The sequence below is a fragment of the Streptomyces sp. NPDC096013 genome, assembly GCF_044763565.1.
GTDB lineage: Bacteria > Actinomycetota > Actinomycetes > Streptomycetales > Streptomycetaceae > Streptomyces.
Genome location: NZ_JBIWGK010000031.1, coordinates 1 through 49988 on the forward strand (window position 1 = coordinate 1; position 49988 = coordinate 49988).

The window sequence follows — 49988 nt, forward strand, 5'->3', positions numbered from 1 at the left end:
AGGCCCTGCTTCCATGCACCGGCCCTCACACGATCACCCGATCAGGAACCCTGTTCGACCAGCCCAGCCCCGTGATCGATAAGCGGATGACGTCTGAGTCCACACGTGGGCCTGAGCGCTATGCCCGCAATTCACATCGCGGCGCCAGAGCACGATCTGCGGACCGTGATGGATCACCCCCAGGGCTGGAGCGTCCCATCGGCACCTGTCCGTTGCACGATGGCCAGCAACTCCGGTGGGAACGATCCCAAGGGGAAAGGCCAGGCGATGACGCTGCGGCCAGGCTCTCGAAGAAGGCTTCCTCGAAGAGTGCCGGGCGCACGGGCGGGCGACACGATACGACAGCACGCTGACCTGCCGTGCTCGGCGGTGTCCACCGGCGTGGTCGGGCCTGTGAGCGCTAGTCGGTGGTGTGGTCGGGGTCGGGGAGCGCTGGCGGGAAGTGGCGCTCCAGGATCCCTGCCCACCGGTGCAGGACCACGAAGCCGCTGCCGGCGTCGGCCTGCGCCTGGATCAGCTCGGCTGTAAGACATGGCCAGTCCGTCACCACCCACTACCGTGCGCGCGGGAGGGATGTGCCGAGGAGCCGGCCCAGGGGCCTTGGGTTTGGCGCCTGGACGAAGGGAAGGGGCGCCGCTGGTGACGGCAGTGGGGGAAGTGTCCAGGAGCGGAAGGTGGTGAGCAGACGGCCGTGCACGATGTCGGTGGTGAGGTGTCCGCCGATGCGGTCGCTGACGGCTTCGAGAGCGTTGAGCTCGGCCGGCCCCTCTGGGTTGTCGGCGCGGTGGCGTTCTGCCGCGTCCCAGAACGGGTGGACGCCGGCGGCCTGAAGAGAAGCCTTGGTTCCTGGTTCGAAGTGCTCGCGTGGTTGTCCGTCCACCCAGTGGTCCAGGGTGTGCCGCGCATCGGCTCCGTGGTTGAAGGCGACGGTCTCGGTGTCACGGGAGAGTGCTGCGAGGACTGCGGGCATGACGCCCTGAACGCCAATTGACTCGCAGCAGAAGGTCCATTCCCCGAGGGATCCGACTCTGAGGATGGAGCTGTCCGGGCCCGGCCGGATCAGTTCGTACGCCTGGGCGAAGGTGATGCTGTAGGCGTCCGTGGGGTCGGCGCCGTAACGCCGGAAAAGGTCCTCTGGGGTCACGCCGCGGGTGAAGGTGAGGCACATGCTCACGTGGCCGCCGCTCCGTATCCAGTTCCAGTTCGGGGACGACTCGGTCATCCGTTCTCCTGTTCGTTATGGAACAAAGCGTAAAGATCCCAACCCTCCCTGCAAAAGGCCGCGTCGACACCGTCATGCTCTCAAGGCCGGTTGCAGGTGTCGGCCTTCTGTGAAGTCAAGTTGGTTGGTTTCACTGGGAGTTGTAGGCCTTGACACTCACCGCCGGGCCGTTGGAGTACCTGGCTATCGCGCGGGCTGCGGCACCGGTGACCTCAACCACCGCCGTCCCGTGGGCGGGAACGCGGACCAGCCCGCCGATAGCGGTGTCGGAAACCGCCTGCTGGGTGTCACCCGCAGCCGGCTGGTCGTAGACGAGGTAGGAGACCCGCACAGCTACGGGAAAGGCGTCCGAGTTCTTTACCCGGACGGAGGCGAAGCGCGAAAACTTGCTGACGACGTGTCCGGCAGCGTCCAGCGGCTCGGCCGTCACGGGATGGATGCCGGCCCTGATCCTCGCGGTGGCCAGGTGTGCCACCGTGACCCGCACGTCGTGCACCTCGTGCGCGCCGGGGCCTGAGAATCGCAGGATGTCCAGGCTCCACCCGTAGGGAACCACCAGACGGCCGCTGTCGCTCCCGTAGACGGCCCTGACCCGTACTCCAGGCAGCGGCTGGTGGTTGCGGTCGAGCGCGGTGAACGCCAGGTCCGGGACAACCGAGTGGGTGGCCGTGTTCCTTATCTCCAGGGTCTGGTCGATGTAGTCGTCGCCGCTGTGCCGGTGATAGGCGAACGTCAACACGTTCTTGTCCGGCACCGCGGACGATCCGGCCGTGCTCCCTGAGCCCGCCGCATGGACGCCACCGCCGGCACGCGCCCCGCTGTTCGCGGGACCGCACCCCGCGAGCAACGCCGCCGCAACCCCCGCCAAAACCCCCGGAACAGCCCGTCTTCGGCCCACTGTGGTCCCCCCTCAACTCGTGCCTGCCCGCGCCCTGTTCAACGCAGCGTCGTCGGAGCTTAACGAACCGGAAACCGTCGACCACCAAGGGCTTCGGGCTGATCGGAGCGTGCACACCGGCGGCGGACAGAAACCGCCGTTCGGGCAGCCGAGGATCAACTGGAGCGCGACTACCAGCAGTGGTGGGCTGCGAGTCGCTGCACGCCTGCAGACTGGCCGTCAAACGCTGATGCCATGATGATGCGGCAGATCCGCGCCTCCGGCCAGATGTCATCTTCGGCTACTGGCCATCCTCCGCCCAGCTGGCCTCAACCGGGCCGCCGCCCTTCCCCCGACGGCACTGGTGCTCCAGCGCGGGGACTTGATCACCTCCGCAAGGCGCGGCCGATGACACCAGCGACGCCAGCGAGCGCGCTCAAGACAGCGGCGCCCACCCCCAGCGGCTGTGCGAGAGCCGGATGCATACGGGCCACATAGATGGCAGCCGCGGTGATGAGCAGTCCCACCACGATGGTGAGCAGGATGAGCGCCAGGCGCAGTTCGTGGTGCTCGCGATCCTGCGGAGTGGTTCCGTCCGAGTCGGTGGTCATCGGAAGTAGGTCCTTTGCGATTCGGTGCCGTCGGCGCGCCCCAGGGCGGGCGCGCTGCAGGGCAGCAGGTGTCGGGGCTGCTTCCACCGTGGCGGAAGCGCGACGGCGTCGGTACGCCATCTGTATGCCGTTCGACTGCCATTTCAGGGGACGGCTAGCACAGGGACCGGATGAAGATGGGGGGTCTCTAAAAGACGGTCAGTCCACACCAGGGCACCGCTAGGTTCCTGGTCATGCCTTCCAACGACGGCCCCAGCGCTGCTGACCGCCAGCTCATCGACCACGCGGCGCGCCACGACCTCGCCGTCACGGCGAAGCAGCTCGAAATCTGGCGGCGCGCCGGCCTGCTCCCGGGCAACGTGCCGGGCGGCGGTCTCGGCCGCGGCAGAGGCAGCACGTCCTCCCCGCCGCCCGAGAGCTTCGATCTCGTCCTCGCGCTCGCCCGCCGTGCCGGCCGGGGCAAACGGCCCACCGATCTCGCTCTCCTGCTGTTCGCCGACGGGCACCCGGTACCGGAGGCGACAGTCCGTGCGGCCTTCCGCGGCGCCGTGGACGCTGTCGTCCTGCCCGGAGAGGACGACGGCGTGGACGACGACCAGGAGCTAGACGAGCGCGCGGACCGTCTCGTAGGCCGCCTCGCCGAGAGCGGACAGGCCTTCACTCTCGTTCCGGCCCGCGCGCGGCGGATCGACGAGCGCATCGCCCGCCTCCTGGGTGAGGCTCCGAAAGAACTGGCGGAGCTGGACAAGAACACCGAATCCCGCCCGATGACGCAGCAGGACGCGTCCCTGACCGCTGTGACCGCCGTCCTCGGCGGCACCGTGTCTGTGGACGAGATCGGGAGCCTGCTGCGCGGCATGAACCCGAGCGCTGCGGCTCATCCGTTCGCCTCGCTGGTCGAAACCACCCAACAGGACGTCCCCGAATCCGCGGACCAGGTGATGGCGGACGACGGCACGTTCACCTTCCTGCCCGACGGTGACGCCCGCGACTACCTGCGCGGCCTGGCCGACACCGCACCGCTGGAAGACCTTCGTGTCTGCTGGCGCACCGCTGAACAGGTCCGCGAGTGGGCCCTCGACCTGTGCGAGAGAGTCGAAGCCGAACTGGACGACGGGCAGCTCGGGGAGGCTGTCACTCTCTGGCTGATCGGGAGGGGCATGCCGTCCGGGATCTCCGTACTCGAAACCCTGCGTGAACGACGCTGGTCACCTTCCAGCGCCGCCGTCTCGACTCTCGTGCTGCTCTTTCAGCGGCAGATGTACGAAGCCCTCGACGAGCAGATGCCCGGCTGCCAATGGCCTGTCCTGGAGATGGAGGGCGTGATGGCGCCACCCGTCCGGGACCTGATCCTCACAGCTCTTCAGCACTCGGCCTCCGCGCAGAGGAGCTGACAGGAACGTCGTGGACCTGCTGGAAACCTGATGCGCGGGCCCGGGCTGTTGGGGACGATGGATCCCGTGAATGTCAGAAGCACCGTCGCCGGAAGCGGGGACCTGGCCAGGATCGCCGAACTCGCGCCCGAGGCGAGCGCCAACGTGCGTCACCAGCATGTGATTTCGCAGGTTCTGCTGCGCGAGTTCGCGATGCCCTGCAAGCGCGTATCCGGCCGGCACGTCCAGCCCTACGATCTGCGGCACCCCGAGCGCCGGCTCAAGACTCGGGCCCCTCGCGGGGTCGCCCAGATCGAGAACTTCGTGCCCTTCGCCTCCCTGTCCCTGGAAGACACGTGGGGCGAAGTCGAACGCAAACTGCCCAGCGCCTTCGCCGCGGTGAAGGCGGGCGACGCGTTTACCGACCCGCATACCGGCGCGGTGCTGCGCGACCTAATCGCACTGCACTACGTCCGATCTCTGCACTACCGCGAGCTCTTCCACCGCCTCTTCGCCGAGACCTACCAAGAACAGCGCCGCTGGCTCCTCACCGACGGGGCACCCCGGCTGCACGCCGCCGCCCTGGAGCGCACCGGCCTGCACACGGCCGGCCCGCAGGGACTTGCCGCTCGCGCGGACGAGCTCCTGGACGTGATGATGGCGACCTACCGCAACGGGTCGCTGCTGCGCGTACGCATCGAGGACAACTTCGGCAAAGCCCGCGAGTTCATCTCCCGGTCCCCGCTTGAAATCCTGGAACCCGAAGAAGGCGAGTTCCTGATCGGCGACAACCCGGCCCTGACCGTGCGCCACCACGGCGACAAGCTCCTCTACAGCATGGCCCTGGGCGACGCCCACTCCACCGTGCTCCCCATCGGCCCCAACCACATGCTCGCCCTGGGACCCGCCGACCGCTACGCAACCGCCCGCAAGGCCGATGTCGACCGCATGAACGTGCTCCAGATCAGAGCCTCCCGCCGCTACGTCTACACCCGCCCGGGCAGCTCCCTCGCACCCATGATTCGAGAAGTCAGCCACCACTGGCGCGCAGACCACCTTGAGATCGAGACCGTCTGAGCCTCACAAGCCCCGCGGGTAACCTCGGCTTCCAGGGCCAACGCCCCGGCCACCGGCTCGGCAAGGGCGCGAATGCACCAACCGCGTCAGCCAGCGCCTGGCCGGGTCCTGACGGCCGAGCGCGGTGGGCTTCGGCGGGGACAGGCAGGCGGAGATCAGGGCGGGCCTTGCACTCTCCGATCCGGCTCAGGCAGGGAATACTGAATCGTCATGACACTGGATCACGCTGCCGCCGAACGGCCTGTTGTGGATGTCGATGATCCCCGCACCTGGCCACCAGCACTGGCAGATCTCATCCACAAGATCGCCGACGCAGCCGAACTGGCCGAGCCCGACTTGTACGTCGACCTGGATCTGGACGACAGGGAGTCGGAGGTCCACGACCTGCTCCGCGGGCACCTTCTGCGGGCCCACCACGCAACCAGGCTGCTCGACCACGAGGCCACCGCGATTCGTGACCACGGCCTGCGCCTTCTGGACGCGACGCTCGTCGAGTACCGCCTCGACCAAGCCCACGTGCGCGGCTACCTGAGCGAGGCCGACCGAGAGACCCTGCGCACCCAGAGCATGGTCGTCCCGGAGAGACGGAAACTGGGACGTCGAGAAGGGCAGGTCTGCCTGACCCTCTCGGCCGAGGCCATCTCCCACGACGTGTCCGGAGTCTGGCGGCTGCTGACCTTCTGGGGTGGTGAAGCACTCTACTGGCACCACTGTGACGACAGCGTCGGCATCGCTCAGCGGCTACGCGCCCTGGGCCGCCCCGCCCTGGTCACCGCCTACGTGGACTTGACCAGTCCCGGCACGCACTCCGTCTTCAAATCGGTGATCCACACCTTCGTCGGGAAAGCCCTCGGCTACGCCCCGGCCAACGCTCAGCCGCGCACCGGCCCGCCCCGCCAGCGCGAGCCCCACACGTTCCAGGACGCGGTTGAGCCGCGTGGTGAACCGCGAGTGCGTGACAGTCAGTCGGGAGAACGGCTCGGCGAACGTGCGGCGTGGACAGCCCGCCGACCCGCAGATGAAGCGCCTGACCGTTAGCCGGATCACAAAGCGTTGGTCAGCCAGAGGAAGGTCCCTCAACCTGCGCTGGTAACGGTCGTGGACTCGGCCCGAGAAGCGGCCGCAGTCCGGACATGAAGCGCCGCCTGCGTGTCCTCTCGCGACCATTTCGATCGTGCCGAACGCGGCCGTAACTGCCTCGACTTCTACATCGTCGATCCCCTCGAACACCAGCGGGCCCCAGAGCAGTGCGTCGGTCTGCATGACCAGCACCATCACCGTCCACCGCCGACCACAGCAGTGCACAGGGAGAACCTGAAGGAGCGTCACTTCCGGCTCTCAGGCGACAAGGCGTACGCCGTCTCGCATGAGCCAGACTCCTCGCAATCGAACGTCAAGGTAACGCTCCGCGACGGCTCCCCAAGATCTGTGCCAGAACCCCGCAACCACGGACATAACCATGCGGGCGGGGCGCGGCTGACGGTAGGACCGTCAGCCGACTGACGGAGGTTCAGGCAATACAGATGATGATGCAGCAACGGCCTACCCCCGCGTCCGCGGGGACAGGCCGTTGCTTCAACGAGTCGTCCGGCCTTCTCACCTGAAGGCCTCATAGAGGCTGGTCTACAAAGACTCTCCCGTCTGTGGACGCGTGACGCGCTGTCGTGTCAGCACCATGGGCCGCCGGTGGTGTGGTCCAGGTGCGCCAGGAAGTCTTCAATCTCACGCACGAGAGCTTCTGTTGCTGCAGACAGGCCGACTCCGGCTTCCCCCAATGCCCAGTCGACCCTGTCAGCAGCAACGCGAGTACCGGCTGACCGGCACTCAAAGCCACTCACGAATGATCTGAAAGATTCCTCAGCGTGTTCTTTCCCTTGCCTGCAGCATGCCGATAGGTTTTCTTCCCTCTCGGCATCAAGGATATGAAGATAGTCCCGCGCATCCTCGTCACCCTTGAATGCTGCTTTTTCCCACCAGCTTCGCGCCACATCATCCCTATCCAGGAATTCAAGGATTTCTGCTACGCGTCGTGTTTCCTGTGGTGTTGCGGAATCATCGATTTCCTTTTTCAGGAGAGTGCGTAGTTCACGGACCGCACCGATTCGATGGTTTCCGTCTCCGCTTTCCAGGCACTGGGCGAGGGCCGGGGGCCAGCCCGAAGGCTGGCCCCCCTCCGCCTGGACAGAGTCCTCGCCGATCCGGGAACCCTTGTAAAACACCTGCTCAGAGCCTTCGAGCAGGAGCCACAGGGCGAGGAGCCGGATGGCTCCCCGCTCCTCGGGCAGGTGCGTCCAAGCGGACAGGTATGTCATGCGGTGGCCTCCTCGCTGTGTTCGTTGATGGACTTCTTCAGGTTGTTGGCGGCGGCTTTGATATAGCGCTTCACCGACTCCTCCTTTATCTGGAGGCGCTGTGCAACCACGGCAGGGCTGAGATCCTGCAGAACACACAGGACGATGACCTCGCGCTGCCGTTCAGGAAGGCTTGCGACGAGTTCGTCGATCCCTTCCTTAACCATTTCGTAGGCGGCCTCGGGGATGCCGATGCCGGATTCCGTCTCGGGCAGTTCACGGACCGGGACCGTGACCATCCGCCTGTTGCGGCGGAACTGGTCGATGACCGCCCGCTTCACCGCAGTGCGGCCGTAAGCGGTCAGCGAACCGTGGCGGGCCATGATCCGATCCCACCGCCGGTACATGTTCAGGTAGACGTCCTGCACAGCATCTTCCGCGCTGTGCAGGTCGCCTGCCTCGGCCCGGGCCAGTCGGGAGAATGCCTCGATGGTCTCGAGGACGAAGGACTCGAAGTCCGCTCCCGGAACGGCCTCACTCACGCGGCCTCCCGCGTGGTGATGGCCCGGTGGCCCGCCGGGTCGGCCGTGTCCTTGCGGAACAGCCAGGCAGGCCGGCCCTCCTCGAAACGGGCGGCAGCGCCGCCGTCGGGCAAGGCCTGCGCCATCGCGACCATGGTGGCGCGCTGCTCGCGCTCCACACGGGTCTCGACATGCGCCTTCACAAGCATCTCCGTGATGCCGCGGGTGCGGCGCATCACGGAGACCAGCAGGAACAGCAGGGGAACCCCGCCCGCTCCCGCCCAGTACGACCAAGTCATCGACCAGGCCTCCCAATAGAGACGAACTCGTTGATGAAGACCCAAAGACCTTCACCCCCTTACACGCCGCCAAGGGCCCGGATCCGGATGCCGGAAACCAAGATCTTTTCCCAACTCCCCCCGCTCCCCCGCCTGTCGCATCGTCTTCGCAGGTCACAGGAGTAGCAGACGGACAGAAAAATCAGTCCGGAGCGGAGATACGGCGAACGGCCCGGGCAGGCGGGTCCGCAGGCGGAAGGGCCTCAGGACGCAGCCGGCGGTGTCCAGGACCTCCCTACGGCTGCCGCCGCTCGCCGTACAGCGTCATTGATCCTCACGGCGGCGTCGGCGCGGACGTGCTTGCCGACCCGCGTCTGCAGCAGCTGTCGAGGTCCGCGGCCGCGGACCTCCCGGCCGCGACCACGCGGTCGGAGGACCCTGCTGCCAGAGGGCCGGGCGTTGTTGCATCACCGCGTGAGGTAGCAACAACAAGGTCCGGCCGGGCCCGACCCCGTCGTCCTGCTCGCAGCAGCAGCCGGAGGCCAGGCGGTACCTGGCGGAATCCCGGGACCGGCTGCGGGAGGGTTTTCCGGGTGCCGGAAAGGACCGCTAGGCCGAAGTGCCGGGGTATCGCTCTCCGCCGCCGGGACAGCCGGCGCGTCTCACATCTCCTGGGCAGCCCGCGCCGGGCGGTCCTGTCGTACGAGCCGTCCGGCACGCGTACCGATTACCAGGAGGACGTCACAGTGGCGCAGGCGCTGGTCGATCCGCAGCGGCGGGAGCGGGCCGGGTGAGCGCGGGACGATCCCCGCGGGTGGGGGGGAGCACCGAGTCCAGGAACAGCGCGCCCGCCAAGAGCCCGGACCGTCCCCACGGGTGCGGGAGCACACCGCCGTGAGCGGGCTGTCGTCCTTGGTCTTGGGACCATCCCCGCGGGTGCGGGGAGCAGGGCATGGGCACCGTGAGGGTGCGCGAGGTCGAGGGACCATCCCCGCGGGTGCGGGGAGCACAGATCGAGTTTGCGGTACCCATAGGCGTCGGCGGGACCATCCCCGCAGGTGCGGGGAGCACCAGTTGCCGTCATTGACGACGACGGCGGTGTTGGGACCATCCCCGCGGGTGCGGGGAGCACCCAACGAGCAGATCGAGAACGCCGAACGCTCCGAGGCCATCCCGCGGGTGCGGGGAGCACACGACGGTGTACGCCCAGTCGGTCGGCTGCATGGGACCATCCCCGCGGGTGCGGGGAGCACCGTTGGAACCCGTGCTCCTGCCCGACGCCACTGGGACCATCCCCGCGGGTGCGGGGAGCACACCATCCCGGCCGATACCCAGGTGACCTACCGGGGACCATCCCCGCGGGTGCGGGGAGCACGGCGCGGGTACTACCGAGTCGGATCCGCTCGGGGGACCATCCCCGCGGGTGCGGGGAGCACGCCCTGTAGCCATTCGTCGTCTTCCAGGTCCCGGGACCATCCCCGCGGGTGCGGGGAGCACCATGGGCTCCCCTGGGGCGTTGGCGTCGGGCGGGGACCATCCCCGCGGGTGCGGGGAGCACGTTGCTGAAGTCGGCCCCGGGCGGGGCCGTCCAGGACCATCCCCACGGGTGCGGGGAGCACCCGTTGGAAGGGGCGTTCCCCCGGCTTTCGTCGGGACCATCCCCGGGGGTGCGGGGAGCACCAGCGGGCCGCGTTTCGGGAGCAGCCCCCACCGGGACCATCCCCGCGGGTGCGGGGAGCACCCGCTGTACCTCAAGGCCGACCTCACCCCGCAGGGACCATCCCCGCGGGTGCGGGGAGCACCGGACCACGCACCGGTAGTCCTTGAGGAAGCCGGGACCATCCCCGCGGGTGCGGGGAGCACCGGACCACGCACGATGGTGTCCCGCGTGATGGTGTAGGCGATCAACTCTTCGGCGTGTTCGGGGTGTTGGGGAGTGCGCGGGTGGTGTGGTCGGCGTGTTCGTTGGCGTAGATGGCGGCCATGCTGGTCTCGGAGAGGTAGCGGCGGGGGAAGGCGATCCATTCGTCGTGCATCTCGCTGAGCACGGCGGTGACCAGGCGTTCGAGGGCTGCGGGGTTGGGGAAGACCTGGACGACGTCGGTCCGGCGCTTGATCTCCCGGTTGATCCGCTCCAGGGGATTCGATGACTGGATCTTCTTCCAGTGGGAGATGGGGAAGTCTGCGAAGGCGGTCAGATCTTCCTTTGCTTCGAGGAGCATCCGTTTGACCTTGGGGAACTGCCCGCCGAGCATGTCGGCCACCGTGTCGAGCTGCTGGTGGACGGCCTCGGCGGTGGGCTGGATGAAGATGGTGCGGATCGTCGCCGCGACCATTTCCCCGGATCCCTTCGGGATCACCGAGAACACGTTCCGCAGGAAATGAACGCGGCACCTTTGCCAGGCGGCGCCGAGCATGACCTTGCGGATCGCGGCCACCAGGCCGCTGTGGCTGTCGGAGATGACCAGGCGGACCCCGTTCAGGCCCCGTTCGCGCAGGGAGCGCAGGAACTCACTCCAGAACGCCTCGCTCTCGCTGCCGCCGACCATGACGCCGAGGACCTCGCGGCCGCCGTCCTCACTGATGCCAGTGGCGATGACCACGGCCTGGGAGACGATCCGGTGGTTCACCCGGGCCTTGCAGTAGGTCGCATCCAGGTAGATGCAGGGGAAGCGGCTGTGATCCAGCGGCCGGCCGCGGAAGTGGACGAGTTCTTCGTCCAGGTCACCACATATCCGCGAGACCTCGCTCTTGGAGATCCCGCTGTCCGCGCCGAGGGCTTTGACCAGGTCATCGACACTGCGGGTGGACACCCCGTGGACGTACGCCTCCATGATGACGGCGTAGAGAGCCTGGTCGATCCGGCGGCGCCGCTCCGGCAGGCTGGGGAAGAAGCTGCCGCTGCGAAGCTTGGGGATGGCCAGGTCCAGATCGCCGGCCTGACTGGCCAGGGTCTTTTCCCTGTGGCCGTTGCGGAAGGCGGTGCGGACTTCGGTGTGCTCGTTCCACTGGGCGCCGATCCGGCCGCTGAGTTCGGCCTCGATCAGCTCTTGCAGCATGCGCTCGGCGACGTTGCGCACGAGCTCGATCCCGTCCGCCGTGCGTAGTGACTCCAACAGGCGTTGTAAGTCAGACTGGGACAAGGCCACCGGGCACCTCCTGGGTTGAACTGGCCGTTCACCAGGGAGATTTGCACGGTGGCCTGCCCTTTGCGCAGGGAGCGGAAGCCGTCACCGGATGCACGCCCCGAGCACACGCCCGCGCACACCCGAAACGTGATCGCCTACACCATCACGCGGGACGTCATCCCACGCACCGGTAGTCCTTGAGGAAGCCGGGACCATCCCCGCGGGTGCGGGGAGCACGCATCAGCTCATCTCCTGTGCCTGCGCCAGGAGGGACCATCCCCGCGGGTGCGGGGAGCACTCTGCCGGCGCCCCCTCCGAGTCGACCATCCTGGGACCATCCCCGCGGGTGCGGGGAGCACGGCTGGGTGACGGTGCCGCCGAACGCCACGCCGGGACCATCCCCGCGGGTGCGGGGAGCACGGCGGTTGGCGTGGCTCCGGCGGGCCCGGGTCGGGACCATCCCCGCGGGTGCGGGGAGCACTGATGGCCGACGAGCCCAAGCCCGCGCTGCCCGGGACCATCCCCGCGGGTGCGGGGAGCACTGATGGCCGACGAGCCCAAGCCCGCGCTGCCCGGGACCATCCCCGCGGGTGCGGGGAGCACACCCGCCCCACCGGCGTCTACGTGTTCCCGCGGGGACCATCCCCGCGGGTGCGGGGAGCACTCCCGCAGGTCTTCCGCCAGGACCAGGACGCCGGGACCATCCCCGCGGGTGCGGGGAGCACATGGAGGCTTCCACTGGGAAGTACCGGTCGTCGGGACCATCCCCGCGGGTGCGGGGAGCACTCGTTCATCGACGGGCACCCGGTGGCTCACCTGGGACCATCCCCGCGGGTGCGGGGAGCACACGGGCTCCACATCGTCTCCGTGGGATCACCCGGGACCATCCCCGCGGGTGCGGGGAGCACGCTCCTCGACCTGCTGCTTTACCCGTGACCAACTGGCTTTTCTAGCACTTGCACTGATTCCGACATCTGCCGCATATCCTGCTTATGATCCTCAGCTCTTCGTGAAGCGACGCCGTTTGGCGGCGTTGCTCCAGCCGGGTTTGGGGGTGTTTTTGGTGGAGGGCGTGTTGGGGTCAGGGCGGCGAATGAGGGTCAGGCCCTCGTGGTCGATCGGGTGCCAGTTGTGGTCGTGGGTGCGGAAGGTGAAGCCCTGTTCGTTGTTGGTGGTGTGGGCGAGGAGGGCGCGGCCTTGTCCTGCGTATTGCTGGACTTCGTTCCAGAGGGCGTCTCGGATGCGGGCGGAGGGGTTGCCGATGAAGACGCCGGCGGAGATTTCGAGGAGCCAGCGGGTAAGGAACCCACGTAGTCCGGGCGGGCAGTTAGTGAGGACGATCACGGTCACCAGGGCACCGCCTCCTCATCGCTCGCGTCCGCGCCTGCGTAGTTGCGTCCGGAGGCCACTTGTTGACCTCGGTCGCTGTGGAGCGTGACGCGGTCGAGTTCGTCGGCATGGTGGGCGTCCGTGCTGGTGGTCTCCGGCACGAGGAGGCCCTTGATGTCGTCAACGCAGCGGTCCAGCAGGGATGTTGCGTTGATGCGGTCCCGCAGGGCGCGGCGGGTGCGGGCGCCGACGTCCTCTTCATCCTCTGCGGCGATGTCAAAGGCCAGCGGGATGCCGATCTCCGTCTTGTACAGGTCGGCGATGTCGAGGACGAAGGAGAGTTCGTGGCCGGAGTGGACGAAGCCGAGTGCGGGGGTGCAGCCGAGGGAGGTGACAACGGCATGGGCGATGCCGTACATGCATTGTGCGGCGGCGGTGACGGCCTGGTTGATGGGGTCGCCGCTGGTGAAGTCGCCGGGAGTGTATTTGCGGCCTCGCCAGGGGATGCCGGTGCGGGCGGCGTGTTCGCGGTAGCAGTCCTTGACCCGCTGGCCTTCGCGGCCCAGGAGTTCTTGCCGAGTCAGTCCGGCGGGGTCTTCGTCGGGGAAGCGCAGGCGGTACATGGCGCGGGCGACGGCGAGGCGGGTGCGGGGGTTAGCCCATTTCAGGGCCTGGGCTTCGGCGAGGGCGGAGGAGCGGGTCAGGGCGCGGCCTCCGGCGTAGTAGCGCACTGCGTTCTCTCCGACCCAGGCCACGGCGGCTCCGGTTTCGCCGAGGACGCTCATCGCCTGGTGGGTGATGCGTGTGCCGGGGCCCAGGAGGAGGGTGCCGATGGTGGCGGAGGGATGTGGGTGGTGCCGTCGGCGTCCTCGGCGGTGATGGCGTTGGCGTCGCGGTGGACGGTGCAGCGCTCGAGGTAGATGAAGGAGAGGCGCTCGCTGGTGCGGGTGAGGTGGCGTGGGGTGAGGGCGGCGCGGCGGCCGACGGTGCTCACGGGGCCTGCTTGCCGGTGGTGGGGAGTGGGGCGAGGGTCATCAGTCCGCAGCCGTAGGCCTTGGCTTTGCCGAGGCCGTGGAGGAGGGTGCGGCGCAGCAGGTCGGGGTCGGTGACGTGGAGGCGGCCGTCGAAGGTGACGGTGACGAGGGTGACCGGTTTGCGTCCTGGTGTGTTGCTGCTGCGGGACTTGGCGAAGGACAGGTTGCGTTGGTCGCGGACGAGGAGTTCGTAGCGGTCGCCGTGGTGGACGGCTTTTTTGTGCGTGGTGCCGGCGGGCAGGAGGCGTTTGCTGTCGGGTTTTTCGCAGATGCGGAATCCGCAGCGTTCTTGCCGGTCGAGGAGCCATGCGATCTGGTGGACCGGGGTGAGGTGGGCGGTCCTCTTGGTCGGTTCGTCGTCCTTGCGGCGGATGTGGTGCACCGGGTTGGCGGTGAGCCGGAATGCCCAGGTGGTGTCGTGTGTGAGCCGGTCGAGGAAGGGGGTGTAGGGCCGGGTCTGCCAGCCGGGGTTGTCCGGGTCGGCTGCTGCTGCGGCCGGCCAGCCGGCCTGCTCGACGAAGTGGGTCAGGTCGGGCCGGTCGGGGCTGACCACGTACAGGAAGACCTCGGCGGCGGCGTTGTGGTCCAGGCGCCACAGCACCCTCGGCCCCTCGGACGGCGGGAGAGGGGTGCCCGGGGCCGTGGGCGGGAGGTGGGGAAACGACGACATCACCGCCGCGTGCAAGGACTGGGGGGAGGAGAGCAGGCGGCGGGCTCCGGGTCGTGCGGTGTTGATACGGAAGCGGGACAGGTACATCAGGCGCTTTCCTCCTCCACAGCGGCGAACGGGTCATGGCTCGGTATGGGCCTGGACGCCGAGGTGATCCTGGCGCTGGGGTTGGGCACCTCAACGGTGGTGGTGACCACGGTGCGCAGGGCGTGTTGGCGGTGTGCGGCGGCGAAGCTGAGAGGCTGGTCGCGCAGCAGGTCGGCGCCGGGTTCGTCCGCATGCGCTTCGCGCAGCACGGTCAGGGACACGGTCGCATCGCGCCGGCGCTGTGTGCGGTACCAGGCGGCGGCCTGCCAGGGTTCCGCCTCAAGGGCCTGGTCGAGGCCGGTGCCGTGGTGCAGGCTGAGTTGGACCGGGTGGGCTGGTGGGCAGGAGCGTCGGCCGAGGTAGGGCGCGTGGACGGGGTGGTGCAGGGCGGCGTCGAGTTCTTCGAGGAGTGCGTCCTGGCCCTCGACTGCGGCGATGAAGACGGCGTCGGCGAGGTAGTAACGCTCGGGCAGTGGCATCGACTTGCCGGTGTCGCCGTGGTGGGCGGTCTGGAAGTCCCGGATCCGGGTGCCGGGTTGGTCGATGCGGACGCCGAATCGGAGCTGGGCCAGGCGGGCCAGTGCCGCGTCGTCGCTGCGGTCCATGCCGCGGGCTGCGGCGAGCATGCCGATCACGCCGCTTTTGGTGGGGGCGGACTCGGTGGTGCGGCGGGCGAAGCGGGCCGAGGCCCCCCACGCCTGCAGGGGGCCTGCCAGCCGCAGGGTCAGCACACTCATGCGGGCTTGTCCATGCGCTCGGCCACGGCCTGGCCGACCGTTTCGACGAGCGCGGAGAGGCTGGGGGTCTCCTGGCCGATGCCGGCGAGTTTGTCGGTGGCCGCGCCCACGCGAAGGACCCAGGTCAGGGTGGAGTGCTCATCGCCGTAGGCACGTTCGATCTCGGGGATGTACTCGGCGAGGCGGGCGGAGGCCTCACGTAGATGCCCGCCGCCCGCCTCGGCTCGCACCGGTTCCTCGAAGGCGGCGACGAAGCTGATGGGCCGGGTGGTGCGGAGTTTGACGACGACGGCGTCCGGCAGGGTGTGGTGCCCGAACGTGTTGAGTTTTCCCTTGGGCAGGGAGGCGATGAAGGCGTGCACGAATGCCTCGATGGCGCGGCGCACGGGGGTGGTGACGGGTTCGTCATCGCGTAGTCCTTCGCCGAGGTTGGCGGCGAGCTGGTGCACGTTGACGGCGGCGTAGCGGTAGAGGGTCGCGGAGTTGAAGTCGACGGTTCCGATCATGCCGGCGCCGGTCTCGGCGTCGGTGTTCTTGTCGTCGACGGCGGTGTAGTAGTCGGATTCGTTGTCCACGCGGTGGACGCTGATGGCGTGGGCGACCTGGGTGGCGGCATCGACGTTGAAGTCGGTGGAGTCGGCGACCATGCGTCCGAACAGGGCGATGTCGACGGAGTGGCGGGTATCGGCGATCTGTTTGGCGCGCGCCTTGTTGTCTTTGTCCTTCAGGTACGCCGTGATGTCGGCGGAGCCTTCGACGGCGAGTGCGGCCAGGCCGTCGAGCTGCCGGGCGCTGAGGAACATCAGGTACTTGGCCTGCGGCGCCGCTTCCTGCGGTTTTTCGCCTGCCGCTTCGGCTTTCGCGGTGCGCGCTTTTCGCTCCGGCACCACCATTTTCGAGCCGGTGGCCGTCTCGATCACCGCGACCGCCAGCGCCAGTGCGTCCGTGTCTTGGATCGACGGGTCGAGTCCGGTGATGCGGTCCGCGAGGATCTCAGCGACCTTCTTCGTCCTGACGCCCAGTTCGCTCGGGTCGAGGAGGTTCTCGTCACGGAAGTACTCGCGGGTGACGCGCTTCCATGCCTGGCTGGAGACCCTGGCCCGGGGGATGCCGCCGTAGAGGGCCGACTTCGGGGCGCCGGTGTCATCGCGGTTGAGATTGCTGGGCGGCACGGTCTGCAGAGCGTGCACGTCGAGGAAGATGCGGTTCACGAAGCGTCCTTGGTCGTGTCGGAGTCAGAAGCCGTGCCTGGGGCGGGAGTTGATTCGGCCGGGCCACCGGGATCAGGCGCGGACTCCTTGGGCGGGCGGTAGGCGTGGAAGGAGCGGCCCCACGCGCGGCGTACGTCATCCCGGCCGCCCGGCCGCTGCCAGTGGCACAACTGCCCGGCGAGCAGGGCGTAGTCGAGGGGAATGTCCTCGCGGCGGAGCAGCAGCACGATCTCCCGCAGCCGTTGGGCCAGGGAGGGAAGGTCGGGTGCGTGGCCGGCGCGGACGAGGCGTTTGAGGATCGTCTCGTCGATGTCGCCCCTGGGCATGAGCCGGCGGACGGCGGACCCCAGGCCGGCGGGTGCGTCCTTGCGGTGGGATCGGTGCATGCCGGTTCCGCGGGACTGCTGGTGCAGGGCCCAGAGGGTCAGGGCGACGTGCACGGCGTCTTCGGCACGGGTCACGTCGTCCTCACGCGGGGGCAGTCCGCCCTCGTGTGTCGGGTCGTGCAGGGAGCCGGTGTCGATCAATCCCCACAGGTCCGGAACCTGGTGGACATCCTTGCCCGCGCCACGGCGCAGCCGGGCCAGGGCCGCCACCGCGCGCGGCTGGTCGCTCAGGTAGCCCCGCTGCAGGTCGTTGATGTGCGTAGCGGTGATCTGCGCGACCCGTTCCGGAAGAGCGACATAGGTAGAAGTGGTCACGCACGTGCCCTTTCTGCGGGAACGTCAGCGGAGTCGGTGCCGGAAGACTGCTGGCCGCCGGCCTCGGCACCGGCCGAGGCCACAAGACCGAGGGCATCCCGGAGCCGATGCCGAAACCACCTCTCGGCGTAGGCGGAGTTGAACCACACGGCGCCCTTGGGCGTAGTCACGATGCGGCCCTCCCACGTGGCGTCCTGCGCCTCGGCCAGCAGTTCGTCGCCGAGCTGGCGGATGACGCGGTGGGTCCGGCGTTGCCAGAGCGTGCGCTGTTCGTCGGAGTCCGCGGCGCCGGCCAGCGCGCGCAGCCACAGGCGGTAGGGATCGTCCAGTGCGGTGAAGCCGCGTTCGCGGGCTCTGGTGCGGGGTCCGTCCGTCTGTGTGCCGGCGGCACGCGCCAGGTCGGAGGCGAGGTCGCCAAGGACAGTGACCGCGCGCTCGGCATCTCCTACGGCGTCGATCGCCTGCTGGGCGTATTCCCGGTCCTGACGGTGCAGCAGCACGACCGCCATGGCCAGGTGATCGTCGACGATCTCGTCGATGACCGACTGCTGGGTGCCGTACACCGCGCCGACCAGCCGCGTGCGGATCAGGTAGCCGCGGGGCAGTTCGCCCTCGGTGACCAGCCGGGCGACCCATTCCAGGATCTGAGGCCGGAGCGCGGACGCGGCCTGCACTCCCTGGGCGGCGGCGTCCCGCTCGGCGACCAGTGAGGCCAGTCCGCGCCACACGGCCCGCGTGGGGTCGTGCTCCCGGGGCAGGTAGACCAGAGCCTCGCCGCGCTTCTTCTCCTGTGCCGGGCTGCGCCGCCACGCGGTCATGGGCTCGCGTGTGTGGAGGTTGTGCGCGGTGAGCGGGTCACCGTAGCCGAGGACGACGCCATGGACGCCGTCCTCGTCGAAGTGGAGCCGCAGCCGCCGCGTCTGCCAGCTGTACAGGTCGCGTACGCCGGAGGGGTGCCGGTTCGCGACGGCTGTGGGACCGCACGGTTCGCGGCGCCAGGCCGGCCGGTCGTCGCCGTCGATGCGCAGCCCGGTGGTGTCTGCGGCGACCAGGTTGAGCAGCAGGGTCTCGCGCAGCGTGTCGCCCTCGACGAAGACTCCGCCCAGGGTCCCGGCCCAGCCGACCCCGAGCGGGTACACCTTGCCGCTCCTGGCCCGGCCGTCACCCACGGCGCCGGTCTTGATGCCGGAGGTGTCGTAGGCGTGGGCGTGCACCACCCAGCGGGCGGCCTCGGCGAAGCCGAGCCGGTCCACGGCGGGCATCCGGGAGGTGAAGAACGGATCCCCGTTGGGGACGTCTGCGACGATCCGGTTGAGGGAGAACACCTCGTCGCGCGCCGTGCGCAAGTCCGCGACCTGGAAGAACGGTGTGTGAGGGTGCAGGAGGTCGAACCGGGCGAGATGGGTGTCGAAGTAGGCCGGCAGCGGAGCGAAGCAGTCGTCCTCGGCCCACAGCCCGGCCCAGTCCTCGGTGTCGCGCGGTCCGTCCAGGGCGTCGTGGGCCGCGGCCAGGAGCAGTCGCAGCAGGGCGAACTCCTGGGTGGGCACGTCGCCGACGATCCGGCGCAGTTTGTGGGCCTGGGCGAACACGTCGCGCAGGGACACCTCGTCCGGCGTGCCGTTCTCCCGAAGCACCGGGATCCAGGGCTGCGATGTCAGGTCGAACGATAACGGGCCGTTCGCACGGCTTTGACTCGCGTCAGGCACGGGTCACCTCAAGTCCGTCGGAGGGGCTGTAGCGGAGATGGAACCCTGCCAGACGGGTCTGACAATCGGCGTCCAGCGCAAGAATCAGCTGGCCCGCCAGCCAGTGACTGTCCTTCACCTGCCAGGCAGGGACGTAGAGCTCCTCCAGCTCGGCGATGGCGCGGTCCATCACCTCCGCGTAGGAGAACTGTGCCGGCAGCCGCAGCCCGCAGGCCGCCGCCGCTCTCGCCGCCCGAGGCGCGGGAGGCCGGTCAAGGGGTAGCTCCAGGCCGGCCTTGTCCGGCGCGATCCAGTCCACGGTGGCCAGCGACCCGTCGGGGCGCCGCTGGACGACCACGACCTCCAGGCTCTCCTTGCTGTCACGGACCTGGGCCCGGCCCGCCCGCGTGTCGTCCGCGTCCCCCACACCGGCCGCCACCCAGCCGATCAGCGCACGCCCCGGCCGGCCCACCGTATCCAGCCGGAACGCACCGGCCCGCTCGGCCTGGTCCTTGCGGTGCTCCTCGTGGCGCTGCCGCGCCGCGTCCATCGCCTCCGCCCACCCGTCGGGAGCTGTCGTGTCTTCCGCGTAGGCGCTCTGCACCAGCGGGCTGATGTCGGAGAGGAGCCGCACCGGCCGGTGCGGAGCATCGAGGTGCTCCAGCAGGACTGCGGCCGAACGCAACAGCCCATACGCTCCGTACACCGCGACGGAACCCCGTGCCGGCACCGGCACCTGGCCCGTCCAGTCGGCGCCGGTCACCAGGCAGCGCGCCGTACGCAGCTGCTGTGGACGGTCCGCCTGATCCTCGCCCCGTTCATGGCGGTGCAGACGCCCCATGCGCTGGAGCAACAGGTCGACCGGGCACAGATCGCTCACCAGCAGGTCGAAGTCGACGTCCAAGGACTGTTCCGCGACCTGGCTGGCCACCACGACGTGCGGCCCGCGCGGGCGCTTTGGGCTCTTGCCCGGCGGCCCGAACCAGGCGAGGAGATCAGCGTCGTTCGCCGCCCGGTCCACGTCGATGAAGCGCGAATGGGCGACCGTCACAGCGTCCTCACCCAACCGCTCGCGCAGCACCCGCGCCGTTTCCAGCACACGGTTGACGGTATTGCGCACCACCAACACACAGCCCCCGCCCTCCAGTTCGGCGGCCAGCCGGTCCGCCAGGACACCGAAGTCGTCGTCGAGGCGCTCCAGATGAACCGATGCCCCGCGCCCCGATACCTGCGGGCACTCGACGACAGGGACACCACCCGGCGGGACCGCTGTCAGCAGCGGATACGCATTGACCCGGGCCACCGCCTCGAACTCCGCGCAGCCTGCAGGACTTTCGCCTCCCGCATACGCTTCGGCCAGCTGCCGCCTCCGCGCGGCGGGCAGCGTCGCCGACAACACCACCACCGGCACCCGGTAGGCGCCCAGCCACGACAGCACCCGGTCCAGATAGGCACTCATGTACGTGTCGTAGGCGTGCGCCTCGTCGATCACCACAACCTTGCCCGCAACCGCAAGGTGCCGCAGCGCCAGATGCCGGCTCTTCAGCCCAGCGAACAGCAACTGGTCGATCGTGCCCGCCACGAACGACGACAACATCGCCTTCTTACGGCCCCGCAACCACGCGTGCGCCACCAGTTCGGCCGACGCGATCCGCTTCTCGTCCGCGGGCCGCCAGCAACGCTCTTCCTCATCCACCTCGACAGCGGCGACCCGCTGCGCACCCTTGCGCATCAGGTCGGCGTAGTCGTCGTTGAGCGCCGCCTTCGAATGCGCCAGCAGCGCCGACAGCCGCGTTCCGTCCACCGCAGGCAGCCGTTTCAACCAGTCCAGCAGCCGCGGAAACATCGCATTGCCCGTGGCCATCGTCGGCAACGCGAAGAACACCCCGCCCGCTCCCGACCGTGCCGCGAACACCTCGGCCACCGCCAGCGCCGCCTCCGTCTTGCCCTCCCCCATCGGCGCCTCGATCACCATCAGCCCGGGGACCGGCATCCCGCGAGCCAGCCGGACCGCCGCCGCCTGCACCGGCCGCACCACAGCCCCCGACGGAAGGTCGAACCGTGTACGGAACAACTCCCCCACAACCGCGGGCGGTTCCACGGCCGTCCACGGCCCGGGCAGACGCAGTCCCTCCCACGCGGCCGCCACCCGCTCGGCGCCCGTCCGGTGCGCCGCCTGCGGAAAGTACGGAAACAGATCAGGGTTGCTGGCGATCCAGTCGGCGACGATCACCAGCGCCGACAGCAGCACCTGCACCGGCTGCGGCAGCTTCACCGCCTGCCACACCGCAAGCCGGTCCCGAACGCCGAACTCATCGGCGCACGCGTCCAGTAACTCCGCCTGCACCCGCCGCCATAACGCCCGGCTCGCCCCCGGCGTCCGCAACAGATGAGGACGGTCATCCAAACCTTTCAGCTGCCCGTGGTCCGGCATCACACCGTGATGCCCGCCCACCACCACCGCGAACTGAGCCGACTGCCGGCCCGTCCAGCCGTGCCGCTCTTCCAGCCACTGCGCCAGCAGGACCTGCCCGGCCAGACCATGCGGAGCCAACCGCCGGTCCGGCCCGAACTGCCGCCGCGTCCTCATCTCCAGACCCTGCGCACGCATCACGTCAGCGAGCTGGTCGACCTGACACGCGAACGCCGGCGTCGCTTTACCGACGTCGTGCACACCTGCCAGCCACACCGCCAGCCGCCGCCCGTCCCGCTCACCGCCCGGCAACACCCCGGATATCAGGGCCCGTACATTCGCGGGCAGCCACCTGTCCCACAGCAGCCCCGCCACCGCGGCGCTGTCCTCCATGTGCCGCCACAACGGCAACCAGCCCTCACCGTCCCGGTCATGCTTCGCCCACACCGACCGCACCGGCCCCACGAGCCGATCCCCCAACCCAGACCCGCACTGCCCGTCAACCGCCATCCCAGATACATACAGGCAGATACCGCCCGGCAACTCCCCCTTCGGAAAACCCGCATCCCGTCACCACCGGAACCATCCAGCACCACGCACCACCGGGCCAACCGCCGTACAATCCGCCGACAGCCGACGAGTTAACAACCAACAACGGGCAGTTCCACACCTCATGAGCGAAATGACCGACTCGATGAAAGTACCTCAGAACCACGCCCGACGGTCATGACGTTGCAGGTCACCAAGTCTGCTCCCCGCGCCCGCGGGGTTGGTCCCTACGACCAGTTGCGTGACGAGTCGTACCGCAACTGCTCCCCGCGCCCGCGGGGTTGGTCCCTGGCGCAGCGGGCTTGCCCCGTCCATGTGGGCCTGCTCCCCGCGCCCGCGGGGTTGGTCCCATGAACAACCTGGTGTTCGCCGCGATCGCTCTCTGCTCCCCGCGCCCGCGGGGTTGGTCCCTGCTGCTGAATCGCCTTGATCACGGTCTTGGGCTGCTCCCCGCGCCCGCGGGGTTGGTCCCGTGACACGCCATCCCATGCCACGCGAGCGGTCCTGCTCCCCGCGCCCGCGGGGTTGGTCCCACGAACCGAAGACAATACGCGCAGTTCTGCACCTGCTCCCCGCGCCCGCGGGGTTGGTCCCCACGGTGCCCAGCCCTTCCCGGAAGAGTTTCCCTGCTCCCCGCGCCCGCGGGGTTGGTCCCGCGCAGTCGAGGGTGCGTCTGGTGCCGGTCGCCTGCTCCCCGCGCCCGCGGGGTTGGTCCCGGACGCAGCACGTACTCCAGCCGCCGGAGCGGCTGCTCCCCGCGCCCGCGGGGTTGGTCCCGCCTCCCACCAGGGAGCCACGATGAGCGGGTTCTGCTCCCCGCGCCCGCGGGGTTGGTCCCGCCAACGACGTGAGCGCGTTCCTCGCCCTGGTCTGCTCCCCGCCCGCGGGGTTGGTCCCTCCCAGACGTGGTCGATGTCCTGCGTCTTGGCCTGCTCCCCGCGCCCGCGGGGTTGGTCCCGGCTGCATTACGGAGCCACCTGAAACGTGCAGCTGCTCCCCGCGCCCGCGGGGTTGGTCCCCGTGCTGCCATAGCTCCTCCAGGAACTCGATCCTGCTCCCCGCGCCCGCGGGGTTGGCCCCCACCCGATCTTGTTGTAGGCCAGGATGAGGCCCTGCTCCCCGGGCCCGCGGGGTTGGTCCCCGTCCGGGCTTCTTGCCCTCAGGGGCCTGAGCCTGCTCCCCCCGCGCCCGCGGGGTTGGTCCCGCGCCCCAAGAGGCCATGGTCCCGGTGGGCGGCTGCTCCCCGCGCCTGCGGGGTTGGTCCCTACCAAGTCCTGCACCGCACCCTCATGCAGTCCTGCTCCCCGCGCCCGCGGGGTTGGTCCCTTCGCGAAGCCGCAGTTCTGAGGGCCCGCGAACTGCTCCCCGCGCCTGCGGGGTTGGTTCCTACCTCGACATCCTCGACACCGAGATCAGCGACTGCTCCCCACGCCTGCGGGGTTGGTCCCGGTGGGTGGCGTGAGGGACATGGATGCGGAGCCTGCTCCCCGCGCCTGCGGGGTTGGTCCCACCGCCCCACGCAGGTGGAACCGCAAGGCCGACTGCTCCCCGCGCCTGCGGGGTTGGTCCCGGCACCCTGTCCGCGTCGTCGGAGTCGTGGGGCTGCTCCCCGCACCCGCGGGATTGGTCCCGTTTTGGCGGGCATGGCGCGTCAGACGCTCTACTGCTCCCCGCACCCGCGGGGTTGGTCCCGCACGGAAGGTGTGTCCCGCATGAAGAACTCGCTGCTCCCCGCGCCCTCGGGGTCGGTCCCTGGAAGAGCTCCTGGGCCACGGCTGTCTGACCCTGGTCCCCGCGCCTGCGGGGCTGGTCCCTCGCGTGCGGTCAGCATCATCCGTTGGGCGGTCTACTCCCCGTGCCCGCGGGGTTGGTCCCCGCTCACCGCCAGCCAAGCAGCCACACAGCTCTGCTCCCCCTACCCGCTGGGATAGTCCCGGCGGTGGACCGTCACGCAGCAGTGACGCCGTAGCAAGGCGTGACAGGGTTCGAAACACTCGACCACATGGACGACTCACGGTGGTCGCACAGTTCGTCAGGGTGCGGGCCTCTTCTGGGCTCGGCGCGTGCCGCGAGACTGTTGCGTGCTCTACCCGTAGGCAGGTGTGGTCTGGGGTTGGAGCCTGCCTGGGTGATCGCCAGAGGTGTTGTCGGGGCGGGTAGGTCCGCGGTTTACGGGCGCCCGCTGATCAGGTGTGGCCACGTCGGTTCTGTTCTGCCCGTTGACGCCGGATCAGGAAGCCGCGTGGTGGAGTGCTATCGGTCTGTACCGAAAGTGATCCCTCCGTGGACGTCTCGGGCCTGGACGAGAGTGGTGGCTGTTCCGCTGTTGGTGTTGTGCACGGAGCCGGATGAGGTCTCGCCGAGTTCGCGTACGAGGTCGAGGAGGGTGGGGTGCTGCGCGATGGCGGTCATGAAGAAGGCGGTCCAGTGGGCTTCCATGGCAGCGCGCTGAGCTTCGGCGCTGGGTGCGGGGGTGATGGATTGTTGGTGGGAGTCGTCGAGTCGGCGTTCCACTTCGGTCTGGGCCTCTCCGGTGCGGTGGCTCCAGCGGGCGGCGAGAGCGGTCCGGGCATGTGTCCATCCGTCGACCAAGATCGTGGTGACCAGAGACTGGGCCCCTGGTGTGACTACTGACATCAAATCCATCAGAACTTGTCCCCCTTCGCACATCGTTCGGCATCCAGGGGGTGCCCTGCCGTATTGATCACTAAGCAGAAACGCAACGAAGTTGTTCAAGTAGGGCGTTTGAGTAGCAACACATATGGCCGATTTTCGCTCCGAATCAGGCGCTGGCGCACCTTCCTGAACAGCCGCCAGATTTGCTATTCTGGGCCAGTTTCATCTTCTTATGGGGGCGTGATGGGAATGAAGCTCAGGAAGATCGGCGGCTCAAACTGCGGCAATGGCCCCTGCCCTGCCGTGTTCGAAACGGAGAATGGCACTATCGTCGTACAGGGCTTTACAGTCAGCGCGGAGAACGCAGGTATCAGTTTCCCTCCTGGCGAGGCAGCGGTCGAGATCCCGCGGGACATCCTGGAGCGGATCTTCAAGAGCGCGTGAGCGGCTGTCAGCAGTGATCGGGCGGCGTGACGGGATCCCATGGACGGCGAGCGGGCCGGGGAGGTCCGGTCACGCCGTGAAATTTACGCATGGAGACAAGGGCGTCGTCATGATTATTAATATGGAACAGTTCGGCCAGTACTTCACGACCTTCCATTCCTCTGCGACGCGCATCGAGACCTTGGACATGTATCAGGTCGAAGAGGAGAAGGAGCCATTCGCGCGCTACCTGGCAGGGGATCCCATTCCGCCGGACCGGAACGAGGAGTGGGCGGCCAATATTCGCGAGGCCGTGGCGGCAGGAAAATATATGGGACGCGTCCATATTATTCCGGAGACTCTGACACCGTATCTACAGTTTGAGATCGACTGGTATTACGCGGTGAACGGGGCCGCGGGTGAGGACATCAGGTTCATTTTCCGCGAGGATGTGCCCGATCTTGTTTACACGGATACCTGGCTCTTTGATGACGAAACGGTGCTCGATCTGAGTTACGACCCGGCGGGGCACCTGCTCTACATCAACAAGAACGACGATCCGGCCCGGCTGGAGCAGGCAAGGACGGCGTGGGAGGAGTTCTACCGGCGCTCGTTTCCTCTCTCGACACTGATGGCCAGGGTCCGCGGCAGCGACCGGGCTGTACCGCGTACGTAAGGGGGCAACCGCGGTGACGACGGGAGCGGGTTTGGGATCCGGGGGCGGTGGAGGCGCTGCGGTAGAGGCACTGGTGCGGGAGGGCTTCCTCGAAATGCGCGGGCTTGTCGACCCTGACCGGGCGGGGATTCTGGCGGAGACTGTTTCCCGGCTGGCGGAGGGCGAGTCGGGGGATCCAGCGGCCGAGGTGCTTCCCGGACAAAATATCTACATACGGTTTTTGCTGGACAAGGACGTGTCCTTCCATCCGCTGCTGATGCTGGAGCCGGCGCTCTCCCTCGCGCGTTCGGTCCTGGGGCCGCAGGTCTGGATCGACCTGGATGCACGGATGACTTATCCCAAGGCGGCGGGCTACGCCGTGCCCTGGCACATCCACATGCCGGTGGTGCCGCAGCCTGCGCCGGTCTTCTTCTGCTATCCGCATCAGATCCACTGCCTGATCTACCTCGATCCGGTCGGTACCCAGGAGGGACCGCTCTGTCTGATCCCGGGATCGCATACTGCGGCGGACTTCACGATCCCGCCCGGTGACCACACGGACCGGGAGGGGCAGGTGGAACTGCGCTTCCAGCCTGGAGACGCGGTCCTGCTGCACGGAAACCTGTGGCACCGTGTCCGGGCGGCAACGGCCGCTGCCGGACCTCGGCGGCTACTGCTGCTGGGGTACGTGCCGTCCTGGATCAGGGCAGACACCGACCGCGGAGTCAAAGCCTCCCGGCCCCTCACTGCCAGGCTGAGACGGACGGCGGACCAGGAGACGCGGGAACTGCTCGGCGAGTTCTCGTGGTGAGGGAGGCCAAAGACGGCAACCCGCCGCCTGTCAGCCTCCGCCCGCTGACACAGGCCGATCTCCCGCTGTTCGAGGCGGCGTACGAGTCGCATGAGGGCGCTGGGGAGCACCAGTGGTTCGGCTTCAGCTCTCCGGGACGCAGTCTGGCCGAGATGGGGCTGATCAGTCCTGACGGGGGACGGCTGACCGTGGTGGCCCATGCAGAGGCGGTCGGTAGCGTCTCCTGGTACCGGCGTGTTTTCGGGCATCCGGAGACCTCCTGGTGCTGGGAGATCGGAGTGCATGTGCTGCCCGGCTGGCGCGGTCAGCGGATCGGCACGCAGTCCCAGCGTCTTTTGGCGGATTACCTGTTCGACAGCACGCGCGTGTGGCGGCTGCAGGCGATCACCGATGTGGCGAACGTCCCGGAGCAGCGGGCGCTGGAACATGTCGGCTTCCAGCGGGAGGGGCTGCTGCGGGACGCGCAGTGGCGTGAGGGCTGCTGGCATGACCAGGTGCTGTATTCGCTGCTGCGCCGCGACCGCCTGCCGCAGGACGCCGCTGGGGAGAGTTCAGGGCTCTCCTCTCAGCAGGCGAAGCAGCTGTGAGCGGCGCGTAACGGATTTGGGGTCCTCGTATTCCTCCAGGAGGGCCGCAGCCTCGCGCCGGTGACCGACGATGTCCTGCTCGCCGTGGTCTGTCTGTTCCAGGGCGTCGGCCAGGTTGGTGAGGCTTTTGGCGAGTTTCCAGTCGTCCCCCAGTTGCCGGTGCACTGTGGCTGCGCGGCGGTGGAAGGCGACGGCGTCTTCGGCGCGTCCGAGGTCCTGATAGGAGCCTCCTGCTCCTTCCAGGGCGATCGCTTCCCGGCTGGTGTCGTTCTCCTGACGGCTGATCACGGCCGAGCGGTGGTAGGAGTCGAGCGCTTCCTCGGGGAGGCCTGCCGCCCGCTGGGCTTTGCCCAGATACAGCAGGGTCGTCGCCTCCCAGACGTAGTTGGCGGCCTGCCTGCTGATCTCGACGGCGTCGTGTGCCGTGGCGAGGGCGGCCTGGGTGTGTCCGGTGTCGCGTTCCAGCATGCTCCATGCGGTCAGGACCAGTGCTTCGTAGAGCCGGTCGCCGAGTCCGCGGAAGGTCTCCAGGGCTGCTGAGAGGTGGGGCCTGGCGTCAGCGGGGCGGGCGAGCTGGAGGCAGGTGTAGCCGAGGCTGTAGGTCACGGTGGCCGTCCAGTAGGGGTCGCCCAGCTCGTCGGTGATGGCCAGGGCGAGAGTGAACTGGGCGTGGGCTTCTTCCAGGCGGTGGCCGAAGAGATGGACCCAGCCCAGTCCGTTGAGGGCCTTGGCTGCGCTGAGCCGGTCGCCGCGTGCGAGGTGGGCCTGCACGGCGGCCTCGTGATAGGTCGCGGCGTCGTCCAGTTGCATGGTCAGCCGGCACCAGCGGCCAAGGCTCTCGCACATCAGGGCTTCGCCCAGCGTGTCTCCGTGTGCCCGGGCCGCCTCCAGTCCGGTCAGGGAGGTGCTTCGCCAGTCCCGCAGGTAGTGGTGCGAGGCGTAGAGACGCTCCAGGACGGCCGCCAGCTGCCAGGCCAGCACGTGGCTTTGCGCGCGGGCCGCGCTGGCCACTACCGCCTCTAACGCGGTCCGTTCCTCCTCGAACCAGCGCGCCGCATCCATCGCACTGGAGAACTCCAGCGGCACCACGCCGGGCGGTGGCCGGTCCAGGGCAAAGAGCAGGGTCGTGTCATGGGCGATCGCCAGTGCGCAGGCGTACGCGGTGTGCAGGTACCAGGCGCACTCGCGCTGGATGGCCGCGTTCCGGTCGTCGGCAGCAACCTCGTGGCGGACCTGGTCGGTCGCGTAGGCGCGCAGCAGGTCGTGGAACTGGTAGCGGCCAAAGCCGCGGCTCTCCAGCAGGTACGCGCCGGTCAGCACGTCCAGGGGGTGCCGCATCCGGTCGACGTGCGTGCCGGTGAGCGCGGCGGCGGCATGGGCGCTGAAGTCGGCGGTGGGGTGCAGTCCGAGCAGGCAGAAGAGGCGGGCGGCATAGTCGGGCAGGGCACGGTAGGACCAGGCGAACACCGAGCGCACGGCGCCGGCCTCGTCCTCGTCGTCGACGGACAGGGCATCCCACAGGGCGGACTCGTCACGCAGGTCCTGGATGAGTTCTGCCAGCGGCATGCCCGGCCGGCTGGCGGCGCGTTCGGCCGCGATGCGCAGCGCCAGGGGTAAGTACGAGCAGAGCCGGGCGAGTTCACTCAGGCGGGCCTCATCGTCGCCGCTGCGGGACTCGCGTGTGGTGGCCTTGACCAGCGCCACGGCGTCCTGCTCGGTGAGGACGTCCACGGTCGACCGGCGGGCGCCGTCACGGACGACCAGTCCCGACAGACGGCTGCGGCTGGTGATCAGCACAACCGTGTGCGCTCCCCCCGGCAGGAGCGGGCGTACCTGCGTGACGCTCGCCGCATTGTCCAACACGACCAGCAGTCGGCGGCCAGCCATCAGGGACCGATAGAGACTCGACTTCTCTTCCGTGTCCACCGGAACGGCCTGCGTCGCCACGCCGAGCGATCGCAGGAAGCGCTCCAGTGCCTCGTCCGCGGTAACCGGTGCGCCCGGGTCGTAACCGCGGAGATTGATGTAGAGCTGCCCGTCGGGAAAGCGTGGTCCCACGCGGTGTGCCCAGTGCAGTGCTAAGGACGTCTTTCCCACGCCGGCGGTACCCGCAATGACGTGGACAGCGCCGGTACCTTCCTCGGGAAGATGCGCGAGAAGGAGGTTGAGGTTCTCGACCGCCTGCACACGGTTGACGAAATGGCCGATCCCGCGGGGGAGTTCCTGTGGAGGGGGGCCTTTGCCGGCTTGGGCGTAGTGGAAGTGCACACCCCCGCTGACATCTCTGGCCTGCACGACGTCCCTGGCCGTACCCGACAGGTCCGCTCGCTGTCCTGCCCGGTCCTCAGGACTGCCGGTTGTCACGCTCACCCGCCTTCAACGACGCCTCCTGCGTCTGCATTGTGTCCGCTGCACAGTGTGCGCAATCGTGTCAGATGCGCTGTCCAGTCATTCGGTCGAAGGAGGCATCCCGGGCGGCTGCACCGGCGCCTCGGATTGAGTCGCCTCCTCGGGGGAGGACGATCCGGATCTGCCCGCATGCCGTTCGGGCGTTCCCCCCAGCAGTGATCCTTCTGTCCTTCGTCGCCTGCCCGCTGACATCGGGCGTTGCGACGTTCATTAGAACCCGAAGGGTGGCGGGAGGGTCAGGAGGTTTCCGGGCAGGAACCAGCTCTTGCGCGGAGGGTGTGCGGTGGACTGGTCCCGTCCTCCGGGTGGTTCAAGAGGGTGCAATCTCGCGTCGGCCCAGGCTCCCGGGGCTCTGCGGAGGCGCGCTATATTCGGCCGTCGCGCGGTGCTGGAACGGCACTTCAGCATTCTTCCTACCAGGGGCGGGGCACCATGTGGCAAGCACTGTTTCGCCGGCCCGGGGGACCACTTCATCCACTTGGGCGCGGTAGGTGCGGTGCAGACCGGCATGTGCTGCGCAGTGAGCGGTTGCTGTTCTACACGCCGCTCATCGCCCTGGATGTCATTGCTCCTGCAGCGGCTCGTTCTGATGCCGAGGCACAGCGGTGGCTGGGGTCCAGGTCTGACGAGCTGGTGCAGCACGAGGACACGCGGGAGGTGTTGTTGTCCATGCGCGCGGATGACGACCTGTCACGGTTCGAGGCTCGCGACCGCTTGACGATGATGAGGAAGCTCGAGAAGCACTCCGATGGCGTCGTTCGGCTGACGGCCGTGCACCTGGCCGACGGCAGATATGCAGGCGCGACGATCACGAGACTGGAATCCGGCGAAATCGGCGGCTGGCTGGCCCCGGGCTACCGCCGGCAAGGACTGGGCGCCGAACTGTTCCGCGCTGCTGCCCAGCTCGGCCACCGGCATCTCGGACTCAAGGTCGTACGAGCAGGCGCCGAACCCACGAACACTGCCTCCCGAGGAGCACTCACGACTGCTGGCTTCACCCCCGCACCAGGACCTGCACGCTTCACCCTGGGCGACGGACGTGAAGTCGACACATGCTGGTACGAGCATGTGCAGGACGCAACCTCACACTGCCGCAGCTAAAGGCGATGCCGTGACTCTGCTGGTGGTGTCGGCGGGTCCTGCAGGGGTTATACGGCGGCTGTACACAGTGCGTGAAAGCGTGTGGTGCGGCGGCAAGCTGTGGGGGTAGTGGGGGAACCGCTCGCCCAGTCGGCGATCCGGGTGACGTTGCAGGCCATCGCGGAGAGGATGTGGTGGACGTGAGTAGGGAGATCGGGCAACTCCCGGCACATCCTCCCGGTTTCAGCGGTCGGGTTGGAGCTTGCGATGGGTTCCCGAGCTGCCGATGTCCAGGTCCAACAGCTTGTCCAGCGGTGTGCCGCTATGCCAGAAGCCGAGGAGATCGACGTCGATCAACGTCAGCTGGTGGCGGGCCGCGAAGGCACGGGCGTGTCGGGTGAACACGCACGAGGCGACGAAGAGCGCGATGTCTGCGCCGTGTTCGCTGCGGACGGTGCCGTTGAACTTCTGCAGATCCGGGCTGCCGACCGTGCGGTGCTTGGCGTAACGCTTGCACTGCACGACGAGCTTGCGGCCGTCCCGCATCCACCCGATCACATCGGCGCCCAAGTCAGCCCGGCCGCCGACGCGTTGCACCCGAGTGCAGCCGTCCCGGCGGCACAACTTCGCCACGTGCTCCTCGAACTCCCGGTCTCCCATGGCCCACACCACGTCCAGGGACCTGCGCGCCTGCAGCCGGGCTTCCTGCGCCAGCCGTATCCGTTCGCCTTGTGCCGCCCGCCGCCCGGCACGGATCACCCTCGCCGCAGCCACGGCCAAAACGGCCAGCCCTAACACCAGCAGCACCACTATTCCCATGCCCAGTCCTCCCCCTGATCGGCCACGTTGTGTTTGCTAGCTCCCCACCTGACGGCTGCTCTACCCGCACAGACGGCATGCCGCTGATGCACGGCGCGGCACGTTGAACTCCGCTGGCCGTCCTCCCGGTTCGCCCCGTGACAGCGGCCACGGACGCAGGGTCCGGCGGCCGGCAGCAGGAAGGCCCTACTCATCCTCCTCCGCGGAGGAGGATGGATCTGCCAGCGGCGAACACGGCACTCCAAGGCCGTTGCCGAGGCCGTAGTCAGGTCTCAGCATTCCGGGCATTGCGGCCCGGAAGGTCCGTCTCGTCACCGGAGCGTCAACGGCTCGGCTTGAGTGCGGTCTCTCGTTTCTGTCTGCCGCTGGTGCGGCAGGGTTGCGCCACCTGCCCGCCCCGCTTCCGCCTTGCGGCGGGTGCGGGTGGTGCGGGTCTTGTGGTCGGCTCCACGAGGCTTCGACACCACCTCGGTGGTGTCCTGGTCTCCGGCCACTCCGGTACCAGTCACGCAGGCTGTCGCGAGCGCGGCGAGGTTGAGTGCGGCGTTGTCGTCCCGGTCGATGACCAGACCGCAGGCGTCGCAGTGGTAGGTCCGGACGTGCAGCGGCAGCTTGGCTTTCACTGGTGACACCACACGCCCCCTCAACGCGGCAGCTCCTCCGTGTTCCCGGATACCGGGAGTAACTCGAAACCGGTACGCCGAAAAGAGCGCCACCTGCTCCGGGCGCGCTCTTCGTGCCCGGCACAACGAGACCGTCCACGACCTGCGCCAGCGGCGCGTGACCGCACTCTCGACCGGCCCCGGCCGTCGGCTTGTGTGACTTACCGCCCGGGCGGGTGAGGCAGGGCGGTCCGCCGGGCGTGGCGGCGGCCGGCACCACTACGAAGATCACGAACTGTCTGTGATCCTCGAGAGGAAAACGCTGATGCGCCCCGCCCCCATGGCACGCACCGCGGCCGCCGCCCTGTCCGTCGTCACCGTCCTGCTCTCCCCCAGTGCCGCCCGCGCGGCCGCACCAGCACCAGCGCGCGCCGCCGCCCCCGGTGACACCGTGACCCTGCCCGTGCGCGACGCCCTGGCCGCGCTGCCCGTCCAGGACGAGAGCCGCACCGGGTACCAACGCTCGAAGTTCCGCCACTGGACCGACGCCGACCGCGACGGCTGCAACACCCGCATGGAGGTCCTCAAGGCCGAGGCCGTCACCGCCCCGGCCCAGGGCCCCAACTGCGTTTTGACCGGAGGCAGTTGGTACTCTGCCTACGACGACCGCTACCTCGACAGTGCGGGCAAACTCGACGTCGACCACCTCGTACCGCTGGCCGAAGCCTGGGACTCCGGCGCCTCCCAATGGAGCGCGAAAGAGAGGGAGTTGTACGCCAACGACCTGGACGACGCCCGCGACCTGATCGCCGTGTCCGCCGCCTCCAACCGCTCCAAGGCCGACAAGGACCCCAGCGAGTGGCTGCCCCCGTACGCGGGCTACCGCTGCCAGTACGACACCGACTGGATCGCCGACAAAACCAGGTGGGGTCTGAGCATCGACCCCACCGAGCGCGACGCGCTCACCCAGCAGTTGGCCGACTGCCCCGACCAGCCGGTCACTGTCACCCTCGCCCGCTGAACACAGCCTCCGGCCCGCCGCTACCGGGGGAAAGCGGCGGGCCGGAACCACCCCCCACCGTGCCACAAGCCAGGGCGATACGTGCGGAATGAGGCGAAACCGGCCGACGTCGGGTTTCGCGGTGCAGCTCCCGAATGGCGGCCGGTTTCTCGCTGTGCTCGGCAAGGGCGCGGCGGGGTGGAACGCCTCCGTCTCGAAGTCCCTCAGCTTGTTCTCTTTGTTCTGACCCCGACCGGTCGTCCCGCCCGGCCCACCGGTTGACCACCGTCAGCGAAACCCCAGCTCGCACCGGGTTTCCCGGCCGGTCCCGAGCGGGCAACAGGAAACCCGTCGACCCTGGCGGTCCCCCGGGACAGGCTGATCCCGTCAGCACGAAGACGGCCTGCGGCGACGCAGGAGACCCGCCAGGGGGAAACATGCGCAAGATGTTCAGTGCCGCCGCGGCGTTCGCGACCGCGGCCACCGCGGTGGTGGCGATGAGCGGGGCGGCCCAGGCCGCGCCGGCGGGCAACAGCACGGTGTACGGATGCCTCTCCGGCAACGTGTGCATCTGGCCCGAAAGCGTCTGGCCGCAGGAAAACCCGCACCCGACGGTCCAGTACTCCAGCTACGGAGCCCACAACCTGAGCAACCAGTTCGGGTACCACTGGGTCCTCAACAACCAGTACGGCGGCGCCACCGCGGACCTGTGCAGCAACTACGGCGGCACCAACTGCGGCGAGCACCTCGCGCAGGACGAGTGGACCTACACGTACCTCACCCCCATCAACTCCATCATGCTCAACCGGCCCCGTTCGTAGCGTGCCGCTCGCCACGGGGGAGCAACGGCCGGGGCCTGTCCACGCGGGTCCCGGCCGTCCCGTTTTCCGCCACACCGGGTGAAAGCTCGGGCGAAGAGGCGGCGCCGAAAGCGTGGTCAGCCCGCTCCCTTCGCCTCGGATGCCCTGCCGCCCCTCACCTATGCCGGCTGCGCCGCGCGGCACGGTGATGTGCCAGCCACCGACGCCACGCACGTCAGCACGGCATCGCAACCGTCGCTCAGTCCGAGCTGCACTCCGAAACGAGTTCAGCGCTGATGGCGATCGTGCTGGGACAGATAGAGGGGGCTGATCTGACGCCAGTAGCCGTGCACGAGGCCTTCGGCCTCCTGCACCGCGCGCTGAGCGCACGGCGCGTCCGTCGGCAGACCCTGCCCGACCTGGGCGGCGGCGGAACCCATGCGCCAGGCAGCCCTCAGCGTCGCCCGACGTGAGGCACGGCGGTACGCAGCGGCAGTACGTGGGCTGCTGTTTCGCCAGGTGCGGTAGATGTCGTGGACCTCGTCGCGGTCCCAGTGCGGGTGCTGGACGTACTGCGGGTGCTGTCCGTCCGCCGCGGTGTCGGGCCGGGCCGGCAGGTCGGGCAGTTCGGGGTCCTTGGCCAGGCCGTGGGCGACGTCGATACGGAAGCCATCGACGCCCCGGTCGAACCAGAAGCGCAGGATGGATTCGAATTCGGCGTGGACGTCGGGGTGTTGCCAGTTGAGGTCGGGCTGTTCGGGGGCGTACAGGTGGAGGTACCACTCGCCGTCGGGCAGGCGAGTCCAGGCGGGGCCACCGAAGCAGGAGACCCAGTTGTTGGGCGGGGCGGCTCCGTCGGGGCCTCGGCCGGGCCGGAAGACGTAACGCTCGCGCTCCGGGCTGCCGGGGCCTGCGTCCAGTGCCTCCTGGAACCAGACGTGCTCGTCGGAGGTGTGGTTGGGCACGATGTCGGGGATGATCCGGATCCCGTGTTCGTGGGCTTCGGTGATGAGCTGCTCGGCGTCGGTGACCGTGCCGAACAGGGGGTCGACGGCACGGAAGTCGGCCACGTCGTAACCGCCGTCCGCCATCGGCGACTTGTACCAGGGGTTGATCCACAGGGCGTCCACGCCGAGCGACTTCAGGTACGGGAGGCGGGAGCGGAGGCCGGCGATGTCGCCGACGCCGTCACCGTTGCCGTCGGCGAAGCTGCGGATGTAGACCTGGTAGATGACGGCGCTGCGCCACCAGGGCGAGGACGTGGTGGAGGACATGGTGCGAGGGGTCCTTTGAGAGTGGGGGAAGGCACGGTGCGGCAGTCGGCGACTACTTGGCCGCGCCCGCGGTGAGTCCGCTGACGATGCGGCGCTGGAAGAGGAGCACCATGATCACCAGTGGGACGGTGACCAGGACGCCCGCCGCCATCTGGCGCTCAACAGCGCATAACCGAAGTTATGGACAGGGTTTGCTGTTGTCCGTTGTCCATCCGCCGGATCGGCTGTGCTCGGACGAACCCTGGTGGGCTCTGATCCTGGCCACCCTGACAGGTCGCCACCCGAGCCGAAGGATGCGGACTTGCGGAAGCCCATTGCCGTCAGCTCGGACGGACCATGCGGGCCTGCGCGGTCATGCAGCCCATCGCCTTGGTCTCGACGTCGGACACGGGTGTGATGTCCAGCAGCAGGCCGGGGGTGAACCTCGCAGACCTGTGGCTGACGCGGCTCGGACGGGAACCCCAGGGCGGCGACGAGCGGCCGGGTGCGCGGTGGTGGCCGCGGGCCTGCGCGTCAGTAGGGTGGTCACCTGTGCCTGGTTGGGGTGCCGGATACGGGGGCGTTCACCACGTGGGTGAGCAGGACGTCAGGCTGACGCTCGCGCAGGATGATGATGATCGGGCCGGTCGCCGACTCGTCGACGCCCAGCGGGAGTCCGTACCGCTGCCCGCATCCGCGGGGACGGCACCCAGCTCTACGAGGGCACCCAGGCGGCGCGGGCACGAATTCGTGCAAACGCGGTCGGAGTTGGCGGAGCGGCGGCCGAAGTACCACCGTCTGCCGGCGGCGACCGTTCGGCGACTAACCATGCAGCAGTTCAAGCCCGGCGACACCGCGCACGCGGTGGAGCAACTCGACTGGATGCGGGCGCAGTTCTTCGCCAACCGCCCGGCGGCGCGGGAACCTACGGGCCGTGTCTCCGCGGCGTCGAAGTGGGCCGACCGCATCGAATGCCTGTGCAGCGAGGGCGGCCGTGCCCTTATCAGCGGTGGCGCGGGCGGGGCAGCAAGGCGAACGCGGTCTCCGCTATCGAGGTCAGGCGGTCCGGGCTGTGGCCGTACGCGCCTACGACATCGCTCCCGCGGATGAGGGTCATCAGAAGGTAGGCGAGGTCGTCGGGATCGGCGTCGGGGTCGATGTCGCCGTTGCGCTGTGCCGCTCGCAGGCACTCGGCCACCGCTGTGGCGACCACGGAGAAGCAGTCGTTGGCCAGGCGTTGCACCTCGGCGTCGGAGGCGCCGACCTCCAGGGCCATCTTGGCGGCGAAGCAGGCCGATGCCGTCCGGTCGGGGGCGGGGGGTACGTCGGGGGCGAGCGGCACTCCGTGGACGGCGCGGAGCAGGTATGCGTGCAGTCGTTCCAGGGCGCCCTCGTCCGGTCCGGCGAGCATCCTCGGCGGGCCCTGCCCCAGCCGGGTGACGTAGTCGGTCATCGCTTCCAGCAGCACGCCGTGCTTGCCGTCGAACGCGCCGTAGAGGCTGCCGCGGCCCAGGCCGGTGGCGGTGCTGATGTCGTCGACGCTCGTGCCGTTGTAACCGGAGGCGCGGAACTGCCGCTCGGCGGCATGCAGGACGTGGTCGCGGTCAAAGCTTCGTGGTCTCGCCATACAAAGACGGTAAAGCCGACCCACCCTTCTTGACAACCCAGTACAGAACCGCCTAGGTTTCCGACTGTCCAGTACACAACCATCCTGAGCTCACCGGACAGGTTGGTCCGGACGTGCAGGACCGGTGCGGACCGTGTTGACCTCAGCACAGGCGACCCCACGCGGCGCAGAAGTCATGGCCACAACCGAAGGAACCACCATGCAGACAGCTTCCCCCGTGGCCCTCGTGACGGGCGCCTCCTCCGGGATCGGGCGGGCGGCGGCGCTCGCCCTGGTGGGTGCCGGCTTCGCGGTGGTCGGCACGAGCCGCAAAGCGGCGAACGCCGAGCCGCTCGCCGGGGTGACGTTCCTCGATCTCGACGTGGCCAGCGACCAGTCGGTCCGCTCCCTGGTCGGGGAGGTGATCGATCGGTTCGGCCGGATCGACGTCCTGGTCAACAACGCAGGCGTGGGGGCGGTCGGCGCCGGCGAGGAGAGCTCGATCAGCCAGGCCAAGGAGATCTTCGACATCAACGTCTTCGGCGTGATGCGGATGGCAAACGCAGTGTTGCCCCTCATGCGTCTCCAGGGCAGTGGCCGGGTGGTCAACGTCTCCTCGGTACTCGGTCTGATCCCAGCCCCCTTCATGGCCGTCTACGCCGCCACCAAGCATGCGGTCGAGGGCTACTCCGAGTCCGTCGACCACGAGCTTCGCGAGCACGGCGTCCGGATGCTGCTGGTCGAGCCGGCCTACACAAGCACGAGTTTCGAGGCGAGCAGCATGGCACCCGACTCGCCCCTGCCCATCTACGCCGCACAGCGGGAGGTCTCCCGAGACGTGCTGGCCACGGCAGTGCGCAACGCCGACGACCCGGGCGTTGTCGCGAAGGTGATCGTCGCCGCCGCCACCGATTCCAGGCCCAAGCTCCGGTACACCGCCGGCCCGATGGCCGGACGCGTCAGCCTCCTGCGCCGGATCGTGCCCTCGCGCGCCTTCGACCAACAAGTCCGCAAGCTCAACCGACTGGCCGGCTGACCCCGCAGTACGGGGCGGCGCCCAAGGAGAGGCACATGTCCGAACCAGATACACCGAAGCCAGCATCAGCATCTCTCGTCCGACCTCCCTTGGACGCTGCGCGGACCGTCATCATGACCGTGGACGACGATCCCGGGGTGTCCCGGGCCGTCGCCCGCGATCTGCGACGGCGCTACGGCGCCTCCTACCGGATCGTGCGCGCGGAGTCCGGTGAGTCCGCGCTGGAGGCGCTGCGGGAGCTGAAGCTGCGCGGCGATCTGGTCGCGGTGATCCTGGCCGACTACCGCATGCCCCAGATGAACGGCATCGAGTTCCTCGAACAGGCCCTGGACCTCTATCCGGGCGCCCGGCGCGTGCTGCTGACCGCGTACGCGGACTCGAACGCCGCGATCGACGCGATCAACGTCGTCGACCTCGACCACTACCTCCTCAAGCCCTGGGATCCCCCGGAGGAGAAGCTCTACCCGGTCCTCGACGACCTGCTGGAGGCGTGGCGATGCAGCGACTACAAACCGGTGCCCGCCACCAAGGTGATCGGGCACCGCTGGTCGGCGCACTCCTCCGACGTGCGGGAGTTCCTGGCCCGCAACCAGGTGCCCTACCGCTGGTACTCCACCGAGGAGCCCGAGGGGCAGCGTTTGCTGGCCGCTGCGGGCGAGGACGGGCAGCGGCTGCCGGTCGTGATCACCGCGGACGGTACGGCGCTCGTCGAGCCGGAGGTGCCGGAGTTGGCCGCCCGGGTGGGGCTGGCGACGACGCCCACGGCCGACTTCTACGACCTCGTCGTCATCGGTGGCGGCCCGGCCGGGCTGGGCGCGGCCGTCTACGGGGCCTCGGAGGGCCTCAGGACCGTGCTCGTGGAGCGCTCGGCGACCGGCGGACAGGCCGGGCAGAGCTCACGGATCGAGAACTATCTGGGCTTCCCGGACGGCGTGTCCGGCGCCCAGCTCACCGACCGGGCCCGGCGGCAGGCGACCAAGTTCGGCGCCGAGATCCTCACCGCCCGTGAGGTGTCGGGCCTGGAGATCAACGGCGCGGCCCGCACCGTACGCTTCTCGGACGGGTCGGCGGTGGCCGCGCACAGCGTGATCCTGGCGACCGGTGTGTCGTACCGGCAGCTGGAGGCGCCGGGTGCCGACGAGTTGTCGGGCCGCGGGGTGTTCTACGGGTCCGCGCTCACCGAGGCCGCCGCCTGCCAGGGCCACGACGTGTACATCGTCGGCGGCGCCAACTCGGCCGGGCAGGCCGCGATGTACCTGTCCCGGGGCGCCAAATCGGTCACCCTGCTGGTGCGCGGAGCGGACCTCACCGCGTCAATGTCGCACTACCTGATCCAGCAGATCGCCCAGTCGCCGAACATCTCGGTACGGGCCCACACGATCGTCGAGGCCGCACACGGCGAAAACCAACTGGAACAGCTGACATTGCGCGACACGACGAGCGGTCAGACCGAACTCGTCGACGCGCAGTGGCTGTTCGTGTTCATCGGCGCGGCCCCGCTGACCGGCTGGCTGGAGGGCACGGTGCTGCGGGACGAGCGCGGGTTCATCCTCGCCGGGCCCGACATGACCGCCGACGGGCGACCACCGGCCGACTGGGAGCTGGACCGGCCGCCGTACCACCTGGAGACCAACATCCCCGGCGTGTTCGTCGCCGGGGACGCGCGCGCGGAGTCCGCCAAGCGGGTCGCGTCCGCCGTCGGAGAGGGAGCCATGGCCGTGATGCTCGTACACCGGTATCGGGAGCAGTCGTGAGCGGGCGGGTGATGCCGTGCAACGCGGCCGAGATCAGCTCACTGTTCCTGTTCGAGAAGCTCAGCGCCGAGCAGCTCGACACGTTGTGCAGCGCGGGACGGGTCGAACTGTTCGACCCCGGGCCGGTGTTCACCGAAGGTGACCCGGCGGCCTCCTTCTACGTGATGATCGAGGGCACGGTCGTCATGTCGCGCCGGGTGGGCAGCGACGACATCGAGGTGAGCCGCACGTCCCAGCCAGGGGTGTACGCGGGGGCCGTGATGGCGTACCTCTGGGACGGAAAACCGCAGCGGTACATGAACTCGCTGCGGGTGACCGAGCCGACGCGGTTCTTCGTCCTGCCCGCCGAATCGTTCGCCAACTTCATGCACGAGTGGTTTCCGATGGCGATCCATCTCCTGGAGGGGCTCACCCTCGGTTCCCAGACCTTTCAGCGGGCCGTCGGGCAGCGCGAACGGCTGCTGGCGCTGGGCTCGCTGTCCGCGGGACTCACCCATGAGCTCAACAACCCGGCCGCGGCCGCCGTACGGGCCACCGCGTCGCTCAGGGACCGGGTCGCGCACATGCGCAACAAACTCAGCGCCATCGCCTCGGGCGACTATCACCACGACCTCCTGAAGGCCCTGGTCGACTTCCAGGAGCGTACGGCCGAGCGGGTCTCCAAAGCGCCGGCACTGAGCCCGCTCGAAGCGTCCGACCGGGAGGACGAACTCGCCGACTGGCTGGATGACCACGGCGTCCCAAACGGCTGGCAGATCGCGCCGACCTTCGTGCAAGGCGGTCTCGACGTCGGCTGGCTGGAGCAGATCGCGGCGTCCGTCGACGACGGAGAGACGCTGCAGAGTGCCATCGGGTGGCTCACCTACACGGTCGAGACCGAGCTGCTGATGTCCGAGATCGAGGACTCCACCACCCGCATCTCGAACCTCGTCGACGCCGCCAAGCAGTACTCGCAGCTGGACCGCGCGCCCTACCAGGTCGCCGATGTCCACGAACTCCTCGACAGCACACTGCTGATGCTGTCGGGCAAGATCGGTCCACACGTCGAGGTCGTGAAGGAGTACGACCGTTCGGTGCCGAGGATCCCGGCCTACCCGGCCGAGCTGAACCAGGTGTGGACCAACCTGATCGACAACGCGGTCTCCGCCATCAAGAGCGCGGGCGGCGAAGGGACGCTGACCGTACGCACCGCTGTGGTGCACGACCAGCTGCTGGTGGAGTTCCGCGACACGGGCCCGGGAGTGCCGGCCGAGATCCGCGGCCGGATCTTCGACCCGTTCTTCACCACCAAACCGGTGGGCGAGGGCACCGGGCTGGGGCTCGACATCTCCTGGCGGATCGTCGTCAACAAGCACCACGGTGACCTGAAAGTCGAGTCCGTACCCGGCGACACCCGCTTCCAGGTACTGCTCCCCCTCACCGCCACCGCCACCGACCCCGATACCGTCACCGACCCGGCCCAGGAGCCCTCATGACCAACGACACCGGAATCGACCCCAGCGTCCCGCCCAGCGGTGCCGGATGCGTCGAGTGCGACGCCGACGGCGGCTGGTGGTTCCATCTGCGGCGCTGCGCCCAGTGCGGCCACATCGGCTGCTGCGACGACTCACCCGCCAAGCACGCCACCGCCCACTTCCGGGACACCGGCCATCCGGTGATCCGCAGTTACGAGCCGGGCGAGACCTGGTTCTGGAACTTCGAGACGTCCGAGCTGTACGACTCCGGTCCGGCCCTGGCTCCCCCGGACGCCCACCCTGCCGACCAGCCCACGCCGGGACCGGCGGGGCGCGTGCCGGCGAACTGGGCGGACACGCTGCGCTGAGCCTGGCCGACCAGGGCTGTCAGTGGTGGATATCAGGATCCATCTGTGCCGCGGAACCTGTTCGGCACCCCACTCACCGGCCGCGACGACGAGCTGTCCCGTCTCGCATGATCGAGTTCTTCGCCGCCCGCATCCGGCTCGGGCAGCTCGATCAGAGCGTGGCACTGCGGCCTTCTGCTGTTCGCCCCGGCGAGGACTCCGCCGGCATCTACGGGCCCGTACCCATCGAGCGCCCTGATCGGTGCCTAGCCGCTGTTGGCCAACCCCGCGACCACCTGGAAGTCCAAACTCGACATTCCGGGCATTGGCGTGGTGAGCGAGGACCAACCTACCGTACTTGACAACTCAGTACAGAACCGCCTAGGTTTCTGACAGTTCAGTACGCAATGGTCCTGAGCTCACCGGACAGGCTCCGTGCCCGCCTGGCGCGATCGAGGGCAACCCATGCCTTTGAACTCCTCCGCGCCGCCCGGCATTGCGACGCTTCAGGGCCGGCAAGGCACGGTCGGATCCTCGCGATCCTGGCGACGGCGAGTTTCATCGCCGTACTGGATCTCTACATCACGAACGTCCCAAGCAATCCGGGGCCGGACTCTCCACAAAGCCCACGACGGTCGCCGACCACATCCTGGGCTTCCTGAACAGCCGCCCCCTCCAACTGCCCAGAACTCGAAGGGTTGACCGAACCATGACTGACAAGGAAAGCCAGGAAGCCGTGGCTGTGACGACTCCTCCGTATGCAAGCGACGCACTGGCCGAGGGGACCGTCGACGCGGTGGTGATCGGCGGGGGCGCCGCGGGGCTGAACGGTGCACTGATCCTCGCCCGCTCCCTCCGCTCGGTCGTCGTGATCGACAGCGGCGCCCCGCGCAACGCGCCCGCCGATGCCGTGCACGGCCTGCTCGCCCTGGACGGCACCCCGCCGTCCGAGATCCTTCGACGGGGCCGGGAGCAGGTGCGCCAGTACGGCGGACGCGTCGTCCACGGCCAGGTGGTCTCGGCCGAGCCGACCGCCCCGTCGGCGGACGGGGACCTGCGGTTCACCGTCACCCTGGCCGACGGCCGCCACATCACCGCCCGCCGCATCCTGGTCGCCACAGGCGTGAAGGATGTGCTGCCGGAGGTGCCCGGGCTCGCCGAGCACTGGGGACACAGCGTGGTGCACTGCCCGTACTGCCACGGCTGGGAGGTGCGCGACGAGCCCATCGGCATCCTCGCCACCGGCCCCGCCTCCATCGGCCACGCGTTGTTGTTCCGTCAGCTGACCGAGGACCTGACCTACTTCACCCACGGCACCGACCTGGACGAGGACACCCGCGCCCGCTTCGCCGCCCGCGGCATCCGCGTCATCGACACCCCCATCACCGAGGTCGTCAACGACGCCGACGGTGCCCTCGCCGGGGTGCGTCTGGCCGACGGCCAGGTCGTGGCCCGCCGCGTCCTGGCGGTCGGCCCGCGGATGCAGGGCCGCACCCAGGGCTTGGAAGGTCTGGGTCTGCCGGTGGAGGATCTGCCGGTGGGCCGCGGTTTCGCCTCCGGCACAGCCGGGATCACCGAGGTGCCGGGTGTGTGGGTGGCCGGCAACGTCACCGATCCGGTCGCCCAGGTCGGGGCCTCCGCAGCGGCCGGCGCACTGGCCGGCGCCAACATCAACCTCATGCTGGCTACCGCGGACGCCGACGCGGCCCTCCAGAAGATCGCCGCGTAGGGCCCCACAGCGGCCACCCGATGATCTCGAAGCCCTGAGATCTCAGCCCGTCACTCACTCGCCTCACCTTCAGCGGTGAGGAAACCCATCAGTTTTCCCGTCTGGAAACTGATCAGTTTCCAGACGGTTCTCAGTCATGCCCGCAAGCAGTGCAGTACGAGCGTCGCGCCGAGGTCAACGCCGCCCTCCACGACGTCCTCGCCCGCCTCGACGACTTCACATCCTCGGCTTCCTGAACGGCCGACCCACCCCCACCAGATGGAGGACACGACAGTGTCGGAGCACAATCCCATGGACAAGAACACGACATCGCGACAGCGGGCCCTGGTGGTCGGCCTCGGGATCAGCGGGATCGCCTCCGCGCTGCGACTGCATCGCGCGGGCTGGGACGTGGCGGTACTGGAGAAGGCCCCCGAGCGGCGCCGCGGCGGATACTTCATCGCCCTGTTCGGGACCGGGCTCGCCGCCGCCGAACGGCTGGGCTTCGCCGATGCGGTGCCCAATCGCTTCGCTCCGGAAGGCGTGAGCTACGACGTCGACCGCACGGACCGGCGCCGCCGCGGTGTGGGCTACGCCGATGTGTTCGGCGGGTCTCGAATGGTACTGCGGGGCGACATCGAAGACGCGGCCTTCACCGCCCTGCCCGACGAGGTCGAGATCCGGTACTCGACCGTGCCGATCGCGCTGGACCAGTACCTCGACGGGGTGGACGTCGAGATCCGCGACCTGACAACGGAGACGACGAGCGTCGAACGGTTCGACCTGGTGGTCGGGGCAGACGGACTGCGCTCGACGGTGCGCCGGCTTGCGTTCGAGCCCGAGCAGAGCCCGATCCGTCGGCTGAACTACATGATCGCCGTGTACAGACTGCCCGAGCCGATACCCGGCTACCGCCCACAGGACGGGCTGAGCATGATCGAGGCGGGCCGATCGGTGTGGGTGTTCTCGTTCGCCGACCGTCCACCGTCGGTGATGTTCTCCTACCGCACCGACGACGTGGACGCCGAGTTCACCCGGCCGGCCATCGACTCGCTGCGCGCCGCCTACGGCCCCGAGCCCACCGGCTCCACGCTCAGTTGGCTGCTCGACCAGTTCGAGAAGGCCCCGGACCACCTGTTCGACTCCGCCGAGCAGGTGCACCTCGACCACTGGCACCGCGGCCGAGTCGTGCTCGTCGGCGACGCCGCGTGGTGCCTGACCGTTTACTCCGCCATGGGGGCATCCACCGGCCTGGCCGGGGCGGACCTGCTCGGCACCATGCTGGAACGCCACCCGCACGACGTGCCACGAGCACTGCAGGACTGGGAGGACCACCTGCGCCCGTTCATCGCCCACCACCTCGGCAGCGCTGTGAGCCAGCGCAGTTTCTTCACCCCAGGCAACCGCGCCGAGTTGCTGCTTCGGTCCGTGATGATCCGCCTCGGCCAGCTGCCGATCGCCGGCCGGCTGCTCGCAAAGACGAGGACCAAGAGTGCGCGGATGAAAAGTCTGGATATCGCCGCCGCTGCAGCGTGAGTGGAGTGCCTCGAAACGCGGTCGCGGTCGAAGCTGCGTGGTCTGGCAATGCATCGAAGGTGCGGCCGACCCACCCTTCTTGACAACCCAGTACAGAACCGCCTAAGTTTCCGACTGTTCAGTCCACAACCGACCTGAGCCCACCGGACAGGGTGAGTGCACGCCCGGCGCGATGACTGGCCGGCGCCGACATCAACAGGATGCTGGCCACCGCGGACACCGACGCGGCCCTCCAGGGGATCGCCGAGACAAGCCCCACAGCGGCCACCCGATGATCTCGAAGCCCTGAGATCTCAGCACGCCACCCGCTCGCCTCACCTTCCCCGGTGACGAAACCAATCAGATTCCAGACGGCTTTCAGTCATGCCCACCAAGCAAGGGAAGAAAATGAGTACCAGCATCGACCGCGGGGCGCCCGCCTCCGGAAAGAAAGACTCGGGCCTTCGCGGCTCACATGCCGTGCGCTGGTGGGTGCTCGCCGTCATAGGCATGGCACAGCTCATGGTCATGCTCGATGCCACCGTCGTGAACATCGCGCTGCCCGAGGCGCAGCAGGACCTCGGCTTCAGCGACGGCAGCCGGCAGTGGGTCATCACGGGGTACGCCCTGGCGTTCGGCAGCCTGCTGCTGCTCGGCGGCCGACTCGGTGACCTGTTGGGCCGGCGCACCCTCTTCGTGATCGGCCTGGCAGGTTTCGGGGCCGCGTCCGTCGTCGGCGGCTCGGCCGGCAGCTTCGAGATCCTCGTCGCAGCACGTGTGGCCCAGGGTCTCTTCGCCGCACTGCTCGCGCCCGCGGCACTCTCCCTGCTCAGCGTGACCTTCACCGAACCATCTGAAAGGGCGAAGGCCTTCGGTATCTTCAGCGCCTTGGGTGGTGCGGGCGGCGCGGTCGGGCTGCTGGTCGGCGGCATGCTCACCGAATGGGCGTCGTGGCGCTGGGTGATGTACGTGAACGTCGTCTTCGCGGTACCCGCCCTGATCGGTGCCTTGCTGCTGCTGGCCAAGCCCGTGATCACCAAGAAGCCCAAGCTCGACATCCCGGGCATCGTCGTGGTGAGCGCCGCGCTGTTCGCCGTCGTCTACGGGTTCGCGCACGTCGAGTCCACCAGCTGGACCGACCCGGTCGCCCTCGGTTCCATGATCACCGGCGCGGTGCTGCTCGTGGTGTTCGTCTGGCTGGAGACCAGGGTCGGGCATCCGCTGCTGCCGCTGCGCGTCGTGCTGGACCGGACCCGCGGTGGTTCGTTCATGGCGGTGTTCGTCATCGGCATGGGGATGTTCTCGATCTTCCTGTTCCTGACCTACTACTTCGCGGCCAGCCTCGGCTACTCGCCGATCAAGACCGGTCTGGTCTACCTGCCGATGGTCGCGGCCGTCGTCGCCTCGTCGACCACCATGCCTGTGCTGGTGCTGCCCAGGGTCGGCCCGAAGGCCGTGATCACCGCCGGCTTCCTGGTCGCCGCAGCCGGTATGGCCCTGCTGACCCAGATCGAGTTGGACAGCACCTACGCCGCCCACATCCTGCCCGGCCTGATCCTGCTGGGTCTCGGCATCGGCGCAGTGATGACCACCGCGTTCCAGGGGGCGACCTCAGGCCTGCACCACGAGGACTCGGGTGTCGCCTCGGCGCTGATCAACACCGGTCAGCAAATCGGCGGCTCCATCAGCACGGCACTGCTGACCACCGTCGCCTCGTCGGCCGCGACCGACTACATGACCTCGCACAAGCCCGGCGCGCTGGCCGCGGCGCAGGCCGGGGTCGAGGGCTACACGGCCACCCTGGCGTGGGGGTCCGGGTTCTTCGTGGTCGGCGCGGTGATCGCCGCGATCCTGATCCCGAACCGGGCCCTGGAGCCGTCCGAGGGCGAGCCCGTGATGGCCCACTGAACCTGGATCCACCCCACAGATGCCCTGCCACCTGCGAAGACTGCTGTTCTCAGGAAACGAATCAGCACAGGAAAACAGGGCATCTCCATGCTTCCACCGCGACCGTCTCGACCCGCGCATCCACGACAGGGCGTTCTCCGCGATGGACCTCACCACCCGTCACCCGCGCACCGGAGAACTGCTGTCCACGGCGAAGTTCATGGTGCGCCAGACCCAGCAGGAGACACTCCCAATCCCGCTTTCATCGCCCTGGGCGCCGCCGCGCACCCCGACCGGCCGGTGCGGACCACCGTCGAGGGGTACACGATCGGCTTCTCCAAGCGCTCGTTCCAGACCGCCGTGCGACAGCGATCGCCGTGCGACACCGACAGCCGTGTGACGACAACACCGAATCAGATCGTCTTCATTGAGGAAACGAACATGACCGAAACCGCAGACCGGATCATCGACGCCCTGCGCAGCGGGCACGACCACCTCGCCGCTGTGGTGCACAGACTCACCGCCGCCGATCTCGCCCGCCCGTCCGGCGCGTCGGAGTGGGACGTCTCCCAGGTGCTCAGCCATCTGGGCAGCGGCGCCGAAATAGGCCTGGCCGTACTGGAGAGCGCGACGGGCGGTACGGGTGCCCCCGACGGCGACTTCAACAAGTCGGTGTGGGCCCGCTGGGACGCGATGACCCCGGCCGAGGGCGCCCAGGGCTTCGTCACCGCCAACCAGGCGCTGGTCGAACGCTACGAGGGCCTCGACGCGGGGGCCCGCAGCGACCTCCGGATCGACCTCGGCTTCCTGCCCGCGCCGGTGGACATCGCGACCGCGGCGGGGCTCCGGCTCAGTGAGTTCACCCACCACTCGTGGGACGTCGAGGTGGCCTTCGACCCGTCGACGACCCTGGCGTCCGCCGCGACCGGACCCCTCCTCGACCAGGCCGGCATGATGCTGGGCTTCATCAGCAAGGCGGACGCCCTGGAGAACCGCCCCGTCGCCGTCGCGGTGCACACCACCGCACCCGAGCGCACCTTCGGTCTCTCGGTCGGCGAGACGGTCGCACTCACCGGCGAACCCGAGAACGCCGACGCCGTGCTGACGGCCCCCGCCGAGTGGTGGCTGCGACTCCTCACCGGCCGGCACGCCCCCGCCCACACCCCGCCCTCCGTGACCCTCACCGGCGACACCGTCACCCTCGACGACCTGCGCAGGATTTTCCCCGGGTTCTGAGCCCGGCGGCGAGCCAACGGACACAGGAACACGCCTGCCACAGCCTCGACCATCGACGATCACACTGCGTAGCGGATGATCGCCGATGGCTGCGGCCGTCTTTGCGGGTTGCCGTCACGGCTGCCGTCATCGATCTGGTGAGCGCCGGTCGTGCGGCTCTGCGGGTTGGGGACCGTGTGCTGTTCGAGGGGCGCCCGGTGACGGTCGGCGGCTTCAGCGGCACCCGGGTACGGCTGGTCGACGACGCCGGCGGCGCCCACGTGCTGCTGGCGGCGCATCTGCTACATCGACGTCAGCTTCAGCAACGTCAAGTGAAGGGCTTGAGGTGAATCGCTTCGGCGATCTTGCCCAGCCCCAATACGTCGTCGGGTGAGCGGCGGCGTGACGGGTCAGGTGTCGATCGCGGCGCCTGCAGTCAGCCCTTTGTCGTCCGGACGGTCGGGCGACTCTCAACTGAAAGGAATTACCCATGACGGAACCGCCGGACAACGAAAGCGTGGGCCAAACCCCGAACAGGAACGCTGTAAAGAGGGACTGGCCGTCGCGCGCTAGGGAACTCGCGGCCGCATCGATCGCGGCGGGGGAGCCAGACGCGTGGTTCGACCAGCTGTACGCCGAAAGTGCTGCGGGTGAAGTGACGCCGCCGTGGGGTCGCAACACGCCGATGCCGCAGCTGACCGCCTGGATCGACAGCGAGCAGCCGTCCCCGAGCCGCGCCGTCGTCGTCGGCTGCGGTCTCGGCGCGGACGCGGAGTACCTAGCCATGCTCGGTTTCGACGTCACGGGCTTCGACCTATCGCCGCACGCCGTGACATTGGCCCAGCAGCGGAACCCGGACACCGTGGTCAAGTACCGCGTCGCCGACGCCACCGACCTCCCGCATGACCTGATCGGAGCCTTCGACCTGGTCGTCGAGATCTTCACGCTTCAGGCCGTGCCGAACCCACCCCGCACCGCCATCGCCGATGGGATCGCCACCCTGGTCGCACCAAACGGCACCCTGGTCGTGATTGACCGCAGGGACACCGGCGACCCCACAGGTCCGCCGTTCCAGATCACCGCCGCCGACCTGGCCCGGCTTGAGGCTAGTGGCCTTATCCGGGCGCACCTCGAGGTTGACGACGGACTGTGGGTGGCTACATTCCACAGGCCCGCTCCGGATGGGGACAGCTGAACCCATCCACATCCGACTAAGACCGTGTCCTATGTGGTGAGGCGGACCAGTCGCTTGTAGCAGCACAAGGTCGCGGCGAGGCCGAGAAAGGCCAGGTAGTTGCGGGGGTGGCGTTCGTAACGGGGGTTGAGTCGGCGGTAGCCGGACAGCCACGAAATCGTCCGCTCGATCACCCACCTGCGGCGACCCAAGCGTTCGCTGGACTCGATGCCTTTGCGGGCGATGCGCACGCCGATGCGCTTGCCTCGTAGCCATTTGCGCAGGTGGGGGATGTCATACGCCTTGTCGGCGTGCAGGCGTTGGGGCTTGAAGTGCCGGCCGCGGTGGGGGTCGTGTCTCGTTGGGTGCGGTTCCTTTCAAGTGACGGTCGCGATCAAGTTGTGGGGTCATAGTTCCGCTGGTGAGTGGGTCAGACGTCATGCTGGACAACCATGCGGCGGGGAACCGTGCTTCGTCGGGATACTGGGCTGGTGAGAGACGCCATGGCTGAGTACGAAGCGGACACTGAACAGTTGATGCGAAGGGTCTACCTCGGCGTGCGCGAGGACAGCCTTGACCCACAGGACGTCGTCGCCCTCGCCTGCGAACTGCTCGACTGGTTCCATCACACCGACGCCATCCTGGAGGTCGTCGAGCGGAACCCGGCCGAGGTGCCGCAGGCGGAGATGACCGTCCTGGCCCGGCGCATCCTGGACGACGTGGGCTTCGATCCCGGCTTCGACCTCGCCCCCGAACGTTTGGAGACGCTGCGCGCCGCACTGCGAGTCGTAGCCCGCGACCTGCCCACGCGTGGGATCGAAGGCGAACCGGAGGTCGAGATCCTGGAGGACTGCTTTCCGGTGGGAGCCGGTGTCCGTCTTGCCGACGGCGAACGGCTCAACTGGGACGGCCCCATCCTGCCGAACATGTGCGACGACCCAGCCATGGCATTGACCAGCCTGGCGATCCTGATCCAGGAGAGCCTGCTCGAATGGACCTGGCAGGTCTGGCCGGTGTGCCCCGGGCATGACCTCGGCGTCCACGCCTCGGAACGTGATCGCGAGGTTGCGTGGTGGTGCGCGGGCGATGGCGGACACATGCTGGCGCCGGTCGGCGAACTCGCGCGCGCTCTCGGCCGCCGTCGCCCCAAGTAGGGTCGGCGGCGGAGTGCAGTTCGTTTCGAACGACCGCCGTGATCAGGCGGTGAGGCTGTAGTTCTGCTGGTCGGGGCTGGGGTAGAGGCGTTGATGTTCGCGGGCCGTGTGGAAGATCCAGTAGTCCTCGAAGTCGCCGTTCGTTATCAGTGCGCGGAGTCGGAGGACGGCTTCGGCGCCGTCGAGTCCCCATCTGTCCGCGTACTCGTTGAAGTGCTCAGCCAAGTACAGATAAACGTGCTCAGCTCTCAGGCCACTTCGGTCTCGCGCTCGATGGCGGCGAGGCGGT

The 49988-nt window shown here is 68.6% G+C and carries 42 protein-coding genes, 5 pseudogenes and 3 CRISPR repeat arrays; of the genes and pseudogenes, 20 read left to right on the top strand and 27 right to left on the bottom strand.

The features are described from left to right. Positions 1 to 400 precede the first annotated feature (400 nt). The 4 genes from ACIRB1_RS45850 to ACIRB1_RS45865 all read right to left on the bottom strand — a co-directional run bounded on the left by ACIRB1_RS45850 (position 401) and on the right by ACIRB1_RS45865 (position 2710). Entirely contained in the window at positions 401 to 547 is a 147-nt protein-coding gene (locus tag ACIRB1_RS45850) for a hypothetical protein (RefSeq protein ID WP_403469911.1), read from the bottom strand. A 6-nt stretch (positions 548 to 553) separates the two neighbouring features. Beyond that, the gene (locus ACIRB1_RS45855; RefSeq protein WP_403469912.1) at positions 554 to 1222 is read right to left on the bottom strand and encodes a DUF6461 domain-containing protein; all 669 of its coding nucleotides are present in this window, start codon (positions 1220 to 1222) and stop codon (positions 554 to 556) included. 130 nt (positions 1223 to 1352) lie between these two features. Continuing rightward, entirely contained in the window at positions 1353 to 1976 is a 624-nt protein-coding gene (locus ACIRB1_RS45860; RefSeq protein WP_403469913.1) for a hypothetical protein, read from the bottom strand. Positions 1977 to 2485: 509 nt separating this feature from the next. Then, positions 2486 to 2710: a hypothetical protein gene (locus ACIRB1_RS45865; RefSeq protein WP_403469914.1), complete on the bottom strand. Its 225-nt coding sequence runs from the start codon at positions 2708 to 2710 to the stop codon at positions 2486 to 2488. Between the two features lie 233 nt (positions 2711 to 2943). On the opposite strand from ACIRB1_RS45865, the gene ACIRB1_RS45870 reads away from it, so the two are divergent. From ACIRB1_RS45870 to ACIRB1_RS45880, 3 genes are all read left to right on the top strand, one after another. After that, positions 2944 to 4104 carry a hypothetical protein gene (locus ACIRB1_RS45870; protein WP_403469915.1) on the top strand — a complete coding sequence of 387 codons (1161 nt, stop codon included), beginning with the start codon at positions 2944 to 2946 and terminating at the stop codon, positions 4102 to 4104. Positions 4105 to 4170: 66 nt separating this feature from the next. Then, positions 4171 to 5160 carry a DUF4238 domain-containing protein gene (locus tag ACIRB1_RS45875; RefSeq protein WP_403469916.1) on the top strand — a complete coding sequence of 330 codons (990 nt, stop codon included), beginning with the start codon at positions 4171 to 4173 and terminating at the stop codon, positions 5158 to 5160. A 210-nt stretch (positions 5161 to 5370) separates the two neighbouring features. After that, the gene (locus tag ACIRB1_RS45880; protein WP_403469917.1) at positions 5371 to 6198 is read left to right on the top strand and encodes a hypothetical protein; all 828 of its coding nucleotides are present in this window, start codon (positions 5371 to 5373) and stop codon (positions 6196 to 6198) included. Positions 6199 to 6234: 36 nt separating this feature from the next. On the opposite strand, the pseudogene ACIRB1_RS45885 reads toward ACIRB1_RS45880, so the two are convergent. The 14 genes and pseudogenes from ACIRB1_RS45885 to ACIRB1_RS45950 form a co-directional block, all read right to left on the bottom strand. Beyond that, positions 6235 to 6435, bottom strand: a pseudogene (locus ACIRB1_RS45885) (ISL3 family transposase); the annotation flags it as partial. Between the two features lie 392 nt (positions 6436 to 6827). Further along, the gene (locus ACIRB1_RS45890) at positions 6828 to 7472 is read right to left on the bottom strand and encodes a hypothetical protein (RefSeq protein ID WP_403469918.1); all 645 of its coding nucleotides are present in this window, start codon (positions 7470 to 7472) and stop codon (positions 6828 to 6830) included. Further along, the gene (locus ACIRB1_RS45895; RefSeq protein WP_403469919.1) at positions 7469 to 7993 is read right to left on the bottom strand and encodes an RNA polymerase sigma factor; all 525 of its coding nucleotides are present in this window, start codon (positions 7991 to 7993) and stop codon (positions 7469 to 7471) included. Before ACIRB1_RS45895 ends, ACIRB1_RS45890 begins: the two co-directional genes overlap by 4 nt. Continuing rightward, complete coding sequence (locus tag ACIRB1_RS45900; RefSeq protein WP_403469920.1) at positions 7990 to 8271, bottom strand: hypothetical protein; 282 nt, start codon at positions 8269 to 8271, stop codon at positions 7990 to 7992. Before ACIRB1_RS45900 ends, ACIRB1_RS45895 begins: the two co-directional genes overlap by 4 nt. Positions 8272 to 9048: 777 nt before the next feature. Then, positions 9049 to 10113: a CRISPR direct-repeat array (repeat unit 29 nt; unit sequence GGGACCATCCCCGCGGGTGCGGGGAGCAC). Positions 10114 to 10154: 41 nt separating this feature from the next. Continuing rightward, entirely contained in the window at positions 10155 to 11399 is a 1245-nt protein-coding gene (locus ACIRB1_RS45905; protein WP_403469921.1) for an IS256 family transposase, read from the bottom strand. Between the two features lie 187 nt (positions 11400 to 11586). Continuing rightward, positions 11587 to 12286: direct repeats of the CRISPR family, unit length 29 nt; unit sequence GGGACCATCCCCGCGGGTGCGGGGAGCAC. A gap of 91 nt (positions 12287 to 12377) precedes the next feature. After that, positions 12378 to 12728 carry a type I-E CRISPR-associated endoribonuclease Cas2e gene (cas2e, locus tag ACIRB1_RS45910; RefSeq protein WP_403469922.1) on the bottom strand — a complete coding sequence of 117 codons (351 nt, stop codon included), beginning with the start codon at positions 12726 to 12728 and terminating at the stop codon, positions 12378 to 12380. Continuing rightward, a pseudogene (gene cas1e / locus ACIRB1_RS45915) lies at positions 12725 to 13701 on the bottom strand (type I-E CRISPR-associated endonuclease Cas1e). The gene cas2e and the pseudogene cas1e overlap by 4 nt, the downstream one beginning before the upstream one ends. After that, a complete protein-coding gene (cas6e, locus tag ACIRB1_RS45920) occupies positions 13698 to 14498 on the bottom strand; it encodes a type I-E CRISPR-associated protein Cas6/Cse3/CasE (protein ID WP_403469923.1) in 801 nt (266 codons plus the stop codon). The pseudogene cas1e and the gene cas6e overlap by 4 nt, the downstream one beginning before the upstream one ends. After that, the gene (gene cas5e, locus ACIRB1_RS45925; protein ID WP_403469924.1) at positions 14498 to 15235 is read right to left on the bottom strand and encodes a type I-E CRISPR-associated protein Cas5/CasD; all 738 of its coding nucleotides are present in this window, start codon (positions 15233 to 15235) and stop codon (positions 14498 to 14500) included. Before cas5e ends, cas6e begins: the two co-directional genes overlap by 1 nt. Beyond that, on the bottom strand, positions 15232 to 16446 hold the full coding sequence (gene cas7e / locus ACIRB1_RS45930; RefSeq protein ID WP_403469925.1) for a type I-E CRISPR-associated protein Cas7/Cse4/CasC: 1215 nt from the start codon (positions 16444 to 16446) through the stop codon (positions 15232 to 15234). Before cas7e ends, cas5e begins: the two co-directional genes overlap by 4 nt. Next, the gene (casB, locus tag ACIRB1_RS45935) at positions 16443 to 17147 is read right to left on the bottom strand and encodes a type I-E CRISPR-associated protein Cse2/CasB (RefSeq protein ID WP_403469926.1); all 705 of its coding nucleotides are present in this window, start codon (positions 17145 to 17147) and stop codon (positions 16443 to 16445) included. Before casB ends, cas7e begins: the two co-directional genes overlap by 4 nt. Beyond that, a complete protein-coding gene (casA, locus tag ACIRB1_RS45940; RefSeq protein WP_403469927.1) occupies positions 17144 to 18853 on the bottom strand; it encodes a type I-E CRISPR-associated protein Cse1/CasA in 1710 nt (569 codons plus the stop codon). Before casA ends, casB begins: the two co-directional genes overlap by 4 nt. After that, positions 18846 to 21638 carry a CRISPR-associated helicase Cas3' gene (cas3, locus tag ACIRB1_RS45945; RefSeq protein WP_403469928.1) on the bottom strand — a complete coding sequence of 931 codons (2793 nt, stop codon included), beginning with the start codon at positions 21636 to 21638 and terminating at the stop codon, positions 18846 to 18848. The genes casA and cas3 overlap by 8 nt, the downstream gene beginning before the upstream one ends. 355 nt (positions 21639 to 21993) lie before the next feature. Further along, a CRISPR array of direct repeats spans positions 21994 to 23729; the repeat unit is 29 nt; unit sequence CTGCTCCCCGCGCCCGCGGGGTTGGTCCC. Between the two features lie 318 nt (positions 23730 to 24047). Further along, positions 24048 to 24431 carry a hypothetical protein gene (locus ACIRB1_RS45950; RefSeq protein WP_403469929.1) on the bottom strand — a complete coding sequence of 128 codons (384 nt, stop codon included), beginning with the start codon at positions 24429 to 24431 and terminating at the stop codon, positions 24048 to 24050. 222 nt (positions 24432 to 24653) lie between these two features. On the opposite strand from ACIRB1_RS45950, the gene ACIRB1_RS45955 reads away from it, so the two are divergent. The 4 genes from ACIRB1_RS45955 (at position 24654) to ACIRB1_RS45970 (ending at position 26886) form a co-directional block, all read left to right on the top strand. Beyond that, positions 24654 to 24854 carry a hypothetical protein gene (locus ACIRB1_RS45955; protein WP_403469930.1) on the top strand — a complete coding sequence of 67 codons (201 nt, stop codon included), beginning with the start codon at positions 24654 to 24656 and terminating at the stop codon, positions 24852 to 24854. Between the two features lie 121 nt (positions 24855 to 24975). Further along, positions 24976 to 25509, top strand: a complete 534-nt coding sequence (locus tag ACIRB1_RS45960) for a DUF6879 family protein (RefSeq protein ID WP_403469931.1) — start codon at positions 24976 to 24978, stop codon at positions 25507 to 25509. A gap of 73 nt (positions 25510 to 25582) precedes the next feature. Then, entirely contained in the window at positions 25583 to 26299 is a 717-nt protein-coding gene (locus ACIRB1_RS45965) for a phytanoyl-CoA dioxygenase family protein (RefSeq protein ID WP_403469932.1), read from the top strand. Continuing rightward, positions 26296 to 26886 (top strand): GNAT family N-acetyltransferase, encoded by a 591-nt coding sequence (locus ACIRB1_RS45970; RefSeq protein ID WP_403469933.1) that lies wholly within the window; start codon positions 26296 to 26298, stop codon positions 26884 to 26886. Before ACIRB1_RS45965 ends, ACIRB1_RS45970 begins: the two co-directional genes overlap by 4 nt. Here ACIRB1_RS45970 and ACIRB1_RS45975 read toward each other — a convergent pair. After that, positions 26851 to 29256 carry an ATP-binding protein gene (locus ACIRB1_RS45975; protein ID WP_403469934.1) on the bottom strand — a complete coding sequence of 802 codons (2406 nt, stop codon included), beginning with the start codon at positions 29254 to 29256 and terminating at the stop codon, positions 26851 to 26853. The genes ACIRB1_RS45970 and ACIRB1_RS45975 overlap by 36 nt on opposite strands. A gap of 549 nt (positions 29257 to 29805) precedes the next feature. On the opposite strand from ACIRB1_RS45975, the gene ACIRB1_RS45980 reads away from it, so the two are divergent. Continuing rightward, positions 29806 to 30396, top strand: a complete 591-nt coding sequence (locus tag ACIRB1_RS45980; RefSeq protein ID WP_403469935.1) for a GNAT family N-acetyltransferase — start codon at positions 29806 to 29808, stop codon at positions 30394 to 30396. A gap of 222 nt (positions 30397 to 30618) precedes the next feature. Here ACIRB1_RS45980 and ACIRB1_RS45985 read toward each other — a convergent pair whose 3' ends face one another. Next, positions 30619 to 31194 (bottom strand): restriction endonuclease, encoded by a 576-nt coding sequence (locus ACIRB1_RS45985; RefSeq protein WP_403469936.1) that lies wholly within the window; start codon positions 31192 to 31194, stop codon positions 30619 to 30621. A 311-nt stretch (positions 31195 to 31505) separates the two neighbouring features. Beyond that, entirely contained in the window at positions 31506 to 31826 is a 321-nt protein-coding gene (locus ACIRB1_RS45990) for a zinc ribbon domain-containing protein (RefSeq protein WP_403469937.1), read from the bottom strand. A 295-nt stretch (positions 31827 to 32121) separates the two neighbouring features. On the opposite strand from ACIRB1_RS45990, the gene ACIRB1_RS45995 reads away from it, so the two are divergent. Together ACIRB1_RS45995 and ACIRB1_RS46000 are read left to right on the top strand one after the other, a co-directional pair. Then, positions 32122 to 32817, top strand: coding sequence for an HNH endonuclease family protein (locus ACIRB1_RS45995; RefSeq protein ID WP_403469938.1), 696 nt, complete (start codon positions 32122 to 32124; stop codon positions 32815 to 32817). Between the two features lie 416 nt (positions 32818 to 33233). Continuing rightward, positions 33234 to 33617: a hypothetical protein gene (locus ACIRB1_RS46000; protein ID WP_352178132.1), complete on the top strand. Its 384-nt coding sequence runs from the start codon at positions 33234 to 33236 to the stop codon at positions 33615 to 33617. 491 nt (positions 33618 to 34108) lie between these two features. Here ACIRB1_RS46000 and ACIRB1_RS46005 read toward each other — a convergent pair. From ACIRB1_RS46005 to ACIRB1_RS46015, 3 genes and pseudogenes are all read right to left on the bottom strand, one after another. Further along, positions 34109 to 34870: pseudogene (locus tag ACIRB1_RS46005) on the bottom strand (alpha-amylase family glycosyl hydrolase); the annotation flags it as partial. 52 nt (positions 34871 to 34922) lie between these two features. Then, positions 34923 to 35024 (bottom strand): annotated as a pseudogene (locus ACIRB1_RS46010) (carbohydrate ABC transporter permease); the annotation flags it as partial. A gap of 828 nt (positions 35025 to 35852) precedes the next feature. Beyond that, on the bottom strand, positions 35853 to 36476 hold the full coding sequence (locus ACIRB1_RS46015) for a TetR/AcrR family transcriptional regulator (protein WP_403469939.1): 624 nt from the start codon (positions 36474 to 36476) through the stop codon (positions 35853 to 35855). A 199-nt stretch (positions 36477 to 36675) separates the two neighbouring features. Between ACIRB1_RS46015 and ACIRB1_RS46020 the strand changes: the two genes are divergently transcribed. From ACIRB1_RS46020 to ACIRB1_RS46055, 8 genes are all read left to right on the top strand, one after another. After that, a complete protein-coding gene (locus tag ACIRB1_RS46020) occupies positions 36676 to 37491 on the top strand; it encodes an oxidoreductase (protein WP_403469940.1) in 816 nt (271 codons plus the stop codon). 113 nt (positions 37492 to 37604) lie between these two features. Continuing rightward, positions 37605 to 39245: an FAD-dependent oxidoreductase gene (locus ACIRB1_RS46025; RefSeq protein ID WP_403469941.1), complete on the top strand. Its 1641-nt coding sequence runs from the start codon at positions 37605 to 37607 to the stop codon at positions 39243 to 39245. Continuing rightward, a complete protein-coding gene (locus ACIRB1_RS46030; protein ID WP_403469942.1) occupies positions 39242 to 40720 on the top strand; it encodes an ATP-binding protein in 1479 nt (492 codons plus the stop codon). Before ACIRB1_RS46025 ends, ACIRB1_RS46030 begins: the two co-directional genes overlap by 4 nt. After that, the gene (locus ACIRB1_RS46035) at positions 40717 to 41067 is read left to right on the top strand and encodes a UBP-type zinc finger domain-containing protein (protein WP_403469943.1); all 351 of its coding nucleotides are present in this window, start codon (positions 40717 to 40719) and stop codon (positions 41065 to 41067) included. The genes ACIRB1_RS46030 and ACIRB1_RS46035 overlap by 4 nt, the downstream gene beginning before the upstream one ends. Positions 41068 to 41755: 688 nt before the next feature. Further along, positions 41756 to 42775, top strand: coding sequence for an NAD(P)/FAD-dependent oxidoreductase (locus tag ACIRB1_RS46040; protein ID WP_403469944.1), 1020 nt, complete (start codon positions 41756 to 41758; stop codon positions 42773 to 42775). Between the two features lie 258 nt (positions 42776 to 43033). Next, a complete protein-coding gene (locus ACIRB1_RS46045) occupies positions 43034 to 44290 on the top strand; it encodes an FAD-dependent monooxygenase (RefSeq protein ID WP_403469945.1) in 1257 nt (418 codons plus the stop codon). Between the two features lie 387 nt (positions 44291 to 44677). Beyond that, positions 44678 to 46177 (top strand): MFS transporter, encoded by a 1500-nt coding sequence (locus tag ACIRB1_RS46050; protein ID WP_403469946.1) that lies wholly within the window; start codon positions 44678 to 44680, stop codon positions 46175 to 46177. 420 nt (positions 46178 to 46597) lie between these two features. Continuing rightward, entirely contained in the window at positions 46598 to 47392 is a 795-nt protein-coding gene (locus ACIRB1_RS46055; RefSeq protein WP_403469947.1) for a maleylpyruvate isomerase family mycothiol-dependent enzyme, read from the top strand. A 59-nt stretch (positions 47393 to 47451) separates the two neighbouring features. On the opposite strand, the gene ACIRB1_RS46060 is transcribed toward ACIRB1_RS46055, so the two are convergent. Next, positions 47452 to 47670: a hypothetical protein gene (locus ACIRB1_RS46060; RefSeq protein ID WP_403469948.1), complete on the bottom strand. Its 219-nt coding sequence runs from the start codon at positions 47668 to 47670 to the stop codon at positions 47452 to 47454. Between the two features lie 191 nt (positions 47671 to 47861). Here ACIRB1_RS46060 and ACIRB1_RS46065 point away from each other — a divergent pair, with 191 nt between their 5' ends. Next, positions 47862 to 48566: a class I SAM-dependent methyltransferase gene (locus ACIRB1_RS46065; protein WP_403469949.1), complete on the top strand. Its 705-nt coding sequence runs from the start codon at positions 47862 to 47864 to the stop codon at positions 48564 to 48566. Positions 48567 to 48595: 29 nt separating this feature from the next. Here ACIRB1_RS46065 and ACIRB1_RS46070 read toward each other — a convergent pair. Further along, positions 48596 to 48913 (bottom strand): annotated as a pseudogene (locus tag ACIRB1_RS46070) (transposase); the annotation flags it as partial. 135 nt (positions 48914 to 49048) lie between these two features. Between ACIRB1_RS46070 and ACIRB1_RS46075 the strand changes: the two are divergent. Beyond that, the gene (locus tag ACIRB1_RS46075; protein ID WP_403469950.1) at positions 49049 to 49699 is read left to right on the top strand and encodes a hypothetical protein; all 651 of its coding nucleotides are present in this window, start codon (positions 49049 to 49051) and stop codon (positions 49697 to 49699) included. 42 nt (positions 49700 to 49741) lie between these two features. Here the strand turns inward: ACIRB1_RS46075 and ACIRB1_RS46080 are convergent, their stop codons facing one another. After that, complete coding sequence (locus tag ACIRB1_RS46080) at positions 49742 to 49924, bottom strand: hypothetical protein (protein WP_403469951.1); 183 nt, start codon at positions 49922 to 49924, stop codon at positions 49742 to 49744. Between the last annotated feature and the right edge of the window lie 64 nt (positions 49925 to 49988).

Excerpts from the sequence above, each read along its gene's own strand:
- ACIRB1_RS45855 (WP_403469912.1), bottom strand. The coding sequence starts at position 1,222 with ATGACCGAGTCGTCCCCGAACTGGAACTGGATACGGAGCGGCGGCCAC.
- ACIRB1_RS45865 (WP_403469914.1), bottom strand. The coding sequence starts at position 2,710 with ATGACCACCGACTCGGACGGAACCACTCCGCAGGATCGCGAGCACCAC.
- ACIRB1_RS45870 (WP_403469915.1), top strand. The coding sequence starts at position 2,944 with ATGCCTTCCAACGACGGCCCCAGCGCTGCTGACCGCCAGCTCATCGAC.
- ACIRB1_RS45880 (WP_403469917.1), top strand. The coding sequence starts at position 5,371 with ATGACACTGGATCACGCTGCCGCCGAACGGCCTGTTGTGGATGTCGAT.
- ACIRB1_RS45890 (WP_403469918.1), bottom strand. The coding sequence starts at position 7,472 with ATGACATACCTGTCCGCTTGGACGCACCTGCCCGAGGAGCGGGGAGCC.
- ACIRB1_RS45900 (WP_403469920.1), bottom strand. The coding sequence starts at position 8,271 with ATGACTTGGTCGTACTGGGCGGGAGCGGGCGGGGTTCCCCTGCTGTTC.
- cas6e (WP_403469923.1), bottom strand. The coding sequence starts at position 14,498 with ATGTACCTGTCCCGCTTCCGTATCAACACCGCACGACCCGGAGCCCGC.
- cas5e (WP_403469924.1), bottom strand. The coding sequence starts at position 15,235 with ATGAGTGTGCTGACCCTGCGGCTGGCAGGCCCCCTGCAGGCGTGGGGG.
- cas3 (WP_403469928.1), bottom strand. The coding sequence starts at position 21,638 with ATGGAGGACAGCGCCGCGGTGGCGGGGCTGCTGTGGGACAGGTGGCTG.
- ACIRB1_RS45950 (WP_403469929.1), bottom strand. The coding sequence starts at position 24,431 with ATGTCAGTAGTCACACCAGGGGCCCAGTCTCTGGTCACCACGATCTTG.
- ACIRB1_RS45955 (WP_403469930.1), top strand. The coding sequence starts at position 24,654 with ATGGGAATGAAGCTCAGGAAGATCGGCGGCTCAAACTGCGGCAATGGC.
- ACIRB1_RS45960 (WP_403469931.1), top strand. The coding sequence starts at position 24,976 with ATGGAACAGTTCGGCCAGTACTTCACGACCTTCCATTCCTCTGCGACG.
- ACIRB1_RS45985 (WP_403469936.1), bottom strand. The coding sequence starts at position 31,194 with ATGGGAATAGTGGTGCTGCTGGTGTTAGGGCTGGCCGTTTTGGCCGTG.
- ACIRB1_RS45995 (WP_403469938.1), top strand. The coding sequence starts at position 32,122 with ATGCGCCCCGCCCCCATGGCACGCACCGCGGCCGCCGCCCTGTCCGTC.
- ACIRB1_RS46000 (WP_352178132.1), top strand. The coding sequence starts at position 33,234 with ATGCGCAAGATGTTCAGTGCCGCCGCGGCGTTCGCGACCGCGGCCACC.
- ACIRB1_RS46015 (WP_403469939.1), bottom strand. The coding sequence starts at position 36,476 with ATGGCGAGACCACGAAGCTTTGACCGCGACCACGTCCTGCATGCCGCC.
- ACIRB1_RS46020 (WP_403469940.1), top strand. The coding sequence starts at position 36,676 with ATGCAGACAGCTTCCCCCGTGGCCCTCGTGACGGGCGCCTCCTCCGGG.
- ACIRB1_RS46025 (WP_403469941.1), top strand. The coding sequence starts at position 37,605 with ATGACCGTGGACGACGATCCCGGGGTGTCCCGGGCCGTCGCCCGCGAT.
- ACIRB1_RS46035 (WP_403469943.1), top strand. The coding sequence starts at position 40,717 with ATGACCAACGACACCGGAATCGACCCCAGCGTCCCGCCCAGCGGTGCC.
- ACIRB1_RS46040 (WP_403469944.1), top strand. The coding sequence starts at position 41,756 with ATGACTGACAAGGAAAGCCAGGAAGCCGTGGCTGTGACGACTCCTCCG.
- ACIRB1_RS46045 (WP_403469945.1), top strand. The coding sequence starts at position 43,034 with ATGGAGGACACGACAGTGTCGGAGCACAATCCCATGGACAAGAACACG.
- ACIRB1_RS46050 (WP_403469946.1), top strand. The coding sequence starts at position 44,678 with ATGAGTACCAGCATCGACCGCGGGGCGCCCGCCTCCGGAAAGAAAGAC.
- ACIRB1_RS46055 (WP_403469947.1), top strand. The coding sequence starts at position 46,598 with ATGACCGAAACCGCAGACCGGATCATCGACGCCCTGCGCAGCGGGCAC.
- ACIRB1_RS46060 (WP_403469948.1), bottom strand. The coding sequence starts at position 47,670 with ATGCGCCGCCAGCAGCACGTGGGCGCCGCCGGCGTCGTCGACCAGCCG.
- ACIRB1_RS46065 (WP_403469949.1), top strand. The coding sequence starts at position 47,862 with ATGACGGAACCGCCGGACAACGAAAGCGTGGGCCAAACCCCGAACAGG.
- ACIRB1_RS46075 (WP_403469950.1), top strand. The coding sequence starts at position 49,049 with ATGGCTGAGTACGAAGCGGACACTGAACAGTTGATGCGAAGGGTCTAC.